General features: G+C 72.7%; 48 protein-coding genes and 1 pseudogene. 28 read left to right on the plus strand and 21 right to left on the minus strand.

Translation table 11 applies throughout. The annotated features are described in order from the left end of the window. Window positions 1–223: hypothetical protein (locus ACZ49J_RS41135; protein ID WP_468352022.1), on the plus strand; the 223-nt coding region annotated here is incomplete at its 5' end. A gap of 10 nt (window positions 224–233) precedes the next feature. Here ACZ49J_RS41135 and ACZ49J_RS41140 read toward each other — a convergent pair. Genes ACZ49J_RS41140 through ACZ49J_RS41150 form a run of 3 tightly spaced genes read right to left on the minus strand, consistent with a single transcriptional unit; the run spans window position 234 to window position 2,234 of the window. Then, window positions 234–986: an SDR family NAD(P)-dependent oxidoreductase gene (locus tag ACZ49J_RS41140; RefSeq protein WP_467457652.1), complete on the minus strand. Its 753-nt coding sequence runs from the start codon at window positions 984–986 to the stop codon at window positions 234–236. Continuing rightward, on the minus strand, window positions 983–1,969 hold the full coding sequence (locus ACZ49J_RS41145; protein WP_467457653.1) for a 3-oxoacyl-ACP synthase III family protein: 987 nt from the start codon (window positions 1,967–1,969) through the stop codon (window positions 983–985). The genes ACZ49J_RS41140 and ACZ49J_RS41145 overlap by 4 nt, the downstream gene beginning before the upstream one ends. A 10-nt stretch (window positions 1,970–1,979) precedes the next feature. Next, window positions 1,980–2,234: a hypothetical protein gene (locus tag ACZ49J_RS41150; RefSeq protein WP_467457654.1), complete on the minus strand. Its 255-nt coding sequence runs from the start codon at window positions 2,232–2,234 to the stop codon at window positions 1,980–1,982. Window positions 2,235–2,664: 430 nt separating this feature from the next. On the opposite strand from ACZ49J_RS41150, the gene ACZ49J_RS41155 reads away from it, so the two are divergent. The 6 genes from ACZ49J_RS41155 to ACZ49J_RS41180 all read left to right on the plus strand — a co-directional run bounded on the left by ACZ49J_RS41155 (window position 2,665) and on the right by ACZ49J_RS41180 (window position 8,796). Continuing rightward, window positions 2,665–3,564, plus strand: a complete 900-nt coding sequence (locus ACZ49J_RS41155) for a class I SAM-dependent methyltransferase (protein WP_467457655.1) — start codon at window positions 2,665–2,667, stop codon at window positions 3,562–3,564. Between the two features lie 10 nt (window positions 3,565–3,574). Beyond that, window positions 3,575–5,134 (plus strand): flavin-containing monooxygenase, encoded by a 1,560-nt coding sequence (locus tag ACZ49J_RS41160; protein ID WP_467457656.1) that lies wholly within the window; start codon window positions 3,575–3,577, stop codon window positions 5,132–5,134. A 50-nt stretch (window positions 5,135–5,184) separates the two neighbouring features. Continuing rightward, a complete protein-coding gene (locus ACZ49J_RS41165) occupies window positions 5,185–6,702 on the plus strand; it encodes an FAD-binding protein (protein WP_467457657.1) in 1,518 nt (505 codons plus the stop codon). A gap of 131 nt (window positions 6,703–6,833) precedes the next feature. Continuing rightward, window positions 6,834–7,313 (plus strand): SRPBCC family protein, encoded by a 480-nt coding sequence (locus ACZ49J_RS41170; RefSeq protein ID WP_467457149.1) that lies wholly within the window; start codon window positions 6,834–6,836, stop codon window positions 7,311–7,313. Next, entirely contained in the window at window positions 7,310–8,152 is an 843-nt protein-coding gene (locus tag ACZ49J_RS41175; RefSeq protein WP_467457148.1) for an alpha/beta fold hydrolase, read from the plus strand. The genes ACZ49J_RS41170 and ACZ49J_RS41175 overlap by 4 nt, the downstream gene beginning before the upstream one ends. Then, complete coding sequence (locus tag ACZ49J_RS41180) at window positions 8,149–8,796, plus strand: 4'-phosphopantetheinyl transferase family protein (protein WP_467457147.1); 648 nt, start codon at window positions 8,149–8,151, stop codon at window positions 8,794–8,796. The genes ACZ49J_RS41175 and ACZ49J_RS41180 overlap by 4 nt, the downstream gene beginning before the upstream one ends. A 96-nt stretch (window positions 8,797–8,892) precedes the next feature. On the opposite strand, the gene ACZ49J_RS41185 is transcribed toward ACZ49J_RS41180, so the two are convergent. From ACZ49J_RS41185 to ACZ49J_RS41200, 4 genes are all read right to left on the minus strand, one after another. Continuing rightward, on the minus strand, window positions 8,893–9,891 hold the full coding sequence (locus ACZ49J_RS41185) for an AraC family transcriptional regulator (RefSeq protein ID WP_467457146.1): 999 nt from the start codon (window positions 9,889–9,891) through the stop codon (window positions 8,893–8,895). 157 nt (window positions 9,892–10,048) lie between these two features. After that, window positions 10,049–10,555, minus strand: coding sequence for an anthrone oxygenase family protein (locus ACZ49J_RS41190; protein WP_467457145.1), 507 nt, complete (start codon window positions 10,553–10,555; stop codon window positions 10,049–10,051). Continuing rightward, the gene (locus ACZ49J_RS41195; RefSeq protein ID WP_467457143.1) at window positions 10,552–11,190 is read right to left on the minus strand and encodes a hemerythrin domain-containing protein; all 639 of its coding nucleotides are present in this window, start codon (window positions 11,188–11,190) and stop codon (window positions 10,552–10,554) included. The genes ACZ49J_RS41190 and ACZ49J_RS41195 overlap by 4 nt, the downstream gene beginning before the upstream one ends. Before the next feature lie 103 nt (window positions 11,191–11,293). Continuing rightward, window positions 11,294–12,136, minus strand: coding sequence for an NmrA family NAD(P)-binding protein (locus tag ACZ49J_RS41200; RefSeq protein WP_467457142.1), 843 nt, complete (start codon window positions 12,134–12,136; stop codon window positions 11,294–11,296). A 249-nt stretch (window positions 12,137–12,385) separates the two neighbouring features. Here ACZ49J_RS41200 and ACZ49J_RS41205 point away from each other — a divergent pair, with 249 nt between their 5' ends. Beyond that, window positions 12,386–13,279, plus strand: a complete 894-nt coding sequence (locus tag ACZ49J_RS41205; RefSeq protein WP_467457141.1) for an AMP-binding protein — start codon at window positions 12,386–12,388, stop codon at window positions 13,277–13,279. Window positions 13,280–13,595: 316 nt separating this feature from the next. On the opposite strand, the gene ACZ49J_RS41210 is transcribed toward ACZ49J_RS41205, so the two are convergent. The 3 genes from ACZ49J_RS41210 to ACZ49J_RS41220 all read right to left on the minus strand — a co-directional run bounded on the left by ACZ49J_RS41210 (window position 13,596) and on the right by ACZ49J_RS41220 (window position 17,107). After that, window positions 13,596–14,414 (minus strand): SDR family NAD(P)-dependent oxidoreductase, encoded by an 819-nt coding sequence (locus tag ACZ49J_RS41210; protein WP_467457140.1) that lies wholly within the window; start codon window positions 14,412–14,414, stop codon window positions 13,596–13,598. 101 nt (window positions 14,415–14,515) lie between these two features. Beyond that, on the minus strand, window positions 14,516–15,778 hold the full coding sequence (locus tag ACZ49J_RS41215) for a cytochrome P450 family protein (RefSeq protein WP_467457138.1): 1,263 nt from the start codon (window positions 15,776–15,778) through the stop codon (window positions 14,516–14,518). Window positions 15,779–15,976: 198 nt separating this feature from the next. Then, window positions 15,977–17,107: an NAD-dependent epimerase/dehydratase family protein gene (locus ACZ49J_RS41220; RefSeq protein WP_467457137.1), complete on the minus strand. Its 1,131-nt coding sequence runs from the start codon at window positions 17,105–17,107 to the stop codon at window positions 15,977–15,979. 85 nt (window positions 17,108–17,192) lie between these two features. Here ACZ49J_RS41220 and ACZ49J_RS41225 point away from each other — a divergent pair, with 85 nt between their 5' ends. Both ACZ49J_RS41225 and ACZ49J_RS41230 read left to right on the plus strand, forming a co-directional pair. Beyond that, complete coding sequence (locus ACZ49J_RS41225) at window positions 17,193–17,966, plus strand: SDR family NAD(P)-dependent oxidoreductase (protein ID WP_467457136.1); 774 nt, start codon at window positions 17,193–17,195, stop codon at window positions 17,964–17,966. A 79-nt stretch (window positions 17,967–18,045) separates the two neighbouring features. Then, a complete protein-coding gene (locus ACZ49J_RS41230) occupies window positions 18,046–19,029 on the plus strand; it encodes an SRPBCC family protein (RefSeq protein WP_467457135.1) in 984 nt (327 codons plus the stop codon). 66 nt (window positions 19,030–19,095) lie between these two features. On the opposite strand, the gene ACZ49J_RS41235 is transcribed toward ACZ49J_RS41230, so the two are convergent. The 3 genes from ACZ49J_RS41235 to ACZ49J_RS41245 all read right to left on the minus strand — a co-directional run bounded on the left by ACZ49J_RS41235 (window position 19,096) and on the right by ACZ49J_RS41245 (window position 22,542). Continuing rightward, complete coding sequence (locus ACZ49J_RS41235) at window positions 19,096–19,917, minus strand: AfsR/SARP family transcriptional regulator (protein ID WP_467457134.1); 822 nt, start codon at window positions 19,915–19,917, stop codon at window positions 19,096–19,098. A 36-nt stretch (window positions 19,918–19,953) separates the two neighbouring features. Next, window positions 19,954–20,793: an AfsR/SARP family transcriptional regulator gene (locus ACZ49J_RS41240; RefSeq protein WP_467457133.1), complete on the minus strand. Its 840-nt coding sequence runs from the start codon at window positions 20,791–20,793 to the stop codon at window positions 19,954–19,956. Window positions 20,794–21,873: 1,080 nt separating this feature from the next. Continuing rightward, window positions 21,874–22,542: a ScbR family autoregulator-binding transcription factor gene (locus ACZ49J_RS41245; RefSeq protein WP_467457132.1), complete on the minus strand. Its 669-nt coding sequence runs from the start codon at window positions 22,540–22,542 to the stop codon at window positions 21,874–21,876. 500 nt (window positions 22,543–23,042) lie between these two features. Here ACZ49J_RS41245 and ACZ49J_RS41250 point away from each other — a divergent pair, with 500 nt between their 5' ends. The 3 genes from ACZ49J_RS41250 to ACZ49J_RS41260 all read left to right on the plus strand — a co-directional run bounded on the left by ACZ49J_RS41250 (window position 23,043) and on the right by ACZ49J_RS41260 (window position 27,773). Next, window positions 23,043–24,062 (plus strand): ScbA/BarX family gamma-butyrolactone biosynthesis protein, encoded by a 1,020-nt coding sequence (locus ACZ49J_RS41250; RefSeq protein WP_467457130.1) that lies wholly within the window; start codon window positions 23,043–23,045, stop codon window positions 24,060–24,062. A gap of 114 nt (window positions 24,063–24,176) precedes the next feature. Beyond that, entirely contained in the window at window positions 24,177–24,674 is a 498-nt protein-coding gene (locus ACZ49J_RS41255) for an anthrone oxygenase family protein (RefSeq protein WP_467457128.1), read from the plus strand. A 129-nt stretch (window positions 24,675–24,803) separates the two neighbouring features. Then, a complete protein-coding gene (locus ACZ49J_RS41260; protein ID WP_467457127.1) occupies window positions 24,804–27,773 on the plus strand; it encodes an FAD-binding and (Fe-S)-binding domain-containing protein in 2,970 nt (989 codons plus the stop codon). On the opposite strand, the gene ACZ49J_RS41265 is transcribed toward ACZ49J_RS41260, so the two are convergent. Both ACZ49J_RS41265 and ACZ49J_RS41270 read right to left on the minus strand, forming a co-directional pair. Then, window positions 27,770–29,410 carry a serine/threonine-protein kinase gene (locus ACZ49J_RS41265; RefSeq protein WP_467457126.1) on the minus strand — a complete coding sequence of 547 codons (1,641 nt, stop codon included), beginning with the start codon at window positions 29,408–29,410 and terminating at the stop codon, window positions 27,770–27,772. The two genes, ACZ49J_RS41260 and ACZ49J_RS41265, sit on opposite strands and share 4 nt — an antisense overlap. Window positions 29,411–29,605: 195 nt before the next feature. After that, a complete protein-coding gene (locus ACZ49J_RS41270) occupies window positions 29,606–30,109 on the minus strand; it encodes a MarR family winged helix-turn-helix transcriptional regulator (RefSeq protein ID WP_467457124.1) in 504 nt (167 codons plus the stop codon). A gap of 137 nt (window positions 30,110–30,246) precedes the next feature. Between ACZ49J_RS41270 and ACZ49J_RS41275 the strand changes: the two genes are divergently transcribed. Beyond that, window positions 30,247–31,602 (plus strand): pyridoxal phosphate-dependent decarboxylase family protein, encoded by a 1,356-nt coding sequence (locus ACZ49J_RS41275; RefSeq protein ID WP_467457123.1) that lies wholly within the window; start codon window positions 30,247–30,249, stop codon window positions 31,600–31,602. 298 nt (window positions 31,603–31,900) lie between these two features. On the opposite strand, the gene ACZ49J_RS41280 is transcribed toward ACZ49J_RS41275, so the two are convergent. Then, window positions 31,901–32,812 (minus strand): EamA family transporter, encoded by a 912-nt coding sequence (locus tag ACZ49J_RS41280; protein WP_467457151.1) that lies wholly within the window; start codon window positions 32,810–32,812, stop codon window positions 31,901–31,903. Between the two features lie 194 nt (window positions 32,813–33,006). Here ACZ49J_RS41280 and ACZ49J_RS41285 point away from each other — a divergent pair, with 194 nt between their 5' ends. The 8 genes from ACZ49J_RS41285 to ACZ49J_RS41320 all read left to right on the plus strand — a co-directional run bounded on the left by ACZ49J_RS41285 (window position 33,007) and on the right by ACZ49J_RS41320 (window position 43,206). Next, window positions 33,007–33,801 carry a TIGR03084 family metal-binding protein gene (locus tag ACZ49J_RS41285; protein WP_467457122.1) on the plus strand — a complete coding sequence of 265 codons (795 nt, stop codon included), beginning with the start codon at window positions 33,007–33,009 and terminating at the stop codon, window positions 33,799–33,801. Then, the gene (locus tag ACZ49J_RS41290; RefSeq protein WP_467457121.1) at window positions 33,798–35,471 is read left to right on the plus strand and encodes an acyclic terpene utilization AtuA family protein; all 1,674 of its coding nucleotides are present in this window, start codon (window positions 33,798–33,800) and stop codon (window positions 35,469–35,471) included. Before ACZ49J_RS41285 ends, ACZ49J_RS41290 begins: the two co-directional genes overlap by 4 nt. Further along, window positions 35,468–37,066: an acyl-CoA carboxylase subunit beta gene (locus ACZ49J_RS41295; protein ID WP_467457119.1), complete on the plus strand. Its 1,599-nt coding sequence runs from the start codon at window positions 35,468–35,470 to the stop codon at window positions 37,064–37,066. Before ACZ49J_RS41290 ends, ACZ49J_RS41295 begins: the two co-directional genes overlap by 4 nt. A gap of 5 nt (window positions 37,067–37,071) precedes the next feature. Next, entirely contained in the window at window positions 37,072–38,919 is a 1,848-nt protein-coding gene (locus ACZ49J_RS41300) for an acetyl/propionyl/methylcrotonyl-CoA carboxylase subunit alpha (RefSeq protein ID WP_467457118.1), read from the plus strand. A 106-nt stretch (window positions 38,920–39,025) separates the two neighbouring features. Further along, the gene (locus tag ACZ49J_RS41305) at window positions 39,026–40,162 is read left to right on the plus strand and encodes an acyl-CoA dehydrogenase family protein (protein ID WP_467457117.1); all 1,137 of its coding nucleotides are present in this window, start codon (window positions 39,026–39,028) and stop codon (window positions 40,160–40,162) included. 55 nt (window positions 40,163–40,217) lie between these two features. After that, window positions 40,218–41,822, plus strand: coding sequence for a 4-coumarate--CoA ligase family protein (locus tag ACZ49J_RS41310; protein WP_467457116.1), 1,605 nt, complete (start codon window positions 40,218–40,220; stop codon window positions 41,820–41,822). Next, window positions 41,819–42,562, plus strand: a complete 744-nt coding sequence (locus ACZ49J_RS41315) for an enoyl-CoA hydratase family protein (RefSeq protein WP_467457115.1) — start codon at window positions 41,819–41,821, stop codon at window positions 42,560–42,562. The genes ACZ49J_RS41310 and ACZ49J_RS41315 overlap by 4 nt, the downstream gene beginning before the upstream one ends. Beyond that, the gene (locus ACZ49J_RS41320) at window positions 42,550–43,206 is read left to right on the plus strand and encodes a TetR/AcrR family transcriptional regulator (protein ID WP_467457114.1); all 657 of its coding nucleotides are present in this window, start codon (window positions 42,550–42,552) and stop codon (window positions 43,204–43,206) included. The genes ACZ49J_RS41315 and ACZ49J_RS41320 overlap by 13 nt, the downstream gene beginning before the upstream one ends. A 25-nt stretch (window positions 43,207–43,231) precedes the next feature. Here ACZ49J_RS41320 and pdxH read toward each other — a convergent pair whose 3' ends face one another. Continuing rightward, the gene (pdxH, locus tag ACZ49J_RS41325) at window positions 43,232–43,861 is read right to left on the minus strand and encodes a pyridoxamine 5'-phosphate oxidase (RefSeq protein ID WP_467457150.1); all 630 of its coding nucleotides are present in this window, start codon (window positions 43,859–43,861) and stop codon (window positions 43,232–43,234) included. Window positions 43,862–44,177: 316 nt separating this feature from the next. Between pdxH and ACZ49J_RS41330 the strand changes: the two genes are divergently transcribed. Next, a complete protein-coding gene (locus ACZ49J_RS41330) occupies window positions 44,178–45,278 on the plus strand; it encodes a citrate synthase 2 (protein ID WP_467457113.1) in 1,101 nt (366 codons plus the stop codon). Between the two features lie 353 nt (window positions 45,279–45,631). On the opposite strand, the gene ACZ49J_RS41335 is transcribed toward ACZ49J_RS41330, so the two are convergent. The 3 genes from ACZ49J_RS41335 to ACZ49J_RS41345 all read right to left on the minus strand — a co-directional run bounded on the left by ACZ49J_RS41335 (window position 45,632) and on the right by ACZ49J_RS41345 (window position 48,456). Then, window positions 45,632–46,105: an NUDIX hydrolase gene (locus ACZ49J_RS41335; RefSeq protein WP_467457111.1), complete on the minus strand. Its 474-nt coding sequence runs from the start codon at window positions 46,103–46,105 to the stop codon at window positions 45,632–45,634. 3 nt (window positions 46,106–46,108) lie between these two features. Beyond that, window positions 46,109–47,548, minus strand: coding sequence for a PAS domain-containing protein (locus tag ACZ49J_RS41340; protein WP_467457110.1), 1,440 nt, complete (start codon window positions 47,546–47,548; stop codon window positions 46,109–46,111). Window positions 47,549–47,703: 155 nt separating this feature from the next. Next, window positions 47,704–48,456 carry an SIS domain-containing protein gene (locus tag ACZ49J_RS41345; protein WP_467457108.1) on the minus strand — a complete coding sequence of 251 codons (753 nt, stop codon included), beginning with the start codon at window positions 48,454–48,456 and terminating at the stop codon, window positions 47,704–47,706. Between the two features lie 388 nt (window positions 48,457–48,844). Here ACZ49J_RS41345 and ACZ49J_RS41350 point away from each other — a divergent pair, with 388 nt between their 5' ends. From ACZ49J_RS41350 to ACZ49J_RS41360, 3 genes and pseudogenes are all read left to right on the plus strand, one after another. Then, window positions 48,845–49,537: a metal-dependent transcriptional regulator gene (locus tag ACZ49J_RS41350; protein ID WP_467457107.1), complete on the plus strand. Its 693-nt coding sequence runs from the start codon at window positions 48,845–48,847 to the stop codon at window positions 49,535–49,537. Window positions 49,538–50,348: 811 nt separating this feature from the next. Further along, the gene (locus tag ACZ49J_RS41355) at window positions 50,349–51,296 is read left to right on the plus strand and encodes an alpha/beta fold hydrolase (protein WP_467457105.1); all 948 of its coding nucleotides are present in this window, start codon (window positions 50,349–50,351) and stop codon (window positions 51,294–51,296) included. 207 nt (window positions 51,297–51,503) lie between these two features. Further along, window positions 51,504–51,862: pseudogene (locus ACZ49J_RS41360) on the plus strand (lasso peptide biosynthesis B2 protein); the annotation flags it as partial. A gap of 181 nt (window positions 51,863–52,043) precedes the next feature. On the opposite strand, the gene ACZ49J_RS41365 reads toward ACZ49J_RS41360, so the two are convergent. Beyond that, entirely contained in the window at window positions 52,044–52,712 is a 669-nt protein-coding gene (locus tag ACZ49J_RS41365; RefSeq protein WP_467457104.1) for a bifunctional DNA primase/polymerase, read from the minus strand. 308 nt (window positions 52,713–53,020) lie between these two features. Between ACZ49J_RS41365 and ACZ49J_RS41370 the strand changes: the two genes are divergently transcribed. Together ACZ49J_RS41370 and ACZ49J_RS41375 are read left to right on the plus strand one after the other, a co-directional pair. Next, window positions 53,021–54,403, plus strand: a complete 1,383-nt coding sequence (locus ACZ49J_RS41370; RefSeq protein ID WP_467457102.1) for a transcriptional regulator — start codon at window positions 53,021–53,023, stop codon at window positions 54,401–54,403. A 221-nt stretch (window positions 54,404–54,624) separates the two neighbouring features. Next, window positions 54,625–56,316, plus strand: coding sequence for a hypothetical protein (locus tag ACZ49J_RS41375; protein WP_467457101.1), 1,692 nt, complete (start codon window positions 54,625–54,627; stop codon window positions 56,314–56,316). The last annotated feature ends 276 nt before the right edge of the window (window positions 56,317–56,592 follow it).

Below are 56,592 nucleotides of genomic sequence, written 5' to 3' on the forward strand. Positions count from 1 at the left end.
CGTACGCCGGGCCGGTCCCGCCTGCTCGCACGTACGCCGGGCCGGTCCCGCCTGCTCGCACGTACGCCGGGCCGGTCCCGCCTGCTCGCACGTACGCCGGGCCGGTCCCGCCTGCTCGCACGTACGGCTCACTCCCGCCCGCTCGCACGCACAGGCCGGCCCCGTCCGCGGGAGAGGAGAGCGGACGGGGCCGGCCGGAGGGGAGGTGGTGCGGGTGGTGTGAAGGGTGGGTGTCAGGTGATGCTGACGCCGCTGTCGATGCTGATGACCTGGCCCGTCATGCAGTCCTGGTCGAGGAAGAGGCCGATGCTGCGGGCCACCTCCTCCACCGTGACGAACCGGGGGATCGGCGCCTTGCCCTCCATGCCCTCCACGACACGGTCGGGGAGGTCCTTCGTCATCCCGGTGATCATGAAGCCGGGGGAGAGGGCGTTGACGGTGACGCCGCGCCGGCCGCACTCGGCGGCCAGGGTGCGGGTGAGGCCGATCAGACCCGCCTTGGACGCCGAGTACGCGGTCTGCCCGGACGTCGCGATGATGCCGGACGGGGAGACGATGTTGACCACGCGGCCCCAGCGCCGCCGCAGCATGCCCGGCACGGTGGCCCGCGCCGTGTGGAAGGAGCCGATCAGGTTGGTGCGGATGACCTGCTCCCAGTCGGCCGGGTTCTGCATGGCCATCAGGCTGTCCTTGCGGATCGCGCCGTTGTTGACGAGCACGTCCACCGGGCCCAGCCCGGCCTCGATCTCCCGGGTCAGCTCCTGGACGGCCTCCCACGAGCCGACGTCACCGGTGACCAGGAGCGAGGGGTTGGTGAGCTTGTCCCGGACGGCCTCGGCGGCCTCCCGTGAGCTGTTGTAGTGGACGGCGACCCTGCAGCCCAGGGCGTCCAGTTCGAGGGCCAGGGCCTGGCCCAGTCCGCCGGACGCCCCGGTGACCAGGGCGACGGGGGAGGACGGGCGTTCGCCCGCGCTGTGCTTGCTCATGCGGCCGCACCGCCCCACTCCATCAGGATCGACCCCCATGTCATACCGGCCCCGAAGCCGGCCAGCAGGACCTTGTCGCCCGCCTTGATACGGCCCTCCTCCAGCGCCTCGTACAGGGCGATCGGAATGGAGGCCGAGGCGGTGTTGCCGTACTTGTGCAGGTTGGTGACCAGCGCCTCGGGGCGCAGGCCGGTGTGCGAGAGGATCGAGTTGATGATCCGGATGTTGGCCTGGTGCGGGACGACGTGGTCGATCTCCGAGGCGTCCACCTTGGCGCTCGCCAGGGTCTCCCGCACCGTGCGGACGGTGTACCGGACGGCGTTGAGGTAGATCTCGTTGCCGTTGATCTGCGCGTAGTGCAGGCCCGCCCTGACCGTCTCCTCGGTGGTCGGCATCCGGCTGCCGCCGGCGAGCACCTTCAGCGAGCCGGTGCAGGAGCCGTCCGCGCCCAGGTTCCAGGCCATGACCCGGTTGTCGGGGCCGGGCCGGAGCACGATCGCCCCGGCACCGTCCCCGACGAGGATGGACAGGTCGCGGTCGGCGGGGTTGGCGGTGAGGGTGTGGGTGTCGGAGCCGATCAGCAGGATCGGCCGTGGATCGATGGCGATCAGCGCCATCGCCGATACCAGCGCGTAGACGAAGCCCGCGCACTCGGAGTTGACGTCGTGGGCGCTGCCGGCGATGCCCAGCTCGTGGTGGACGAACGCCGACGTCGCCGGTGACGGCTGCTCCGGTGTTGCCGTGGCGACGATCAGGTGGGCGATGTCGGACCCGGTCAGGCCCGCCTTCTCCAGCGCGCGCCGGCCGGCCTCGACGGCCAGCGAGGCGGTGGTCTGCCCAGGGCCGACCGCGCGCCGCTCGCGGATGCCGCAGCGGCTGACGATCCAGTGCTCGTCCACACCGAAGCGGTCCGCGAGCTCCGCGCTGGTGACCGTGCGCTCGGGTACGGCCATGCCCCACCCGGTGATGTCGAAGCCGGTCATGTCGCCTGCCCTACGCCGTGGCCGGGGCGAGCTCGACGATCTTGGCGTAGACGTCGCGCAGGGTGGTGGTGTCGTCCAGGTCGGCGAAGAGCGACTCGTCGGCCGGAATGTGCGGGTACTGGTTCTGGAAGCCGTACAGCCACTCCATCAGGTCCAGTGAGTCGACGTCCGCGATGTGCTGCAGCGGGGCGTCGGGGCTGACCTCCGCGGCGCCGGAAACGGCCTCCAGCTGGCTCGCCAGTTCTTCGATGGTGGGCAGCGACATGGGGTCGGTCCTCTCTCGGCAGAGCGGCTCGTCGATGAGCCGACGTATCGGAAGCGATGAAAGCCCGCCGCCCGCAAGGCCGGCGCAAAGAATTCCCCCGTTCCGCTTTTCGGGCCGACCGCCACGGTGTTGCGCTCCCCTTGCGGGGACCGCGTTTTCATCGGCAGCAACACGCGATGGAGAAGGAATTCGAAACCACCGCGGCGAAACCGCCGCACCGCGAAACCATCGCACCGCGAAACCGCCGCACCGCGAAACCATCGCACCGCGAAACCGCCGCACCGCGAAACCATCGCACCGCTGAAAGAGAACGGCCCGTCACGGGCCCGTCGAAGGAATCCCGGAACGGGTCCCCCGCAGCGGAAAGAGGGGACCGGCCGAAACAGCAGGCGCGAAGGCGCCGCCGTCCGACAGGAAATGAGGACCACAGATGACAACGGTCGCCCCCACGTCGGTGGACCCCGAGGTCGATGCGATCCGGCACCACTACGAGGTGAGCAACGACTTCTACCGGCTGCTGCTGGGCCCGACGATGATGTACTCCGGCGGCTACTGGGAGGAGGGCGAGGACCTGGTCGAGGCCCTCGACCGGGCCCAGGTGCGCAAGCTCGACACGTTCGCCGAGCTGGCCGGCGTGCGGGCCGGCGGCGAGGCCCGGCGGGTGCTGGACATCGGCTGCGGCTGGGGCACGATGCTCGACCGGCTCACCACCGTCCACGGCGCCGAGGCCGGCGTGGGACTGACCCTGTCGCGCACCCAGAGGGACTTCATCGCCGGCCTGGACAACCCCAGGATCACCACCCTCGTGCAGAGCTGGGCGGACTTCACCGTGGAGGACGAGTCCGAGAAGTTCGACGCGGCCTTCTGCATCAACGCCCTGGAGCACTTCGTCTCCTCCAGCCTGCCGCCGAAGGAGCGCACCAGGCGGTACCGCTTCTTCTTCCAGCAGGTCGCCCGCGCCCTCAGGCCCGGCGCCACGTTCGTCCTGCACACCATGACGGCCGAGGCGCTGCCGATGAACCGCGCGCTGCTGGACGACCTGAAGTTCCTGCAGCGCTCCGAGTTCGAGGGCTGCCACATCCCGCACCTGAGCGAGCTCAGCGCGGCCGCCGAGGGCCTGTTCGCCGTCGAGGAGATCGTCAACGAGCGCGAGTCGTTCGCCCTGGCCTGCCGCGCCTGGCTGAAGCTGCTGGCCGCCCGGCGGGACGAGGCGGTGGCCCTGGAGGGCGAGGAGGTCGTCGCCCGCTTCGAGCGCTACCTGGACATCTTCGCCTACACGCTCGAGGACAAGTTCTTCAACAACTTCCGTGTCACCATCACGCGCCGCTGAGGAGGCCGACGTGACGAGCATTCTCGAACCGGTCGAGGCCGGCCGCTCCCCGGCCGGGCACCCGGCCGCGGGCGGGGACCCCGTCCGCCACCTGAGGGTCGCCGTGATCGGCACCGGCTTCTCCGGCCTCGGCACCGCGATCCGCCTGCTCCAGTCGGGCATCGACGACTTCCTGGTGTTCGAACGCGCCGACGAGGTGGGCGGCACCTGGCGGGACAACAGCTACCCGGGCTGCGCCTGCGACGTCATGTCGCACCTGTACTCGTTCTCGTTCGCCCCCAACCCGGGCTGGAAGTCGACCTTCGGCAAGCGGGACGAGCTGTACGCCTACCTGCGCGACACCGCCGACCGCTTCGGCGTGCGCCCGTACATCCGGTTCCGCCACGAACTGCTCGGGGCCCACTGGGACGAGGGCGAACGGCACTGGCGGGTGGAGACCTCGCAGGGCGTCTACACCGCCCAGGTCCTGGTGACCGGCACCGGTTACCTCAGCGAGCCGGCCATCCCCGACATCAAGGGCCTGTCCGGCTTCCAGGGCACCGTCTTCCACTCCTCGCGGTGGGACCACGACTACGACCTGACCGGCCGCCGCGTCGCCGTCATCGGCACCGGCGCCAGCGCCATCCAGTTCGTGCCGGCCATCCAGCCCGAGGTCGGGCACCTCGACCTCTACCAGCGCACGCCCCCCTGGGTCGGCCCGAAGAACGACAAGCCCACCAGTCCGCTCCAGGCCCGGCTGCTGCGCTCCCTGCCCGGCTACCAGGCGTTCCGGCGCAACTTCAACATGTGGGGCCGGGAGATCCTCGCCTTCGTCATGGCGCGTCCCCAGGTCGCCGCCAAGATGCAGAAGATGGCCTCCGACCACCTGAAGAAGCAGGTGCCCGACGAGACCCTGCGGGCCCGGCTCACGCCCGACTACGTGATGGCCTGCAAGCGGCTGCTGTTCTCCAACACCTGGTACCCGGCGATCCAGCAACCCAATGTGGAGATCGTGTCCGACACGATCGCCGAGGTCCGCGCCACGTCGATCGTCACCGCCGACGGCACCGAACGCGAGGTCGACACGATCATCCTGGGCACCGGCTTCCAGGCCACGGACCGCCCCGTCGCCCGGCTCATCCGGGGCCGTGGCGGAGTGCGGCTGCGCGACGCCTGGGAGGAGGGCGGCATGGCAGCCCACCGAGGCACCACCGTCGCCGGCTTCCCGAACCTGTTCATGCTGCTCGGACCGAACACCACGCTGGGGCACTCGTCGCAGACCGTGATGATCGAGGCGCAGATCCAGTACGTCCTGGACGCCCTGAAGAAGATGGACGCCCGCGGCCTGGCCAGCGTGGAGGTGCGGCCGGAGGCCCAGGACGCCTACAACAAGGCCCTGGACGCCCGCCTCGACGGCACCGTGTGGAACGCGGGCAACTGCACCAGCTGGTACCTGGACGCCAGCGGCCGCAACCCGTCCATCTGGCCCACCTACACCTGGCGTTTCCGCCGCGCCACCAGGCGTTTCGACCTGTCGGAGTACCAGCTCGCCTCACGCGTCACCGAGGCCGGCCGGGTCCCGCAGCGGTAACAGAGCAGTCGCCACAGCCCACGAACCTCACGATTGGGAGACCACCACCGATGAGCACCATCCCGAGAGCCGGCGACGCCCAGGCCCCGACCCGCCGCAGGGTGCTGACCGGCCTGGCCGCAGGCGCCGTCACCGTCGTCGGCTGGAACGCCGCGAACCAGAGCTGGGCGTCGGCCGCGGAGGCGGCCGGCAACCCGAAGGTCGTCCGCGTCCCCAGGCTGCGGGGCACCCTGGAGAAGTCGCCGGCCGTGCTCGACGCCTTCGGCCGCGACTTCGGGCACCTCTTCGACGGCGCCAAGCCGTGGGCGGTGCTCCGCCCGGCCTGCACCGACGACATCGTCGCCATGGTCGGGTACGCCCGCGCCAACAACATCAAGATCGCGGTGAACGGGCAGGGCGGAACCGGCACCGACATCGAGTCCCACTCGGTGTACGGGCAGGCCCGTGTGCCCGGCGGCATATCCGTCGACGCCAAGAGCATGGCGAAGGTGCTGTCCGTCCAGTCCGACCACGCGGTCGTCGAGGCCGGCGTGACCTGGGGGCAGCTGACCGACGCCGCCCTGGCCAAGGGGCTCACCCCGCCCGCCCTGCCCGACTACATGCACATCTCCGTCGGCGGCGTCCTGAGCGTCGGCGGGATCGGCGGCACCGTCCAGAAGCACGGCCTGATGGTGGACACCGTCCTGTCCCTGGACATCGTCACCGGTGAGGGCCGCCTGGTCACCGCGTCGGCCACCGAGCGACCGGACCTGTTCGAGGCCGCGCTCGCCGGCGCCGGCCAGGTCGGCATCATCGTGCGCGCCAAGATCAAGCTCGTGCCGGCACCGCGGCGGACCGTCGTCTTCAGCCTCTTCTACGACGACCTCGCCACCTACCTCGCCGACTCGGAGCGGGTGATGGCGGAGGGCCGCTTCGACATCCACGCCGGCGAGATGCTGCAGCGCCCCGACGGTTCCGGCTGGCGCTACAAGCTGGAGGCCGGCGCCTCGTACGACACCACCGCGCCCGACCGGGAGGCGCTGCTGGCCGATCTGCGCGACACCCGCGCCGACGCCGTCATCGACGACCTCACCTACCGCGACTACATGTTCCGGCTCGACGGGTACGAGGGGTACCTGAAGGAGGCCGGCTACTGGTACACGCCCAAGCCCTGGCTGAGCCTGTTCCTGCCCGCCTCCACGAGCGAGGAGTTCATGCGGCGCGTCGAGCGGGAGCTGACCCCCGACGCGCTCGGCGGCGGCTTCCTCCTCTTCTACCCGTACTACACCGACAAGGTCCGGCGGCCGCTGGCGGTCCAGCCGAAGGAGGCCGTCGGCTACCTCTTCGACCTCCTGCGCTTCCCCAGCCCCGGGGACACGGGCATCCCCGCCATGCTCGAGCAGAACCGCCGCCTGTACGACCTGGCGGTGTCGCTGGGCGCCAAGCGCTACCTGGTGGGCGCCGTCCCGGACATGACGAGCGGGGACTGGCAGACCCACTACGGGCCCCAGTGGGAGACCTTCCTCAAGGCCAAGCGCCGCTACGACCCCGCCAACATCCTCACCCCGGGGCAGGGCATCTTCGCCTGACGGCGGATCCCGCCCGGCACGGCACGCGACACCCGGTGGCGGGGGGGGGGAAGGTTCCCGCCCCCGCCACACCCCTTTCCTGTGCAGGTTTCTGCGCAGGTTCCCGTGGAGGTTCCAGTGGAGGCCACACCATGACGACGACGTACGACCTGATCGACGAGGCGGTGATCGACGCCCCGGCCGCGGCCGTCTGGGACGCCCTGATCGCCGAGTTCCGCGGTGCCCGCGCATGGTGGGTGCCCGCCAACACCTTCACCACCCGCGCCGGTTCGCCCGACACCGTGGGCGGCGAGGTCGAGGTCACCGTGCACACCCGGGGCGTCGACAAGGGCGGCCTGAAGCTGCGCTTCACCGCCCGGACGACCGCGGTGGTCCCGCAGCGCCGGCTGGAGACCGCCTACACGGACGGCGGATTCCGAGGCACGGCGACCTTCACCCTCGACCCGCTGGACGGCGGCCGCACCCGGTTGGCGATGCACTTCGACGCCCGCCCGCACGGCCCGCTGCGGCTCCTGGCGAAGGCCGTCGACCTGGGCGCCGAGCACTCCAAGGCCGCCCTGGCCGCGTTCGCCGCGCTGAACCGGCACCTGTCGGCGGGGGTGCCGGCATGACGACGGTGGCCGACACCGCGCGGGAACTGACCGTCCGTACCGACGACGGCGCCGACCTGGCGGTGACCGTGCTGGCGCCCCTGGAGCCCCGCGAGGACGCCGGCGACGTGCTGCTGGTCCACGGCTGGGCGCACTCCCGCCGCGCCTGGGGCGCCGTCGCGGACCGCCTGATCCGGCGCGGCCACCGGGTCGTCCTGTACGACCAGCGCGGCCACGGCGCCTCCACGACCGGGCGCGCACCGGTCGCGGTGGAACGCCTCGGCGCCGACCTCGCCGCCGTCGCCGAGCGGACCGCGGCCCACCGGCCGGTCGTCGTGGGGCACTCCGGCGGAGGCTTCGCCGCCCTGTCGTACGCCGCTCTCGACCCCCGCGCCGCCGTACTGGGCGGCCTCGTCCTGCTGGGCGCGGCCGCCCACGGCCAGGACACCCCCGACAGTGAGGTCAGGATGATGGGCAGCGCCCTGTTCAGCAGGGCGCTGTCCCTTGCCCCGCTGGGCCGTCGCCTGCTCGCGTCGACCATGTCGAAGAAGCCCGACGCACGTGTCCTGGACGTCAACCGGCAGATGTTCGCGGCGACCGCCCCCGAGGTGCGGGCCGACTTCTTCCGCTGCACTCGCGGCTGGGACCTCAGGCCCCGGCTGGCGTCGGTGACGGTCCCCGCGGTGGTGCTGCACGGGGACCGCGACACCGTCGTGGACATCGCCCTCGCCCGGACGATGGCCGAGGCGCTGCCGAGGGCGCGGTTCGAGCGGATCGAGGGCGCCGGGCACATGCTGCCGCTGGAACACCCGCACGCCGTCGTGGACGCCGTCGGCGCGGTCACCTCGCTCCGGCCGTGATCGAGACGATCCTCCCCGCGGGCGTCGTGTCGTCGGAGGCCTTCGACGACACGACGCCCGCCCCGCTGTTCCCCGAGGAGGCCGCGCTGATGGAGGGCCGCCGGGCCCGCCGGGTACGGCAGTTCGCCACCGCGCGGGCCTGCGCCCGCCGCTGCCTGGGCCAACTGGGGCACGCGCCGCGGCCGTTGCTGCCCGGGCCGGGAGGCGCGCCACGGTGGCCGGACGGGGTGGTCGGCAGCATCACGCACTGCGACGGCTACCGCGCGGCGGCCGCGGCCCGCACCCGGGGCACCGGCGCGCCCGGCGCCGTCGGCATCGACGCGGAGCCCGCCGGGCCGCTGCCGCACGGCGTGCTCGGCCTGATCACCTCGCCGGCCGAGCGCGCGCTGCTCGGTGAACTCGCCGCCACCCGCCCCGAGGTGCCGTGGCCGCGGCTGCTGTTCTCCGCGAAGGAGGCCGTCTACAAGGCCTGGTACCCGGCGACGGGCATCTGGCTCGGCTTCCGCGACGCGACGGTCAGCCTCGACCACGACGGCACCTTCACCGCAACTCTGCACCCGCCGGAGCCCTCCCCGCTTGACCCGGTCTACCGGGGAAGGTGGCTGGTCGGTGACGGGCTGGTACTGACGGCAGTGGTCCGCTGACCGCTGCCGCGCCGGGCTCAGGCGATTGGCAGCACCAGGACGCCGACGCGCCGCGCCACCGCGGCGGTGGTCCGCTGGCCGGCCGCCGTGCGCGGTTCAGGCGGGTGGCAGTACCACGGTGCGTGGCGGGGCGGACGCTTCGAGGGGTTCGGCTGCCGTGCCGCGCAGCCGGAACTCCTGCGGGCTGACTCCGCGGACCCGTTTGAAGGCGGTGGACAGGGAGAACGCCGACGCGTAGCCGACGCGCTGCGCCACCGCGGCGACGGTGGCGTCGGTCTCCCGCAGCAGGTCCGCGGCGAGGGCGATGCGCCACTCGGTGAGGTAGGCGATCGGCGGCTCGCCCACCGTCTCGGTGAAGCGGCGGGCCAGGCTCGCCCGGGAGACGCCGGTCTTGCGCGCCAGTTCGCCGATCGTCCAGCCGTGGGCGGGATTCTCGTGCAGCAGCCGCAGCGCCGGGCCGGCCACCGGGTCGGCGTGCGCCCGGGACCAGGCGGGCGAGCCACTGCCGGGGGCGGCCAGCCACGCCCGCAGCACTCCGATCAGCAGCAGGTCGAGGAGCCGGTCCAGCACCACGTCCTGACCGGGTTCGTCCTTGCTCATCTCCTCCGACAGCAGCCGGATCAGCGTCGTGTCGGACGCCTCCGCGGGACGCACCAGAAGGGTCGGCAGCGCGTTCAGCAGCCGGCGGCCGATCTCGCTGCGTCCCTGGTACGTGCCGCTGAGCATGACGTGCGAGTCGGTGTCCTGGACACTGTCGCCCCAGGTGCGCACGCCCAGCGCCATGGAGTCGGTGACGTCCTCACCGGCGCGGGTGCTGCACTGCTGCTCGGGCCCCACCCGGATGTGCGCGGGCGTCTGAGGGGTGTCCGCGACGGTGTACGCGTCGGGGCCCCGCACCACCGCCACGTCGCCGGGACGGATGCGCACCGGCCGGCTGCGGTCGGGCAGCAGCCACGCCTCGCCGCGCACCATGGTGACCACGGAGATCGGGGCGCGGTCCTCGACGCGCAGCGCCCACGGTGGGTTGAAGACGGATTTCAGCAGGAAGGCGCCGCGGGCCTTCGGGCCCTCCAGCACCCCGGTGAGCATGTCCATCGGCCACTCGTCCCTTTCCGCTCGTCCCTTTCCACTCGTCCCCTCTCCCCTCCGCCCCCTCTCCCCTCGCCCCCTTTCCGCCGTCCCCTTCCAGCGGAAGGGGCGCCCGCTCCCGACGGGGGCTGCGGGAACGGGCGCCGTACGGTGGACGGCGCGGTCAGCCGCGGCCTGCCGCTACCGGCGCGCGCCCGTGCGCGGCCAGCGCCCGGCCCAGGGCGGCGAGGGCGGCCGTGCAGGCCAGGGTGCGTACGGCGTTGCCGGCCGCCCAGGGCCCCTGGAACCGGGTCCGGGCCGCCACGAGGTCCCCTCCCGCCCTCGCCAGCCGGCCGTTCAGCGGCAGGTTCACCGCCGCGGTCACCACCAGCGACAGCCCGTACAGGGCGAAGGCGGCCCGGGTCCAGCGGGCGGTCTCCGGACGCCCGCCGCGCCGCTGCTGTACGGCGGCCGCGCCGGTGGCCAGGAAGACGCCCACGAACAACAGGCCGAACAGGCCGTTCTCGATGGCCTCGTTGATGTTGCGCATGGCGGTGACGAAGGTGTGGTCGTCCCCCCGCCGCAGACCGGGCATCACCGAGACGTCGAAGGCGAAGTACAGCCCGGCCATCAGGCCGGTGCCCACGGTCGCCGCGACCAGCGTCGCGGACTGGAGCGCCGTGTCGGTCATGCCGGAAGTCCTTTCACGATCCGTCGGTAGCGGCTGCGCAGGACCGTCGAGCCGGCGAGCCGCACGGGGGGCGGGATCGTGGCCGACACGTGGGCGACCGAGGCGGTCGGCGCGCCGTCGAACATCCAGGGCTGGAGATGGGCCATCACCCGCACCGGAGCGGTGCGGACCAGTTTGCGCTCCTCGGCCAGGTAGGCCCGTTCCCCGATCCGCTCGAAGACCGGGAGGACCACGGCCTCCTCGTCGCGCAGGTGCGCCCGGAGAACCTCCTCGAAGCGGGCGGCGGCCGCCACGAGTCCGTCACCACCGCGCCCGACGGCGGCGGACACCGCGTCCATCGCCTGGTCCAACTCCCGGTGGTCGTCATGGAGTTCACGCACCTGCGCGTCGAACTCCGGGTCGCGGCGGCGCAGGGACGGCCAGAGCACGTCGTCCTCGCTGCGGTGGTGCCAGACGATGATGTCCCGCAGCAGCTCCCACCAGGGGGCGCCGGAGGGCCGCCAGACGGGGGCGGCGGCGCGCAGCCGGGCCGCGTCCCGCCGCATGGCGACGTGCATGAGGGCGAAGCCGTGGAAGTGGGCCGGCAACGAGGCCAGTCCGTGTTCGCTGGAGTAGTGGGGCCTGGGTGCGGGCATCGGGCCTCCTGCCGGTGGGTGGGCCGGTACCCGTCCGTCCTAACGCACTCGGCTGGAGTACGGCTGGAGCGGTGCGGGCCCGGCCCGGTGCGGCGCGGACGGTTCAGACGTTCCAGACGCCGGTGGCGGCGGCCTCACGGGCGTAGTCCGTGAAGTCCTTCGCGGGGCGGCCGAGGGCTTCCTCGACGCCGTTGACGACGTGCGCGTTGCGGCCGTCGAGGATCATCGCGAAGAGCTCCGCGAAGTCCTCGGGCAGGCCGTTCTCTCGCAGAACGGCCCGGTACTGCTCGTCGGTGACGGAGATGTAGCGGATGTCGCGCCCGGTGGCCTTGGAGAGTTCGGCGGCAACGTCGGAGAAGCTGAGCAGGCGCGGGCCGGAGAGCTCGTAGGTCCGGCCGATGTGCCGGTCGTCGGTGAGCGCGGCGGTGACGACGTCCGCGATGTCGTCCGCGTCGACGAACGGCTCGACGGCGTCACCGGTCGGCAGGGCGATCTCTCCGGCCAGGACGGGCTCCAGGAAGAAGCTCTCGCTGAAGTTCTGGTTGAACCAGCTGGCGCGGACGATGGTCCAGTCGGCACCGGAGTTCTTCACGTGCTCCTCGCTGACCTGGGCGGCCTCCTCACCGCGGCCGGACAGCAGGACCAGTCGGCGGGCGCCGGCGGCGACAGCGGTACGCGCCAATGCGTCGACCTGCTCGGCGGCGCCCGGGAAGGCGAGGTCGGGGTGGTAGGTGATGTACACACGGTCGACGCCCTCGAGCGCCGGCTTCCAGGTGTCGGGTTCCCCCCACACGAAGGGCGGCTCGCCGCTGCGGGACCCGACGCGGACGGGGTGCCCGAGGGCGGTGAGCCGTTCGGCGACCCGGCGGCCGGTCTTGCCGGTGCCGCCGATCACCAGAGCGGCGGGACGGGACTGCGTGGACGAGGTGTGCGGTGTCTGCGTCATGCCTCAAGTCAATCCGCCGACGCGGGACGTGGCCATAGCCGCAAGGCTCACCCGCATACGCGTGCGTCCCCGCCCAGCCGCCCCGCCGCGGCCCCGGACACCCGGCCTCACCAGCGGCTTCGCGCCTCGCGTGCACTCCTGCGGGCGCGGTCGGGGGCGCGGCGGCGTTCCGGCGGGACTCAAGCGGTTCTCCACGGGTTCACGACACCATCGGCGAGCGACTGGTGACCATGTATCCCGGGAGGCCCCATGAACCATCCCGTTCCCGAGCGTCCGCAGCGTCCGCAGCATCCGGAGCTCGACCAGCTGTCCGCCGACGTGGCCGGGCTGCTCGCCCGCATAGGCCTCGCCCCGGACGGGGAGCCGCCCGCGGGGACGCGGATCGAGGAGCGGTTCGGTGCCGTCGTCGCCCGCCGCCCCGCGGACGTGGCGACGGTCACGGCCGCCGCCCGCGACGGTGGGGCGCGGCCGGGGCCCGGGGACACGGAGACGGCCACCTTCCTCGAACTCGACCTGATCGCCGAACGCGTCGGCCGCCGGCTGCGCGGGCGAGCGGGCCCCGGCGGCGTCACGGGCGTGCGCCTGGCCCGCTCCTGCCGTGCGCCGGGCGCCCTGCTCGGGGTGCTGCGGACCGGCTCGGTGGCGCTGCCGCTGGAGGCGGGGCGGCCGGGGGCCGGGCAGGAGCGGCTGCTGCGGGCCGCCGGCGTGCGGACCGTCGTCACCGACGCGGGCCTCCTGCCCGACGAGGTCCCGGTCGCCAAGACGGACGGGTTCGTCGTCGCCGCCCGCGACGACGGGCCGCCCGGCCCCGGCACGCCTCCGCTGCCGCCGGACGCCGCCTTCGTGCACTCGTCCCCGCACAGCGGCGACGAGGGCATCGCGCTGGAGACGGTCACACACGCCGGGCTCCTGGACTGGACGGCTCGCCGCGCCGCCACGACGGGCGCGGGCGAGGACGACGTGTGGGGCTGCGGCCAGGCGTTCTCCCGTCCCGAGGGCATGCGGGAGCTGTTCGCGGCACTCCTGACGGGCTCGCGCGCCGTGATCCTTCCGTCCTGCGGCGAAACCGACCTCCGGGGCACCGTGCGGGCCCTGGCCCTGCAGCCGCCGTCGGCGCCCGCCTGGCACACGAAGGCCCTGTGAAACGCCGCGCCGCGCCGGACGGCGGCGCGGCGCGATCCCGGGGCCGGGCGCTGCCCGGCCCCGGTCACCTGGAGTGGATCGGTCGCAAGTGGCGTGGTGTGGCCCGCTCTTGGCCGCCTTGTGCTGCTCCTGATCGGCGTGAAGCAGCGCCCCCGCCGCCCCTACCCGTCCCATCCCCCAGGGGCGCTGCCCCTTCGACCCCGCCGGGGTCCGCCCCGGACCCCGTTCTCGGGGGCCGGCCACATCCGGCGTGGCCGCCGGGTGCGTCCGGTGTTGCCCTCCGGCGCGGCGCGGCCCGCCCCGGTCGCCCGGTGTGTCAGTAACTGCCCATTCCGCCGCACACGTTCAGCGCCTGGGCGGTGACGGATGCAGCGAGGTCGGTCGTCAGGTAGCCGACCAGCGCGGCGACCTCCTCGGGCGTGGAGTAACGGCCCAGCGGTATCCGGGCCTCGAACTGCCCCTGCACGTACTCCTCGCTGACGCCCCACGCCTCGGCGTAGCCGCCCCGCACGCGCGCCGCGTGCGGGGTCTCCACATAGCCGGGGCAGACGGCGTTCACGGTCACCCCCGTGGGCGCGAGCTCCCTGCCCAGGGCCTTGGTGAAGCCGATGACCGCGTGCTTCGACGCGGTGTACGGCGCCCCGTGCAGAACACCCTGCTTGCCCGCCGTGGACGCGATGTTGACGATCCGTCCCCAGCCGGCCTGCGACAGCCCGCCGGCGTTGAGCACCTCACGGGTCAGCAGGAAAACCCCGTGCAGATTGGTGTCGATGACGTCGTGCCACAACTCGTCGGTGATGTCGGCGGTGGCGCCGCCGCCACTGCGCCCGGCGTTGTTGACCAGGACGCTCACCGGGGCGCCGTAGGTGGCGACGGCCGCCGCGACGAACGCGGCGACGTCCTCGCGTCGGCGTACGTCCGCGACGGTGCCGCCGACCGTGAGCCCCTCGGCGCGCAGCTGGGCGACGGTCCGCCGGACGTCGGCCTCGGTCCGCGAGCAGAGGAACACCCGGTGGCCGCGGGTCCCCAGGTCCCGGGCGATGGCCAGGCCTATGCCGCTGGTGCCTCCGGTCACCAGCGACACCGGTCGCTGCGGGGCCCGGGCGGCGGGGGTCTTCACCGGATCTGCGGTCATCGGTCCTCCCTTACTCGTGGGGCCGTCCGATGGTCCCCGGCGCCACTGGGGCGCGGCCGGAGGCGCGGTGGCGTCCCGGCGGAGGCCTCCGGGGACCCGCGTCAGGGGGCCGGCACGGCGGGCGCCCCCAGCAGGACGGGGAGTTCACGCGGACCGTTGGAGATGAACGACTCGACCCTCGGCACCGTCTCCGGGTCGCCCGCCGGCCGCATGTCGGGGAACCTCTCGAAGAGCCGCCGCACCCCCACCGCCGCCTCCAGCCGCGCCAGGGACGCGCCGAGGCAGTGGTGGGTGCCGAACCCGAAGGACAGGTGGCTGCCCCGGGTCGCCCGGGTGACGTCGAAGCGGCCGGCGTCCGGGCCGTGCACGTCCTGGTCGCGGCCCGCCGAGGCGAACGAGACGACGATGGGGTCGCCCCGGGGGATCACCACGTCGCCCACGGCGATGTCCTCCACCGCGTACCGCAGCAGCGCGAAGGCCGCCGGGGGCTCCAGCCGCAGCGCCTCCTCGACCACGTCCTCCCAGGAGGCGAGCCCGTCCCGCACCAGTTCCAACTGGGCGGGGTGGCGCAGGAGTTCGATGACACAGGTGCAGATGAGGTTGACCGTGGTCTCGTACCCCGCGGTGAAGAGCAGGATCAGGTTGTCGACGAGTTCCTTCTCCGTCAGCCCGGTGTCCGGCGCGCCGTCACCGGCCGCCTCGTCCCGCGCGTTGATCAACGCGGTGGTGAGGTCGTCGCCCGGGGTTCGGCGGCGGTGGTCGACGAGATCCGCCATGGTGGTGTAGAGCAGTTCGGCGTTGGCGCGGGCCTGCTCCGCCGATATCCCCGTGTCGAAGAAGCCCTTGATGACGGTGTACAGCGGCGCCCAGGAGCGGCGGGGTATGCCGAACAGGTCGAACACGATCTGCGTGGGCAGCCGGTGGGCGAACTCCTCCCGCAGGTCGACGGGCGCGTCCGGGTCCATCGTGGCCAGCCGGTCCAGCAGGCCGCCGGTCACCTCCTCGATCCGGGGGCGCATCCCGGCGACCCGGCGGGAGCTGAACGCGGCGGCCACGGGTCTGCGCAGGCGGGAGTGGGCCGCGCCGTACGCGGTGAGCATGTTCTGTACGGAGACCCAGATGGCCAACGGCCACTCGTCGTCGACCTCACCGTCGATCCAGGCCGGCCAGTGCCGGTAGGCGTCCTTGGACACCCGGGGATCGACGAGCAGCCGGCGTATCGTTTCCGTACCGCTGATCACCCATCCCGGCACTCCTCCGGGGAGCATCACGCGTGCGGCGGGACCGAGGTCGCGCAGACGGGCCGCGTCGGCATGGAGGTCGGCACCGGCGGGGTCGAGGGCGAACGGGCACTGGCGTGTCATCGGCAAGCTCCAGGGTCGTCGGTGGGACACGTCACGAGGGGCCACTTCGGAACCGCCCCAACGAGGGTCGCTGGGGAGGAAACTGACAGAGCGACAGGTCTCCGGTGTGATCGCGTTGGTGATGTTAGGCGGTGGAGGAGCGGCCGGTCGGCGGACTCGCCCAGCCGCCCCGGGCCGGTCGCGCCGGCCGCTTCACGGTCAACCGGCGGTCAGGTGCGGGTCATCGGTGGTTCGGTCCGGGGCACTGGGGGTTCGGCGCGGGCCATCGGCAGTTCTGCCCGCACCATCGGTGGTTCTGCCCGGGCCATCGACGGTCAGGTGTGGGCCACCGGCAGTTAGGCCCGGGCCGAGAGCTTCCCGGTACCAGGCCGCGTACGCCGGGAACGCCCGCGCGAAGCCGGCGCCCGGTGACGCACCGGTGGTCTCCCACAGCCTGCTGCCGTCGTACCAGTGGTCCACGGCCAGCAGGGACAGCAGGCGGCCCGTCCGCGGGTCGCGGTGCGCACCCAGCTTCTCCCGGGCGCCCGCCAGGTCCACCTCCCCGTCCGGTGGCGGCAGCCCCAGCGCACCGACGGCCGCCGTCACCAGTTCACGGGCCGTCACCGGCCGGGGGTGGCAGGCGTGCAGCACCCGGCCCGCGCGGTCCCCCTCCCCGGCGGCGCCGAGCGCCAGGTCCGCCACCGCGCCGGCCAGGCTGTCCACGGAGATCAGCGACATGCGGGCCCGGCCGCCGTCCACCCAGTGGGGCAGACGCCGGACCAGGTCCACCAGGGACGGGATCACCCACCGGTCGCCCGTCCCGTAGACCAGGTGCGGCCGCAGGACCGTGCCGCCCGCCGCCAGCACCAGCCGCTCCCCGGCCAGCCTGGTCCGGCTCGCCGCGGAGGCGGGCGCCTCCTCCAGCTCGCCCTCCGCGGCGCCCCGGTGGACGCCGTCCCGGTAGACGGCCGCGGTGCCGACCTGCACGATCCGGCGCACGCCCGCCCTGCGCGCCTCGGCCAGCACGGCCCGGGCGCCCTCCTCGTTGACGGCCCGGCACTCCGGCTCCTCCCCGGAGACGCGCGCGGCGAGGTGCACCAGGACGTCCGCACCGGCGCACAGTCCCCGCAGCGACGACGGGCGCGTCAGGTCGCCCGTCAGTTGCTCGACCGGTGGTTGCTCCACCGGCGGTTGCCCGATGGCCCCGGCACCGCCCGCCGTACCCGGCTCACGGTGACGCACCAGAGCCCTCACCCGCGCCCCCCGCAGCAGCAGCTCCCGCACCACGGGCGTCCCCACGAACCCCGTACCGCCGGTGACCGCGACGGCCGGGCCCCCTCCCTGTCCCACAGATCCCCCTCCATCCGCCCCACCCCTGGTCATACGGGACATGAGGCGCCATCAACAGATACTCCCGTCGTGTTACGGTCCCCCTGTGACTACGGTGGGCAACTTACTACTTGCCGGAAAATCCGCACTGATCACCGGCGCGAGCGCGGGCATCGGGGCCGCGGCGGCCCGGGTCTTCTGCCGCGAGGGCGCGGCCGTCACCCTGGTGGCCCGCCGCGAACCCGAACTCGCCGCGCTCACCGACGAACTGCTCGCCCAGGGACACACGGCCCAGTACGTGGTGGCCGACGTCTCCCGCACCGACGACGTCGCCCGCGCGGTGCTGGCCGCGGTCGGCTCCTACGGCCGCCTGGACGCCGCCTTCAACAACGCGGGCGTCGGCGCCGAGCCCAGGCCCCTGCACGAACTCGACGAGGACGTCTACGACAGCGTCATGGACGTCAACGTCCGGGGCGTGTGGAACTGCCTGCGCCACGAGATCCGCGCCATGCTCGCCACCGGCGGCGGCGCCATCGTCAACAACAGCAGCACGGCGGGCCTGGTCGCCACCCCGGTCACCGCGGCCTACATCGCCTCCAAGCACGCCGTCCTGGGCCTCACCAAGGCGGCCGCCGCCGAATACGCCGAGCGCGGCATACGCGTCAACGCCCTCGCCCCCGGCACCACACGCAGCGAGATGATCGACGCCTGGCTGGGCGCCAACCCGGCCATGGAGAAGGTCCTCCTCCAGTCCGCCCTCCTGCCCCGCATCGCCGAACCCACCGAGATCGCGGAGGCCGCCGCCTGGCTGTGCAGCGACCGCTCGTCCTTCGTCGTCGGCACCACGCTGTCCGTCGACGGAGGGTGGACCACCTCCTGAGCCGGCCGGCCCCGCCGACCCCGTTCCAGCCGGGCTCCAGAGGCTCGCCAGCCCCTCTCCGGCGCCTCTGGGCACAGTCGTGAGCGAGTCGAGAGAGGGGACGACGCCCATGGGCAACGAGCGGACCCGGCCGGCGGTGCGCGGTGTGGGAGTGGAGGTCCAGCAGGAGATCGGGGCACCGGCCGACACGGTGTACGGGCTGGTGGCCGATGCCGCGGCCCTGTGTCTGGTCCTGCCGGACGTGGTCGGGGCCGACCGGCTCGGGCCCGAGGGGGCGGGGGAGCGGCTGCTGGTGTGGACCGCCGAGGGCGGGCAGGCGTCGTGCGCCTTCCGGTACCGGGAGGCGCAGCCGGACGCGCTGCGGGTGGCGTTCCGGCGGGAGGACCCCGCTCCGCCCGCACTCCGCGCCTCCGGGTGGTGGGGCGTGGAGCGGCTGGGGCCGGCCCGCTGCCTGCTGACGCTGCACCACGACTTCGATGTCGCCGCCGACCGGCCCGAGGACGCGGCCTGGCTGGAGATCGTCGCGAGGACCAGCGGCCGGGACCGGCTCGGCCGGGTGAAGGCGGCCGCCGAGCTGTCGCCCGTGCTCGACGGGCTGTTCCTGTCCTTCGAGGAACGGACGGAGACGCGGGCGGTGCCGGAGACCGTGCACGCGTTCCTGCACCGGGCCGACGCCTGGCCGGCGTTCCTCCCGCACCTCACCCGCGCAGTCGTCGACGAGGTGGTGCCCGGGGTGCAGACGGTGCTCCTCGACACCACCGCGGCCGACGGGGCGGCACACCGTACCCGGTCGGTGCGGCTCTGCTTCCCGCACGCCTGCCGCATCCTCGCCAAGGACGTCACGCCCCCGCCGCTGGTGGCCGCGCACGCCGCCGAGTGGTCGGTGGAGGGCGGCGCGCACGGCCTCTCCACCGCCGTCGTCCGGCACCGGGTGCTGCTGGACCCTCGGGCGGGTGCCGCGGTGCGGACGGTCCGCGGGTCGCTCGGCGGTACGAGCGCCGCCGTGCTGGAGGCCGCCGCGCGGTCCGCCGCGACGGTCCGCCGCCCTCCCCCGGGGACCTGAGGGGCCTTTCACCCTGCTCCCCGGGGACCTGAGGGTCCTTTCACCGTGCTCACCCGGGCGGGCGGGTCAGGCCGGGAAGAGGTCGAACGTGGAGCTGCGGCGTGGGCTCGCGAGGACGTCCAGGGCCGGATCGACGGAGAGGATGGCCTGGTGGAGCCGCTGCACCTGCGGGGACGGCTCCACTCCGAGCTCCGCGATCAGCCGGGTCCGCAGGCGCCGGTACACGTCCAGGGCGGCGGCCTGCCGGCCCGAGCGGTAGAGCGCCAGCATGGCCTGCGAGTGCAGTCCCTCGTGCTGGGGGTGACGGGCGGTCAGCTCGGTCAGCTCGGCGAGGATCCCGGCGTGCCGCCCGAGGCGCAGGTCGGCGTCGATCCTGCGTTCCACGGTGGCCAGCCGGCTCTCCTCCAGCCGCATGACCTCGATTTCGAGGATCGGTCCGACCCGCACGTCGACCAGCGCCGGACCGTGCCACAGCTCCAGGGCCTGTCCCAGCAGCGCGGCCGCGCTCTCGTCGTCGCCCTGCTCGAAGGCCGATCTGCCGCGGGCCGCCGTCTGCTCGTAGGCGTGGACGTCCACCGCGTCCGGGGAGATCTGCAGGAGGTACCCGTTGTGTCGGGTCACCAGCACCTCCTTGGCTGCTCCCGGGGCCCCCGGCCCCATGGCGGTGCCGAGCCGGCGGCGCAGGTGCATGATGTACGACTGCAGGGTCGTCTGGGCGCTGTGCGGCGGCCGCGTCCCCCAGATCTCCTCCATGAGCGTGGGCACCGGCACCACCTGGCCGGGGTGGATGGCGAGCAGCGCCAGGATCTGCCGGGGCTTGCGGGCGGTCGGGACGATCGAGCATCCGTTGACCTGGGCGTCGAGCGGGCCAAGAACCTGGACCTTCACGGTTTTCCTCCGTCGTCCGTCATCGTCCTCGTCGGGTCAGATGCGCGCCAGTTGCCTGGCGCGGGTGCCGGACGGTGTGGACAGACGGCCGGGTCCGGCGGTGAGTATCGCGTGCTGCAGTCGCCGCAGTTGCGTGGACGGCTCCAGTCCCAGCTCGCGGCCCAGGGTGTCGCGCAGCCGCTGGTAGGCCTCCAGTGCCTCGCCGCGGCGGCCCGAGCGGTGCAGGGCCAGCATGAACTGCGCGTGGATGTTCTCGTGGGTGCCGTAGCGGTTGACGAGGACGGTCAGCTCGGCCAGGAGCTCGCGGTGGCGGCCCAGCCGCATGTCCGCCTCGATGCGCTGGTCGAGAGCGCACAGGCGGCTCTCCTCCAGGCGGCGCGCCTCGGTGGCGAGCTGGTGGCCTCCGTCGACGTCCGCGAGGGCGGGCCCGGTCCACAGGGCGAGGGCCTCGCGCAGGAGCCGTGCGGCGCCGGCGAAGTCGCCGGCGTCCATGGCCCGGTACCCCAGGCCGGCGAGCCGGTCGAACCCCTGGACGTCGATGGTGCCGCCGCCGCTGTCGAGGAGGTATCCGCCGGGCAGCGTGACCAGGACGTCCTTGGCCGTACGGCGCCCGTCGCCGGCCTGCTCCCCCTGGCCGTCGCCGCCCAGTGCCCGGGTGATGAGGGCGCGTAGCTGGAGGACGTAGGTCTGCAGCGTGGTGCGGGCGCTGCGAGGAGGCTTCCCGGACCACAGTTCGTCGATCAGCGCGGAGACCGGGACGACCCGGTCCGCGTGCAGGGCGAGGAGCGCCAGGACCTGCCGGGGCTTGGGCGCGGTCGGCGTGACGGATTGCTCGTTCTCCCGCACCGACAGCGGGCCCAGCACTTCGATGTCCACGCCGAACTCCCTGGTGTCACCGGATGGTTCTGTACCGCACTCGGACTCCAGTAGTAAAAAACGGCACCGTCGGTTTGTCAATACCCGACCGTCCGTGCTGTTTTTGGCCGGGCTGATGGGTGTGGGGGCAAGGAGAGAGGCTTTGAACTGGGATTTCTGTGCCTGCGAGCGAACGAGGGGCGGGCGCGCCCGGTATCGCCCCCGGCGTGCCGAGCGCCAGAAGAGGCGGAGATGAGGCCAACGGCGCCTTGGAAAGAGACTGCTCGGTCTCTTTGCGGGCCCGGCCGGGACCCGACCCGGTGCCGGGCCCGCCCCCCAACCGGCGCGAGATCCGGTGCCGCCACGGAATCTGGACTCGACGCGAGAGCAGGTGCCTGACCCTGACCCTGACCCGAACCCGAACCCGGACCCGGACCCGGACCCGAACCCGAACCCGAACCCGGACCCGGACCCGGACCCCGAACCCGGACCCCGAACCCGGACCCGGGCCCCGGACCCGGACCCCGAACCCGGACCCGGACCCCGAACCCGGACCCCGAACCCGGACCCTGGACCCGAGCCCGGACCCTGGACCCGAACCCGAACCCCGGACCCGAACCCGAACCCCGGACCCGACCCCGGACCCCGGATTTGGACCCGGACCCGGCGCCGAGCCCGTGATCGGGCTCGGCTTGAGACCCGGGGCCGGCCCCGGAATCGGTGCCGGCGCGAGGCCCGGGTCAGGACCCGGACCCGGACGCGGACCCGGACGTGGACCCGGACGCGGACCCGGACCCGGATGCGGACCCGGATGCGGACCCGGACGCGGACCCGGACGTGGACCCGGGCGCGGACGCGGACCCGGACGCGGACCCGGACGTGGACCCGGACCCGGATGCGGACCCGGACGCGGACCCGGACGCGGACCCGGACGTGGACCCGGGCGCGGACGCGGACCCGGACGCGGACCCGGGCGCGGACGCGGACCCGAATCCGGACCCGGACCCGGACCCGAATCCGGACCCGGACCCGAATCCGGACCCGGACCCGAACCCGGACCCGAATCCGGACCCGGACCCGGACGGGCCCGGGAGGCGGAAGCTAGGAGTGGGAGGCCTGCGGCTCCGGTGTGGCCGTCCTGGTCGTCTCGGTGAAGAGGCGGCCGCCGCGGTCCGGGGAGAGGTCCAGGCGGGCGAGGATCGCCGGCGTGACGATGCTGGGGAAGATGTGGCCGTAGACGTCGGCCACGCGGGCCTCGAGGTCGGTCCGGTCGACGAGGGTCTGCGAGTAGACCTGCGCCCCGGCCCAGCACGCCGACAGGATCCACGCCGTCCGCGCCGGATCGACGTGGGTGAGCAGTTCGCCCTGCTCCTTGGCCTGCGTCAGCTGGCGCTCCGTGAAGGCGATCCAGCCCGGGACGGAACCGCCGCCGAAGGTCTCCCGCATGCCCGCCCCGAGCGAGAGGCGGGCGCCCGCGCTGAGGAGGGGGTTGCGGCGCATCCGGTAGGCGAGGAGGAGACCGGCGTCGGCCACCTCCTGCATCCGGTACTCCTGGGGCGGCGCGCTGGCCTCGGCGAACTGTTCCTCGAGGATGCCCTCCGCCAGTTCCCGCTTCGACGAGAAGTGGAAGTACAGGGCGCCCTTGGTGACCTTGGCCCGCTCCAGGATGTCCGCGATGGTGGCGGCCTCGTATCCGTGCTCGTCGAAGACCGCCGCCGCGGCCTCGAGGATGGCGCGGCGCGTACGAATCGCGCGCTCCTGCCGTGCCACAGGCGCCTCCGCTGTTGGGTTCGCTCCGGGTGGCCGCCACGGGGAGGGCCGACCCCTGTCCCAGAACCAAACCAGAGGGTTGGATTCTTTCGCAACCTACGGCCAGTTCTTCGGCGTGATCGGGCCACCTGGCATGCCCCCATCGTGCCCCACGGCCCGCCTCGCCCGCCCCGGCGGACGCCGTCGCGCGGCGTAACCGGCACCACCGCCGGTTTTCCCCGGGGCCCGGGACGGCGATTGCCGCAGAGGCGTCATCTGTGCAGGTCAACGGTGCCCGAGCAGGGTCAGCCCAGGCTCGGACTCGGGAGGGGGCGGGGCGGTCGTGGAGCGTGCGGAGCCGGTCGCTGAACGGTGGGAGGTGGGGAGAGGATGGAGAAGTTCCGGATATTGCGTGGAGTTCCGGCCACATCTCCCTTGAAAACAAAACCGCATAGTACGTATCTTCGGGCCGGAAGTGCTCGCCTGCTCGCCCATCCCATCCCGATGTCGTGGAGAGGCCCATGAGTCTGCTGACGGTTCACAAAGGCACCCCCGGGATCCCTCGTGAGGAACTCCGATCCCCGTCACCCCGCCCCGTGCCGCCGTCACCGGGATCCCCGGAGCTGCCCCGTCTGACGACCACCGTCCCCCGGGAGTACGTCCACCGCAGTTCGCTCGCCGAGGTCTTCCTCACCAGCTGCGAACGGGTCGGCGACGACACCTTCGTGCTCACCGGCCAGTGGCCGCGGGCACACACGTTCTTCACCACCGCCGACGGGCGCGGCCACGACCCCGTGCAGGTGGGGGAGACCATCCGTCAGATCGGTCTCTACCTGTGCCACGCCGAGTACGGCGTCCCCCTCGACCACAAGGTGCTGCTGTGGTCCCTGGACTTCGAGAGCGATCCGTCGCGGCTGCGGATCGGTGCCCGCCCCACCGATCTGGAGGCGGTGGCCACCTGCGCGGACTTCGGCTGGCAGGGCCGCCGGTTCTCCGGCGTCCTGCGGGTCGTCCTCCACCGGGACGGGCAGGCGGTGGGCTGCGGCACGGCCCGCTTCAGCTGCGTCTCCCCGGCCGTCTACGGGCGGCTGCGCGGCGCGCGGGCCGAGGAGGGGTCCCGCCTCTTCCACGCCTGCCCCGAGCGGCCCGCGCCCGTCCCGGCCCAGGCCGCCGGCCGGCTGCTGCCGTTCGACGTCGTGCTGGCGCCCTCCGGACGCCCGGGCCGGTGGCTGCTGAGCCCGGATCTGTCGCACCCGATCCTCTTCGAGCACGCCAACGACCACCATCCGGGCATGGTGCTGGTGGAGGCCGCGCGCCAGGCGGCCTGCGCGCTGCGGCCCGTCGGTGATTTCGCCCCGACGGCGATGGCGGTCTCCTTCCGGAACTACGCGGAGTTCGGCGCCCCGTGCTGGATCGACGCGCGGCCGCTGTCCATGGAGCCGGGCACGGGCGCCGGGGTGGTCAGGGCGGAGGTGGTGGGCGTGCAGGAGGAACAAGAGGTCTTCCGCGCGGTCGTGACCGGAACCTCCGCGGACGCCTGAGGCTGCCTGGAGATCCACTGGAACGAGCCGGATCCTCGTCGTCCGCGCCCGTAGGCTCGCTCCCCGAGCGCCAAGGCATGTCCATGACCCGACCACGAGCAGGGGGAAACCGGCGTGGAAACGGCACGGTTCGCATCTCTCATCGCCGCCACGATCACCATGGGACTGGTCAGCGGCCTGTTCTACGGCTTCTCCGTCGCGGTGATGCCGGGCCTGAAGCGAGCGGACGACCGCACCGTCGTCGACGTGATGCAGAAGATCAACGTCGCGATCCTGAACGGCTGGTTCGTCCTCGGCTACATCGGCGCGCTCCTGTTCACGGGGCTCGCCGTCGCCCTGCACGTGCCGGCCGAGGCCCGTGACGCGCTGCCGCCGATGGCGGTGGCGCTGGTCCTCTACCTGGCCGTCATGGGAATGACGAGCAGGGTCAACATTCCGCTGAACAACGCGCTGGAGAAGGCCGGCCCGGCCTCCCGGATCGCCGACCCCGCCGCCGTGCGGCGGGAGTTCGAGGGCCCCTGGGTGCGGGCGAACGCCTGGCGCGCGGTGCTCTGCACGGTGGCGTCGGGCTTCCTGTGCTGGGCCCTGGCGGAACACGGCGCCCTGGGCTGACGGCGACGGCCGGACGGCGGGATCGAGGGGGCGGTGCCTGGGCACCGCCCCCTCGCGTGCGTCCTCCGCCGGACGGGGCGGGGCGTCACCCGACGGTCACTGTCAGTGGCGGAGGGCATGCTGGAAGGCATGACGGAACTCGGGGAAGTGCGGGCCGGGCTGGAGGCCGGGCTGCGGGCCGCCGTGCGCGGTGAGGTCGCCTTCGACGCGACCGCGCGGGCGCTGACGACCATGGACGCCTCCAACTACCGCCGCGTGCCGCTGGCCGTGGTGGCGCCGCGGGACGCGGACGACGTGGCCGCGGCGCTGTCCGTCTGCCGGGACCACGGGGTGCCGGTCGTGGCGCGCGGCGGGGGCACGTCGATCGCGGGCCAGGCCACGGGTACGGGTGTGGTGCTGGACTTCACCCGCCACATGAACCGGCTCGTGTCGCTCGACCCGGAGGCGCGCAGCGCGGTCGTCCAGCCGGGTCTGGTCCTGGACCGCCTCCAGGAGGCCGCCGCCCCCCACGGCCTCCGCTTCGGGCCCGACCCCTCCACCCACAGCCGCTGCACGCTCGGCGGAATGATCGGGAACAACTCGTGCGGTTCCCACTCGGTGGCCTGGGGCACGACGGCGGACAGCGTGCGGGAGCTGTCGGTGATCAGCGGCACGGGCGAGTCGCTGCGTCCGGGCCGGGACTGGGCCGGTGCCCCCGACGGCCTGCGGGCCCTGGTGGAGGGCGAACTGGCGCGTCTGCGCACGGACTTCCCCTCCCTCTCCGGCCTCCCGCGCCGTATTTCGGGCTACGCCCTGGACGCCCTGCTGCCCGAGAACGGCGCGGACGTGGCCCGCTCCTTCTGCGGCTCCGAGGGCACGCTCGGGATCCTGACGGAGGCCGTCGTGCGACTCGTCGAGGCGCCCCGCGCCCGTGCGCTGGCCGTGCTGGGGTACGCCGACGAGAGCGCGGCGGCCCAGGCGGCCGCCGGACTGCTGCCATGGGGGTCCCCCCGCGCGAGCGAAGCCGAGCGTGGGGGAAGGCCGCTGACGGTGGAGGGCATGGCGGCGGACCTGGTGCGCGAGGGCGCGGGGCTGCCGAGGGGCGGGGCCTGGCTGTTCGTGGAGACGGGCGGTGACGCGGCGGCCGAGGCACGGGCGCGCGCGGAGAGCATCGTCCGGGCGGCGGACGTCGTGGACGCGCTCGTGGTCGCGGACCCCGCCGCGCAGCGCACCCTGTGGCGCATCCGTGAGGACGCGAGCGGCACGGCGACCCGTATGCCGGACGGCACCGAGGCCTGGCCCGGCTGGGAGGACTGCGCGGTGCCACCACCCCGACTGGGCGCCTACCTGCGGGACTTCCGGGCCCTGCTGGCGGCCCACGGCCTGCGCGGCACGCCGTACGGCCACTTCGGGGACGGCTGCATCCACGTCCGTATCGACTTCGACCTGATGTCGGAGCCGGGAGTGGCCCGCTTCCGCCGCTTCTCGGAGGAGCTGGCCGGCCTCGTGGTCTCCCACGGAGGCTCCCTGTCGGGCGAGCACGGCGACGGCCAGGCACGGGCCGAGCTGCTGCCCAGGATGTACGGGCAGGAGGCGGTCCGGCTGTTCGAGCGGGCGAAGAGGGTGTGGGACCCGGACGACCTGCTCAACCCCGGCATGCTGGTCCGCCCCGCACCGCTCGACTCGAACCTTCGCTTCACCGTCCTGCCCAGGAAGCCGGTGGACGTCGCCTTCGGGTACCCGGAGGACGGCGGGGACTTCTCGGCGGCGGTACGCCGGTGCGTGGGCGTGGCCAAGTGCCGTACCACCGCGGTCGGTTCCGGTTCCGGGGTCATGTGCCCCTCCTTCCGCGCGACCGGTGAGGAGGAGCACTCCACGCGGGGCCGGGCGCGGCTGCTGCACGAGATGCTGGCGGGCGAGGTGGTCACGGACGGCTGGCACTCCACGGAGGTCCGCGACGCGCTGGACCTGTGCCTGTCCTGCAGGGGCTGCCGCTCGGACTGCCCGGTCGGGGTCGACATGGCCACGTACAAGGCGGAGTTCCTGCACCACCACTACGCCGGCCGCCGGCGCCCGGCCGCGCACTACGCGATGGGGTGGCTGCCGGTGTGGCTGGGCCTGGTGGCGCGCACGCGGACGGCCCGGCTGGTCAACACCCTCACGTCGCTCCGTCCGTTGGCGTGGGCGGCCAAGCGGGTGGGCGGGCTGGCGGTGGAGCGGGAGATACCCCGGCTGGCGCGGGAGCCGTTCAGCCGCTGGTTCCGGCGGAGGTTGGGCAAGCACCCCGTCAGCCCCGTCGGTGTCGGGCAGACGGTCTACCTCTGGGCGGACACCTTCACCGAGTACCTCTCGCCGTCCGTCGGGCGGGCCGCGGTGCGGGTGCTGGAGGCGGCGGGCCTCTGGGTGCTCCCGACGCCCGCCACGAAACTGAGGAAGTCGTCCGACGGCGACTGCGACTCACCCCGTCTCAACCCGTACGGGGTGCTCACAGGACGGGCCTGCTGCGGCCTGACGTACGTCTCGACGGGCCAACTGGACCGCGCCCGCAAGGTGATGCGGCGCACCCTGGACCTGCTGGACCCGCTCCTCGTCCCCGGCCTCACCCCGGAGCCCCCACCCATCGTGGTCCTGGAACCGAGCTGCGCCGCCGCCCTGCGCACGGATCTCCCGGAGCTGCTGCACGACGATCCGCGCGCGGCCCGCCTGGCCGCCTCCGTCGTCACCTTCGCGGAGGCACTGGAGCGTTACGCCCCCCACTGGACCCCTCCCGTGCTGAACCGCCCGGCCATGGGCCAGACCCACTGCCACCAGCACGCGGTCCTCGGCGACGCGGCGGAGCGCCGCCTGCGCGAGGCGGCCGGCCTGACCGGCGAGCTGAGCGGCGGCTGCTGCGGTCTCGCGGGCAACTTCGGCTTCGAGAAGGGCCACTACGACGTGTCGGCCGCGTGCGCGGAGGAGCAGCTGCTGCCCGCGGTCCGGACGGCGACGGAGGACACGGTGATCCTGGCGGACGGCTTCTCGTGCCGTACGCAGCTGGAACAGCTCGCGGGACGCGAGGGGAGGCACCTGGCGGAGGTGCTGGCGGAGGCTCTGGAGCGGACCGAGGACGACAGCTCCTAGTCCGCCCTCCAGATCGTCATGTCCAGCTGCAGGAAGGCGAGTTCGGGTACCGCCGTCGACTTCGTCTGGATCGTGAGCAGCGCGATGTCCCCGGAGGAGTGCTTGACGCAGATCTCGCTGCCGTTCGCCGTCGAGGCCAGCGTCCAGCTGCGCTTCCTGGCGCTGTTGAGGAAGAACCGGCACTCATCGAGGGAAGTCCCCGACCCGCCGAACATCTGCATGAACACGCTGGTGTCGCTCTCCAGCTCGCAGCCGGTCTCCTCGCAGTTGAAGCGGATGTCCCCCTCGCGGTCCGAGCGCTGGACCGGTTTGTCGAAGCTCAGCGAGGTCTTCGCGTCCAGCCGCTGGAGTGGGTACGGTTCGGCTCGCGGTGTCCCGGGCGCGGTCGAGGAGGGCTGTGAGGCTTCCGGCGCCCCACCGCCGGCTCCCGACGCCGGCGCGGACGGCGACCCCGTTGTCGACCCCTTGGACGACCCCTTTGCCGACTCCGGCGTCGACGCCCCCGCGGACTCCTTCGGGCCGGGCGTCGACGGTGCGCCGGCGACCCAGTCGCGGAACCTGCTTCCGCCGTCCGCGACCAGCCAGGCCATGCTCGTCAGCACCAGCGCCCCCGCCGTCATGGCCACGGCCGTGATCAGGGCGTTACGCCGTCTTCGTGCCCGCACCACGTCCGGGCCCGGTGGCCGCGGCGGTGCGATCAGCGGCTGTGTGTGCAGCACCCGGGTGGGGTCGGGGACCGGGGCCGGAACCGTCACTTCCGGCCCCATGACGTCCCGCCAGACGGACACTCCCGCGTCCGCGTCGGGGCCCCGGCCGAGCCGCTGCCGGCACCATTCGACGACCTCCGCCGGGGTCGCCCGCTCCTCCGGAGCGGCGGCCAGGCACCGGGCGATCAGCGGGCGGAGCGGTGCGGGCAGGCGTGACAGGTCGGGTTCGGAGTGCACGATCCGGTACAGCACGCCGACGGCGGAGCCGTCCCCGTACAGCGGCTCACCCAGCGCCGCGAACGCGGCCGTCTGGCCCAGCGCGAAGATGTCGGTCGCCGGCGTCACCTCACCCCCGGACGCCTGCTCGGGAGCCATGAAGTGGGGCGTACCGACGGCGGAGCCCGTGGCGGTGTGCGAGGTGAAGTCGGCGGCCAGCGAGATGCCGAAGTCGATCACGCGGGGCCCGTCGGCGGCCAGCAGCACGTTCGACGGTTTGAGGTCGCGGTGCACGATGCCGGTGCCGTGGATGGCCTGCAGCGCCTCGGCCACCCCCGCCATCAGCCACAGCACAGCGGGCGCGGGCAGCGGTCCGCGCCGGGCGACGGCCTCCGTCAGGGAGGGCCCGGGCACGTACAGCGTGGCCAGCCAGGGCGGTACGCCGTCCGCGTCGGCGTCGATCAACTCGGCGGTGTAGGCGCCCCGGACGCGCCGGGCCGCCTCGACCTCCCGGCGGAACCGCCGCCGGAAGGCGGGGTCGTCGGCCAGTTCCGGCCGCACCACCTTGATCGCCACCGGCCGGCCGCCCTGCGTGTGCGACAGGTAGACCCGGCCCATGCCGCCCGCGCCCAACCGGGCGGCGAGGCGGTAACCGGCCACGACGGGCGGATCATCCGCCTGCAGCGGCTGGAACACCTCGGTCGCGTTGTTCATCGGTTCTCTTCCCCCTGGTCCCCTGGTCCCCCGGCCAGAAGCCTAAGCGGGCGGCCGCGGCCATCGGACGGAAAACCGAGGACGCCCCCGCGACGGCGGGGCGGGGGACGGCGCAGGTCATCAGCCGGCACTGCCCATGGCGCGTCCGTCCGGGCCACGTGCCGCAAGTGATCCATTCGCCCCTCGGTCCAAGAGCTATCGACGGGTTGCAGGCGGTGCACTGCCTGGCACGGCTCTGTTGATCTCGGTCAGGGCTCGGATGAGTGAGGGGTAGTCGTCTTCGGCCACGGGGGTCACAAAGCATTCCTCGACGACCTCCGCATGGACAGCGGATGCCTCAAGGAAGACGGCACGTCCCTGTTCAGTGGCTTCCACGATGGTGACGCGCCGGTCCGTCGGGGAGGGGCGGCGGCGGACGAGGCCGGCCTCCTCCATGCGGTCGATCAGCCGTGTGGTGCCGCTGCTGGTGAGGACGAGTTCGTGGCCGAGGGTGCGCTGGGAAACCTCCTCGCCGGGTTGGCGGCAGAGCCGGATCAAGAGTTCGAACATGGTGTGGTGGATGCCGCAGCGCGCCCGCAACGCCGCGTCGATCCGGTGCTCTAGGCGAGCCGCGGCCTTGAAGAGCAGGCCGAAGTCGTGCACCAGCTCGCTGCCTGCCGCCTGTGCGGCCTGGCGTTCCGCGTCGTCACCGTTGCCCACCAGAAGATTCCCTTCGGGTCCAAACTAGTTAGTTGACTACTCACTCGCTGACTGCTCAACTAAAGCTACCCAACGGGACGCCCTCTGTCACCGGCGACCTGGCATGGAGCGGGAAGTGGAGCGAAAGGAGAGCGGGCATGGATCTCAACCGATGGCTGGGGGAAGCGGCCCAGGCGGTTCAGGACTGGTCAGCGGGCTTCGGCCCCTATGAGGCGCACCCCGCGCAGCAGGTCACCGACGAGGTGTTCGCCCCCGCGTTCGCCGAGTTCACGGACCGGCTTCGGGACAACTACCCCTTCTTCCACCCCCGGTACGCGGGCCAGATGCTCAAGCCGCCGCACCCGGCCGCCGTGGTCGGCTACCTCACCGCCATGTTGATCAATCCGAACAACCACGCCCTGGACGGCGGCCCCGCCACCGCGCGCATGGAGCGCGAGGCCGTGGCGCAGCTGGCGGCGATGTTCGGCTTCGACACGCATCTGGGTCACCTCACCACCAGCGGCACGATCGCCAACCTGGAGGCTCTCTTCGTCGCCCGGGAGAGCCACCCCGCCAAGGGAGTCGCCTACAGCGCCGAGGCCCACTACACGCACGGCCGCATGTGCGGCGTACTCGGAGTGGAAGGGCACGCCGTCGCCACCGACAGCGCGGGCCGCATCGATCTCCAGGCCCTGGAGGAGCTGCTGCGCACCGGGCAGGTGGGCACGGTCGTGCTCACCACCGGGACCACCGGTCTCGGCGCGATCGACCCCGTGCACCAGGCGCTGCCGCTGTGCCGGCGATACGGTGCCCGGGTCCATGTGGACGCCGCGTACGGCGGTTTCTTCACCCTGCTGGCCGGCGCCGACGGGCCGGAGGGGCTCGCGCCGGAGCCCTGGCGGGCCATCGCAGAGTGCGACTCCGTGGTCATCGACCCGCACAAACACGGGCTCCAGCCCTACGGATGCGGCGCGGTCCTTTTCCGCGACCCCGAGGTGGGGCGTTTCTACCTGCACGACTCCCCGTACACGTACTTCACCTCCACCGACCTGCACCTCGGCGAGATCAGCCTCGAATGCTCCCGGGCCGGCGCCTCGGCCGCGGCTCTCTGGCTCACCTTCCGGCTGCTGCCGCCCACCCCGCACGGGCTGGGGCGCGTCTTGGCGGCGGGACGCAGAGCAGCCCTGCGATGGGCCGAACTCATCGACGCCTCTGATCTTCTGACCCTGTATCAGCCGCCCGAACTCGACATCGTCAGCTACTTCCCCGCCGTCGAGCCGGCCGCCCTCTCCGCGATCGACCGCACGTCTGCCCGTGTCCTGAACGACGGCATGACCGCCCCCGACGCCGTCTTTGTCAGCACCCTCCGGGCCTCCGCCGACGCTTTCACCCACCGTCATCCCAAGATCGATCGCGACGCCGAGGGCGCCCGGATCCTGCGCAGCGTGCTCATGAAGCCCGAAAGTGAACATCACGTCGAGCAACTGCACTCCGCTGTGGAACGCCTCATATGACACCGGGTTCGCCATGCCGACCTACCCCGGGAAGCACGAAACTGGCCGTGGCTCTCTGCGGGAAGTTGAGGGGGGTGGGTCCGCGGAGCGTGAACACTTCGCGGGAAAGTGTTCACGCTCCGCGGACAGCTTGCCCGTCGGGCTCAGTTCAGCTGCTTCAGCCGCCGCCCCCGGCTGTCCGGAACGGTTATTGGTTCCGTTCACGGGCCACTACGAGTTCCTCCTCGGCTCCTTCGTCGCCGAGCGTCCCAAGGAGCGCGACGGCGAAGACCAGGCCTAGCAGGGCCCTAAGACCCGCCTAGCCCTTGCGCCCCACCTGCGTCCGCACCGCCCCCATGCTCGCCACGATGACCAGCGCGATCGCGAGGGCCTCGGTGGGGGAGAGGGCCTGGCCGAGGACCAGGAAGCCGGCTGCCGCGGCGATGCCCGGTTCGAGGCTCATGAGGACGGCGAAGGTGGAGGCGGGCAGTCGGCGCAGGGCGAGGAGTTCCAGCGTGTACGGCAGGACGGACGACAGTACGGCGACGGCGGCGCCCAGCGCGATCGTGACCGGGTCGAGCAGCCGTGCCCCGGCCTCCACGGCCCCGAGCGGCAGGAACAGCACCGCCGCGACCGCCATCGCCAGCGCCAGCCCGTCGGCCTGCGGGAAGCGGCGTCCCGTACGCGCGCTGAAGACGATGTACGTCGCCCACATGGCCCCGGCGCTCAGGGCGAAGCCGACGCCGACCGGGTCCAGGTCGCCGAAGCCCCCGCCGCTGAGCAGGAAGACCCCGGCGAGGGCCAGCCCGGCCCAGACCAGGTTCACCGCGCGACGGGACGCGAGCACGGACAGCGCGAGCGGGCCGAGCACCTCCAGCGTGACCGCGGGTCCGAGGGGGATGCGGGCGACCGCCTGGTAGAAGAGGCCGTTCATCGCGGCCATCGTGACGCCGAAGGCGACCACCGTGCCCCAGTCGGTACGGGAGTGCCCCCGCATCCGGGGCCGGCAGACGACGAGCATCACGACCGCGGCCACCAGCAGCCGCAGCGTCACCACGCCGAGCGCTCCGACGCGCGGCATCAGACTCACGGCCAGTGCCCCACCGAACTGCACCGAGATCCCGCCGGCGAGCACCAGCCCGACCGGCCCGAGGGAGCCGCGCCCGTGCGGCCGGCCGGTGTGGGCGGGGACGTGGGCGGGCGCGGACTGGTCAACGCTGGGGAGGTTCACAGGGCCGTCCAAGGGCTCAGGGGAGAGTGTGTGGCAGGGCGGACGTTCAGTCCATTGGACTTCGAGGTTTAGGGTAGTGACCCTCGTCAGGTGTGTAAACCTGATTGAGGCTTACCTCCGCGGCGCGCGAGTCGGCCGCATCAAAAATGCAAGCACGCTTGCTTGTTTTTGTTCCCACTGCCATGCTCACCCCCATGTCCGACCCGATGCCCGTGATCGACGACCTGTGCGCCGAGAGCGAGGAGCTCGACCTGCTCGTGGGCGAGTTGAGCCCGGAGCAGTGGGCGCTTGCGACCCCGGCCCCCGGCTGGACCGTCGCCCACCAGATCGCGCACCTCGCCTGGACCGACCGCGCCTCCGTGCTGGCCGTGACCGATCAGGACGCCTTCGCCCGCGAGGTCGAGGCGGCGCTGACCTCGCCCGGGAACTTCGTGGACAACGGAGCGGAGGAGGGCGCCGGGAAGCCGCCCGCGCGGCTGCTCGCGGACTGGCGGGCCGGGCGCGAGGCCCTGGAGGGCGCCCTGCGCGCCGCACCCGACGGTGCCCGGTTCCCCTGGTACGGCCCGCCCATGTCCACGGCCTCCATGGCCACCGCCCGCCTCATGGAGACCTGGGCCCACGGCCTGGACGTCGCCGACGCGCTGGGCGCGGCCCGCATCCCCACCGACCGGCTCCGGCACATCGCGCGCCTCGGCGTCCGCACCCGTGACTTCGCCTTCGGCGTGCACGGACTGACCCCGCCGTTCGAGGAGTTCCGGGTCGAACTCCTCGGCCCGTCCGGCGAGTCGTGGACGTACGGCCCCGACGATGCCTTGCAACGCGTCACCGGCCCCGCCCTCGACTTCTGCCTCCTGGTCACCCAGCGGGCGCACCGCGCCGACCTCGCCCTGCGCGCGGACGGCGCCGACGCGGACCGGTGGCTGGACATCGCCCAGGCCTTCGCGGGCCCGCCGGGAGCCGGTCGCCCGCCCGAGGGAGCGGCACAGTGACCCTCCGCATCGGCAACGCCTCCGGCTTCTACGGCGACCGCTTCGACGCGATGCGCGAGATGCTCACCGGCGGCGAGCTCGACGTCCTCACCGGCGACTACCTCGCCGAGCTCACCATGCTCATCCTCGGCCGCGACCGCCTGAAGGACCCGGCCGCCGGGTACGCCCGCACCTTCCTCCGTCAGCTGGAGGAGTGCCTCGGCCTCGCGCACGACCGCGGCGTCCGTGTCGTCACCAACGCCGGCGGCCTCAACCCGGCCGGACTCGCCGACGCCGTACGGCAGTTGGCCGACCGGCTCGGCATCCCCGTCCGGGTCGCCCACGTCGAGGGCGACGACCTCACGCACCGCCATCCAGGCACCCTCGCCGCGCACGCCTACCTCGGCGGGTTCGGTATCGCGGCCTGCCTGCGGGAGGGCGCCGACGTCGTCGTCACCGGGCGGGTCACCGACGCGGCCCTCGTCACCGGCCCCGCCGCCGCCCACTTCGGCTGGACGCCGGACGACCACGACCGGCTCGCGGGCGCCGTCGTCGCCGGGCACGTGCTGGAGTGCGGCACCCAGGCCACCGGCGGCAACTACGCGTTCTTCCAGGACGGCGACGTCCGCCGGCCCGGGTTCCCCCTGGCGGAGCTCCACGAGGACGGCAGCTGTGTCATCACCAAGCACCCCGGCACGGGCGGTCTGGTCGACGTCGGCACGGTGACCGCCCAGCTTCTGTACGAGACGACGGGCGCCCGGTACGCGGGACCCGACGTCACCGCCCGCCTCGACACCGTACGGCTCACCCGGGAGGGACCCGACCGGGTACGGATCGAGGGGGTGCGCGGCGAGGCACCGCCCCCGGCCCTCAAGGTCGGCCTCAACCGGCTCGGCGGCTTCCGCAACGAGGTCGCCTTCGTCCTCACCGGCCTCGACGTCGAGGCCAAGGCCGCCCTCGTGCGCGAGCAGATGACCGACGCGCTCACCAAGTCCCCGCCCGCTGAGGTCCGCTGGGACCTCGTCCGCACCGACCGGCCCGACGCCCCGACCGAGGAGACCGCGAGCGCGCTGCTGCGGCTCGTCGTACGGGATCCGGACCAGGCGGTGGCCGGGCGGGCGCTGAGCGGGGCCGCCGTGGAGCTGGCGCTGGCCAGTTACCCGGGCTTCCACCTGCTGGCGCCACCCGGAAAGGGCGCGCCCTACGGGGTCTTCGAGGACGCGTACGTCCCCCATGACGCCGTCGACCATGTCGCCGTCCTCCACGACGGACGCCGGATCCCCGTGTCCCCGGCCCGCGACACCCTCGTACTCGGCGACGTCCCGGAGCCACCCCTGCCGCCTCCGCCGCCGCAGGGCCCGGCGAGGCGCGCCCCCCTCGGCCTGGTCGCGGGCGCCCGCAGCGGGGACAAGGGCGGCAACGCCAACGTCGGCGTCTGGGCCCGCTCGGACGACGCCTGGCGGTGGCTCGCGCACACCCTCACGGTCGACCGCTTCCGCGAACTCCTCCCGGAGACGGCGAAGTCGCCCCTCACCCGCCACGCCCTGCCGAACCTCCGTGCCCTCAACTTCGTCGTCGAGGGCATCCTCGGCGAGGGCGTGGCATCCCAGGCCCGCTTCGACCCCCAGGCCAAGGCCCTCGGCGAATGGCTGCGCTCCCGCCACCTGGACATCCCGGAGAACCTCCTGTGACGGTCATCAGCTCCGCCCTCGACACCAAGAGCCCCGACTACACGGCCAACCGCCAGGCCATGCTCACCAGGCTCGCCGAACTCGACACCGAGCACGCGAGGGCCCTCGCGGGCGGCGGCGAGAAGTACGTCGCCCGGCACCGGAAGCGCGGCAAGCTGCTCGCCCGCGAACGCATCGAGCTGCTCCTCGACCCCGACACCCCCTTCCTGGAACTGTCCCCGCTCGCCGCCTGGGGCAGCGACTACACGGTGGGCGCCTCTCTCGTCACCGGCATCGGGGTCGTCGAGGGCGTGGAGTGCCTGATCACCGCGAACGACCCGACCGTACGCGGCGGCGCCAGCAACCCCTGGAGCCTGAGGAAGGCCCTCCGCGCCCACGACATCGCCCTCGCCAACCGGCTGCCGCTCATCAGCCTCGTCGAGTCGGGCGGCGCCGACCTGCCCTCGCAGAAGGAGATCTTCATCCCGGGCGGGGCCGTCTTCCGCGACCTCACCCGGCTCTCCGCCGCCGGCATCCCCACCGTCGCCGTCGTCTTCGGCAACTCCACCGCCGGAGGCGCGTACATCCCCGGCATGTCCGACCACGTGATCATGGTCAAGGAACGGGCGAAGGTGTTCCTCGGCGGCCCGCCGCTGGTGAAGATGGCCACGGGGGAGGAGAGCGACGACGAGTCCCTGGGCGGGGCCGACATGCACGCGCGCGTGTCGGGCCTCGCCGACCACTTCGCCCTCGACGAGCCGGACGCCCTGCGCCAGGCCCGCCGCGTCGTCGCCCGCCTCAACCACCGCAAGGCGTACGGCGACCCGGGCCCGGCCGAACCCCCCAAGTACGACGAGGACGAACTCCTCGGCATCGTCCCGGGCGACCTGCGCGCCCCCTTCGACCCGCGCGAGGTCGTCGCCCGGATCGTCGACGCCTCCGACTTCGACGAGTTCAAGCCGCTGTACGGGACGAGCCTCGCCACCGGCTGGGCCACCCTCCACGGCTACCCGGTCGGCATCCTGGCCAACGCCCAGGGGGTCCTCTTCAGCGAGGAGTCGCAGAAGGCCGCCCAGTTCATCCAGCTCGCCAACCAGCGCGACATCCCCCTCCTCTTCCTCCACAACACCACCGGCTACATGGTCGGCAAGGAGTACGAGCAGGGCGGCATCATCAAGCACGGCGCGATGATGATCAACGCGGTCAGCAACAGCCGCGTCCCCCACCTCTCCGTCCTCATGGGCGCGTCGTACGGCGCCGGCCACTACGGCATGTGCGGACGCGCCTACGACCCCCGCTTCCTGTTCGCCTGGCCCAGCGCCAAGTCGGCCGTCATGGGCCCCCAGCAGCTCGCCGGCGTCCTCTCCATCGTCGCCCGGCAGTCGGCGGCCGCGAAGGGACAGCCCTACGACGAGGAAGGGGACGCCGCCCTGCGCGCGATGGTGGAGCAGCAGATCGAGTCCGAGTCCCTGCCGATGTTCCTGTCCGGGCGGCTGTACGACGACGGGGTCATCGACCCGCGCGACACCCGTACCGTCCTCGGCCTGTGCCTGTCCGCGATCCACACGGCGCCGTACGAGGGCGCGCGCGGTGGCTTCGGCGTCTTCCGGATGTGAGGCCCATGATGACGAGTCTGCTGATCGCCAACCGGGGCGAGATCGCCTGCCGTATCGTCCGCACGTGCCGTGAGCTGGGAATCCGAACGGTCACCGTGCACTCCGACGCCGACGAGAGCGCCCTGCACGCGCGCGTGGCCGACGCGACCGTACGACTGCCGGGCGCGGCACCCGCCGACACCTACCTGCGCGGCGACCTCATCGTGAAAGCGGCCGTCGCGGCGGGCGCCGACGCGATCCACCCCGGGTACGGCTTCCTCTCCGAGAACCCCGGCTTCGCGCGCGCCGTCCTCGACGCGGGCCTCGTCTGGATCGGGCCGCCCCCCGAGGCCATCGAGGCCATGGCGTCCAAGACCCGCGCCAAGGAACTCATGGGCCTCGAACCCCTCCACAAGGTCACCGAGGACGACCTGCCCGTCCTGGTGAAGGCGGCGGCGGGCGGCGGCGGACGCGGCATGAGGGTCGTACGCCGCCTGGAGGACCTGGACGCGGAACTGACCGCCGCCCGCGCCGAGGCCCTGAGCGCCTTCGGCGACGACGAGGTCTTCGTCGAGCCCTACGTGGAGGGCGGACGGCACGTCGAGGTGCAGATCCTCGCCGACACCCACGGCACCGTGTGGCCGCTCGGCACCCGCGACTGCTCCCTCCAGCGCCGCCACCAGAAGGTCATCGAGGAAGCCCCGGCACCGGGCCTGTCACCCGAACTGACCGACTCCCTCCACACGATGGCCGTACGCGCCGCCCGGGCCGTCGACTACGTGGGCGCGGGCACGGTCGAGTTCCTCGTCTCCGGGGACACGGCCCACTTCCTGGAGATGAACACCCGCCTCCAGGTCGAACACCCCGTCACGGAGGCGGTGTTCGGCATCGACCTCGTCGCCCTGCAGATCCGCGTCGCCGAGGGCCACGCCCTCGAAGAGGACCCGCCGCGCGCGCAGGGTCACGCCGTCGAGGCCCGCCTGTACGCCGAGGACCCCGCCCGCGACTGGGCCCCCCAGACCGGCACCCTGCACCGCCTCACCGTCCCGGACGGCGTCCGCCTGGACACCGGCTACACGGACGGCGACCCCATCGGCGTCCACTACGACCCCCTGCTCGCCAAGGTCGTCGCCCACGCCCCCACCCGCGCCGAGGCCCTGCGCAAACTCGCGGGCGCCCTCGAACGCGCGCGGATCCACGGCCCGACGACCAACAGGGACCTCCTCGTACGCTCACTCAGGCACGAGGAGTTCACCACGGCCCGCATGGACACCGGCTTCTACGACCGCCACCTGCAAACCCTGACCGGCCAGGGAACCGGTGACCCGTACGCCCCCCTGGCCGCCGCCCTCGCCGACACCCACGGCCGCTCCCGCTTCGGCGCCTGGCGCAACCTCCCCTCCCAGCCCCAGACCAAGCGCTACACCATGGCGGGCGAGGAACACGAGGTCCACTACCGGCACACACGCGAGGGCCTGACGGCGGACGGGGTACGGGTCGTCCGCGTGACGTCGGATCTCGTGGTCCTGGAGACCGACGGCGTCCAGCGAAGGTTCGAGGTGGCCCGCCACGGCGACGAGGTGTACGTCAACAACACCGCCCTCAAGGCCCTGCCCCGCTTCCCCGACCCGACAGCCCAGCACGCCCCCGGCTCCCTGCTGGCCCCCATGCCGGGCACGGTCGTACGAGTCGCCGAGGGCCTGACCGAGGGATCCCGGGTGGAGGCGGGCCAGCCCCTCCTCTGGCTGGAGGCGATGAAGATGGAACACAGGATCACAGCCCCGACAACGGGCACACTCACGGCCCTGCACCCAGTCCCGGGCGAGCAAGTGCAGGTGGGTGCCCTATTGGCCGTGGTGCAGGAGGCCCAGTAGGGGCGCGGGGCTGTGTCGATCATGCGGCTCCGCCGCGTGGGCGCGACCAGCCACAACAAACCCGCACCCTCCAACGAACAACCTGTCCCACCCCCTTAGGAGCCCCATGTCCCCCGTCATGGAAACCGACGAACACAAGGCCCTACGAACCGCCGTCTCCGCCCTCGGCAAACGCCACGGCCGCACCTACGACCGAGAGGCACTCTGGCAGGAGGCAGCCGAACTCGGCTACCTCGGCGTCAACCTCCCCGAGGAGCACGGCGGCGGAGGCGGCGGCATCTACGAACTCTCCATGGTCCTCGAAGAGCTCGGCGCAGCCGGCGCCCCCCTGCTGATGATGATCGTCTCACCGGCCATCTGCGGCACCGTGATCGCACGCTTCGGCACCGAGCAACAGAAGCGAGAATGGCTGCCCGCTCTCGCCGGAGGCCTCCGCACCATGGCCTTCGGCATCACCGAACCCGACGCCGGCTCCAACTCCCACCGCATCACCACCACCGCCCGCCGGGACACCGACGGCGACTGGCTGCTCACGGGCCGCAAGGTGTTCGTCTCCGGCGTGGACATCGCCGACGCCACCCTCATAGTCGGCCGCACGGAAGACGCCCGATCCGGCACCCTCAAGCCTTGCCTGTTCATCGTCCCGCGCGACACCCCCGGCTTCGAACGACGGCCCATCGACATGGAGATCACCTCCGCCGAGAAACAGTTCGAGCTCACCCTCGACAACGTACGGCTCCCCGCCGACGCGCTCGTCGGAGACGAGGACGCGGGCCTCCTGCAGCTCTTCGCCGGCCTCAACCCCGAGCGCATCATGACCGCCGCGTTCGCCATCGGCATGGGCCGCTACGCGATCGCCAAAGCCGTCGAGTACGCCCGCGACCGCACCGTGTGGAAGACCCCCATCGGCGCCCACCAGGCCATCGCCCACCCCCTCGCCCAGGCCCACATCGAGCTCGAACTCGCCCGCCTGATGATGCAGAAGGCGGCGCACCTCTACGACTCGGGGGACGACGCGGCAGCGGGCGAGGCCGCCAACATGGCCAAGTACGCCGCCGGGGAGGCCTGCGTGAAGGCCGTCGACCAGGCGGTGCACACCCTCGGCGGCAACGGCCTCACCCGCGAGTTCGGACTGGGTTCCCTCATCACGGCCGCGCGCGTGTCTCGTATCGCACCGGTGAGCCGGGAGATGATTCTCAACTACGTCTCCCACCAGACCCTGGGCCTGCCCAAGTCGTACTGAGTGCGGGGGCGTCGCAGGCCGTACCCCGCAGCACACCGTCGTGCGAGGAGGAACCGTGTTCCGCAGCGAGTACGCAGAAGTCCCGGCCGTCGAACTCCCCATCCACGAGGCCGTCCTGGGCCGGGCCGCCGAGTTCGGCGACACACCCGCGCTGATCGACGGCGTCGACGGCACCACGATCACGTACGAGCAACTGGACCGCTTCCACCGGCGGCTGGCCGCCGCGTTCGCCGACACCGGCGTCGAGAAGGGCGACGTGCTCGCCCTGCACAGCCCGAACACGATCGCCTTCCCGACGGCCTTCTACGCCGCCACACGCGCGGGCGCCTCCGTCACCACCGTCCACCCGCTCGCCACACCCGACGAACTCGCCAAACAGCTCACCGACTCCGGCGCCCGCTGGATCGTCACCGTCTCCCCGCTGCTGGAGACGGCCCGCACCGCCGCCGAACGCGCCGGCGGCATCAGGGAGATATTCGTCTGCGACAGCGCACCCGGACACCGCTCCCTGATCGACATGCTCGCCACCACCGCCCCCGAACCGCACCTGACCACCGACCCCGTCGAGGACGTCGCCGCCCTGCCGTACTCCTCCGGCACGACCGGCGTCCCCAAGGGCGTCATGCTCACCCACCGGTCCATCGCCACCAACCTCGCCCAACTCGAACCCGTCATGACGGTGGGCCCCGGCGACCGCGTCCTCGCCGTCCTGCCCTTCTTCCACATCTACGGGCTCACGGCCCTCATGAACGCCCCCCTGAGGCTCGGCGCCACCGTCGTCGTCCTGCCGCGCTTCGACCTCGAGACGTTCCTCGCCGCGATCGAGACGCACCGCATCACCCACCTGTACGTGGCCCCACCGATCGTCCTCGCCCTCGCCAAGCACCCGGCGGTCACCCAGTACGACCTGTCGTCCCTGAAACACATCATCTCCGCCGCCGCGCCCCTGGACGCCCGCCTCGCCCACGCCTGCGCCCACCGCCTGGACCTGCCCCCCATCGCCCAGGGCTACGGCATGACGGAACTGTCACCCTGCACCCACCTGGTCCCCTTCGACAGCACCCAGGACGCGCCCCCCGGCACGGTCGGCAAACTCCTCCCCGGCACCGAGATGCGGATCGTCTCCCTCGACGACCCCGCCAAGGACGTCGGCATCGGCGAGGCCGGCGAGATCCTCATCCGCGGCCCCCAGGTCATGAAGGGCTACCTGGGACGCCCCGACGCCACCGCCGCCATGATCGACGAGGACGGCTGGCTGCACACCGGCGACGTCGGCCACACGGACGCCGGCGGCTGGCTGTTCATCGTCGACCGCGTCAAGGAACTCATCAAGTACAAAGGCTTCCAGGTCGCCCCCGCCGAACTCGAAGCCCTCCTCCTCACCCACCCCGGCATCGCCGACGCCGCCGTGATCGGCTTCTACAACGACGACAACAACGAGGTCCCGCACGCCTATGTCGTCCGCCAGCCCACCGCGACCGACCTCACCGAAGGCGAGGTCATGATGTACGTCGCCGAACGCGTCGCCCCCTACAAACGCGTCCGCCGCGTCACCTTCATCGCCGGCGTCCCCCGCGCCGCCTCCGGCAAGATCCTCCGCCGCGACCTGCGCGACCTCCAGGAACAGCGCAAGGTCCAGGAACTGAGGGAGAAGTCGTGACCGACCTCGTCCACGCCTCACACCACCGCGGCATCGTCACCCTGACCCTCGACTCACCGGCCAACCGCAACGCCCTGTCGGCCACCCTCGTCCGCGAACTCTCCGACGCGCTCACCCAGTGCGGCGACGACATCGGCGTACGCGCCGTCGTCCTCACCCACACCGGGAACACCTTCAGCGCGGGCGCCGACCTGCGGGACCCACCGCCCCCCAAAGCGGTGGTCAAGCTGATGAAGAAAATCGTCGCGCTGCCCAAGCCCGTCGTGGCCCGGGTCACGGGGCACGTAAGGGCGGGCGGCCTCGGCCTCCTCGGCGCCTGCGACATATCCGCGGCCTCCGCACAGGCCACCTTCGCCTTCACCGAGGTGCGCCTCGGCGTCGCCCCAGCGGTCATCTCCCTGCCCCTCCTCCCGCGCACGGACCCCCGCGCCCTCGCCCGCTACTACCTCACCGGCGAGACCTTCGGCCCCGCCGAGGCGGCCCGCATCGGCCTGATCACGGCCACGGGCGACGACGCCGACGTCGACGAGGTCCTCGCCCCCGTGCTCGACGGCCTGCGCCGCTCCTGCCCCCGGTCCCTCGCCGAGACGAAACGGCTGCTCACGGCTAAGGTGCTGCAGGGCTTCGACGAGGACCTGGGAGAGATGGCCCGGCTCTCGGCCCGGCTGTTCTCCACCCCGCACGCCCGCGAAGGGATGACGGCCTTCCTCGAACGACGGGATCCGGTATGGGTGGTATGAACACAATCGACCACGTTCGCGAACGCGTCCCCGAACGCGTACCCAAGCAGGACCGCAGCCGCGCCACCCGGCAACGGCTCCTGGAGGCCGCCGTGGCCTGCCTCGCCGAACACGGCTGGGCGGGCTCCACCGTCTCCGTCGTCGCCGAACGCGCCGGAGTCTCCCGAGGCGCCGCCCAGCACCACTTCCCGACCCGCGAGGACCTGTTCACCGCGGCCGTCGAGTACGTCGCCGAAGAGCGCTCCACGGCCCTGCGCGCCCTCTTCCCCGAGGGCGCCGCCGACCGCCGGGACGTGGTCGCCGCCCTCGTCGACCTCTACACAGGCCCCCTCTTCCGCGCCGCCCTCCACCTGTGGGTCGCCGCCTCCAACGAGGACCAGCTCCGCCCCAGGGTCACCGAGCTCGAGTCCCGCGTCGGCCGCGAGACACACCGCATCGCCGTGGACCTGCTCGGCGCCGACGAGTCCGTACCCGGCGTCCGCGAGACCGTCCAGGGCCTCCTCGACATGGCCCGCGGCCTCGGCCTCGCCAACCTCCTCACCGACGACACCGGCCGCCGGGACCGGGTGGTGGCACAGTGGGCACTCCTGCTGGAAGAGACGCTCAGCACACGAGCTGACCACGGAGCTGAACCACGGAGCTGATCCACAGAACTGATCATGGAACTGTTCACGGACTGAGCCGCTCCACCCGCCACACCCCGCCCGGCTCCGCCACATACCGCAACCGGTCGTGCAGCCGGTTGTGCCGCCCCTGCCAGAACTCCACCGACCGCGGTACGACCCGGAACCCACCCCAGTTCGGCGGCACGGGCACCTGCTCGTCCTCCGGGTAACGGGCGCTCAGCTCCCCGTACGCGGCGTCCAGTTCGGCACGCGAGGAGATCACCGCCGACTGCGCACTGGCCCAGGCCCCGAGCTGCGAACCGTGCGGCCGGGTCCGGAAGTACGCCGCCGTCTCGTCCCTCCCGGTCCGGCGGGCCGTACCGGTCACGACCACCTGCCGGGCGATCGGATGCCAGGGGAAGAGCAGCGACACGTACGGGTTCTCCGCCAGGTCGCGCGCCTTGCGGGAGTCGTAGTTCGTGTAGAAGACGAAGCCCTCCTCGTCGTACGCCTTCATCAGCACCGTACGAGAACTCGGCCGGCCCTGGGCGTCCGCCGTCGACACCACCATCGCGTTCGGCTCGAACACCGCGCCCTCGGCCGCGGCCTGCCGGAACCAGCGCTCGAACTGCGCCATCGGATGCCCGGCCAGCTCCCCCTCGTCGAGCCCTTCGGCCCGGTACTGCTTGCGCATGGCGGCGGGATCCGGAATCGGCTCGGCGGGGTCGTAGACGGACTCGTGGTCGGCTGCGTGGTCGGCGTCGTGGTCGCTCACATGGTCATCCTGCCGTATGCGCCGCGGCGCGCGCGGCCGGTGTGTTCCCTCGCTCCCCGGCCCACTTCCTGGCACTGAGTGCCGCCACCCCTCCCCAAAGATGGCACTCAGGGATACCGTGGAACCGACCGCGATCGCTCGCTTTCCGGCCGAGGGCCAGGTCAGTCCCTGCAAGCAGCCCACCCACCACACCATCCGTCCACCAACCGTCGCACACATCACGAGGAGCCGCCTGATGTCCGACTTCGTACCCGGACTCGAAGGAGTCGTCGCGTTCGAGACGGAGATCGCCGAACCGGACAAGGAAGGCGGCGCCCTGAGGTACCGGGGCGTCGACATCGAGGATCTGGTCGGCCACGTCTCCTTCGGCAACGTATGGGGCCTGCTCGTCGACGGAGCCTTCAACCCCGGCCTGCCCCCCGCCGAGCCCTTCCCCATCCCCATCCACTCGGGCGACATCCGCGTGGACGTCCAGTCGGCCCTCGCCATGCTGGCACCGGTCTGGGGCCTCAAACCCCTCCTCGACATCGACGCCGAACAGGCCCGCGAGGACCTCGCCCGTGCCGCCGTCATGGCCCTGTCCTACGTCGCCCAGTCCGCCCGCGGCCAGGGCCTGCCCATGGTCCCGCAGCGCGAGATCGACAAGGCCCAGTCCGTCGTCGAACGCTTCATGATCCGCTGGCGCGGCGAGCCCGACCCCAAGCACGTGGCAGCGGTCGACGCGTACTGGACGAGCGCCGCGGAACACGGCATGAACGCGTCCACCTTCACGGCCCGTGTCATCGCCTCCACGGGCGCGGACGTGGCGGCGGCCCTGTCGGGCGCGGTCGGAGCGATGTCCGGCCCGCTCCACGGCGGCGCCCCCTCCCGAGTCCTCCACATGATCGAGGAGATCGAGCGCACGGGAGACGCCGAGGCCTACGTCAAGCAGGCCCTGGACAGGGGCGAACGCCTCATGGGCTTCGGCCACCGCGTCTACCGAGCCGAGGACCCCCGCGCCCGAGTCCTCCGCCGCACGGCCCGCGAACTCGGCGCCCCCCGCTTCGAGATCGCCGAGGCCCTGGAGAAGGCCGCCCTGGCGGAACTCCACGCCCGCCGCCCCGACCGCGTCCTCGCCACGAACGTCGAGTTCTGGGCGGCCATCGTCCTGGACTTCGCCGAGGTCCCGGCCCACATGTTCACGTCCATGTTCACCTGCGCCCGCACGGCCGGCTGGTCGGCCCACATCCTGGAACAGAAGCGCACGGGCCGCCTGGTCCGCCCCTCGGCCCGCTACACGGGCCCGGGCAGCCGCAACCCGCGCGAGATCGAGGGCTACGAGGACATCGCCCACTGAGGCCCACCGAGGCCGTCCGGGTGCACTGAGACGCAGACGACCCGCAGACTCTGGTCCCTCGCCTCACGGCGGGGGAGCCGGCCGGACGTACCGGCGAGCCTGCGGGTCGGGTGACTGCGTTGGATTAGGCCGGCTGCACGCATTGCTCACGTGCCGGCCCGGCACTGCACTGCTGTGGTGACGGGCCGCTAGCCCGCAGCCACCTCACGCGTCCGGGATTCATACATCTGCCGAACCACCTCCTCTCTGTGTGCTGCCCACCTTAAGAACCGGCCTCAAGGCGCTCAAGCGATTTTTCGAGGGCATTACTCGGCGGTGTCCTTGCGGGAGCGCAGCCGTCGCCTCGCCGCAGGTCAGTGCTGAATCAGGCCACCGACCGGGACGGGAGCGACGTGGCCGGTCGCCGGGAGTGTCCGGGCCAGGGAGAGCCCGATGTCGACCAGCGATGACCGGCGCAGGCGACCGACGTCGGGGATCGGCGTCCAGACCGACTCGACGACGGGGCCGTTCGGTTCGGGCCGGGGTTGACCGCCGGTGATGCGGACCCGGTAGAAGACGCCGACATTCTGGTGGTCCGGTCCGCCGGGGACGGTGCGTTCGGCTGCGGGGATCACCCTGGAGTCGACGCCCAGCAGGCGTTCGACGACCGCGTCGCAGCCGGTTTCCTCCGCAACCTCCCGGATGACCGCGTCGAAGGGATCCTCTCCGTGCTCGACCCTGCCGCCTGGAAGGGTCCAGTTGGATTCGCCTTCTGGTGATACGCAACGGGCGAGCAGGACCCGCCCTTCCTCGACGCACACGGCGTACGCCGCCAGCCGGAAACTCAATGGCTACTCCACCAGCCCCGCCAGGTCCAGCGCCCCCGCGATCCGTGCCGCCACGTCCTCCGCGTACGTCGCGTCCGCGCGTTCGAACTGGGTGCGGCCCCGGGCGCGGAGGAAGGTGACGACGCCCAGGGTGCGGCCTCGGCTGCGCAGGACGGTGCACAGGGCGTGGACCGTGTCGGGGGGCCACTGGCGGGCGGTGGCCCATTCGCGGGTGGCTTCGGGGGTGGTGGTGTCGGCGCTGGCGCGTACGGAGCCGATGCGGTCGACGGACTGGAGGGCGGGGTGGCCGTCGGGGTAGCGGACGGGGAGGCCGGCGTGGCCGGTGAGGTGGCTGGGGCCGGGGGCGCCGGAGGGGGTGGCGGCGGCGCGTACGAGCCGTACGGGGGTGTCGGCGTCCGTGGTCGGGGCGGAGGCCAGCCGGTCGACGATCGCGTGGTCGGCGAAGCCGGCGAGGGAGAAGTCGAGGTGGACGGTGGCGGCCTCGGCGGGGTCCTCGCACTCGGCGGCGGCGCGTGCGGCCCGCTGGAGCTGGTTGGTGCGGAAGCGGAGCAGCGCGGCTTCCTGTTCGCTCAGTTTGGCTTCGGTGACGTCCTGGAAGAGCCAGCCGACGCCGAGGGGGACGGGTTCCTCCGTGAGGGGTGAGGCCAGGCGCAGGAAGCCACTGCGCCAGCAGCGCCGCTTCTCGCCGTCGGGGGTGCGCACGCCCACCCAGATCTCGGCGGGGGCGGGCGGGGCGCCTTCGGCGAGTACGTGGGTGAGGGCGCTCTCGACTTCCTCGACGCCCTGGGTGAGGAGCTCGCCGAGGGGGCGTCCGAGGACGGCGGTACGTCCGATGCCGAGGGAGCGGGCGGCGTGGGCGTTGACGACGGCGGGGCGGAGGTCGGCGTCGACGAGGAGGACGCCCCAGCTGGCGTCCTCCAGCAGCGCCTCGCTGAGGGCGATGGACCGCTCCAGGTCGATCTGGGCGTGGACCTCGCTGAAGGCGCAGTAGACGCCGGCGGGTTTGCCGTCGGGTCCGCGTACGGCGGCGGACTGGGTGCGCACGAGGACGCGTCCGCCGTCCTTGGTCAGCAGGGCGAACTCGTGCACCTGCCGTCCGGGGGCCTGCATGGCGGACATGAGCCGCCGCTCGACCTCCTCGGCGTCCGCGGTCCGTACGGCCCAGCCGGCGAATCCGTGCCGTCCGACGGCCTCGGTGGCGGTCCAGCCGAGGATGCGTTCGGCCTCGCGGTTCCAGTGGGTGACGGCTCCGTCGGCGTCGAAGGCGCAGAGCGCGGCGTCCATCCCGTCGAGCAGGGCGGCGAGGAGGTCCGAGTCGTCGCGCTCGGGTTCGTCCGCCTCGGCGGCGGGCTCGGCCGCGTCGGTCGCGGGTGTGTCCGGGTCGCGCTCGGGCTCGTCGGGCCCCAGCTCGTCCGTGGTTCCACTACGCCGGGAAGCACTCACCTGAACCCCCTGCAGGCTGCGTCCGCACGTACGGCGCGTCGGTTTGCTACTCGGTAGTCATTCAACTCGAACGTGACCCAGCGCACATCGGCTTCCCGCAAGATTGGGGGAAATCGTTGTACGCCGGATTTCCGTCCCAGGGTTCCCACGCTCCCCTAGCTCATGTAGAAGATCCGCTCGCCGTACTCGCGCATGATGCGGCTGTTCCACTCGTGGCCGCCGTCGACGTTGCCCGAGCGCAGGAGCGGGGGTTCGATGCCGCGGTCGGCGAGGGCGCCGGCGGCGGTGGCCATGACGGCCTGGAGGAGGGCGGTGGTGACGACGGTGGAGGCGGGGGCGAAGGGGGCCTCGATGTTCTCGGCGGTGAGTTCCGCGTCGCCCACGGGGATCTTGGAGTCGAGGACGATGTCGCAGTGGTCCTTGAGGTAGGTGCCGGAGGAGTGCCGGGAGGTCGTCCGCGAGGCGTACGCCACCGAGGTCACGCCGATGACCTTGACGCCGAGCTCGCGGGCGTGCGTGGCCATCTCGACCGGGAGGGCGTTGCGGCCGGAGAGGGAAATGATCACCAGGAGGTCGCCGGAGCTGAGTGGGCTGTTGTCGAGGACGGCGGTCGCGAGGCCGTCGACCCGTTCCAGGGCGGAGCCCAGGGTGGCGGGTGCTTCCACGCCGACGGCGCCGGGGACGGCGAGGAGGTTCATCAGGGCGAGGCCGCCCGCGCGGTAGACCATGTCCTGGGCGGCGAGGGAGGAGTGCCCGGCGCCGAACGCGAAGAGCCGGCCGCCGTCGGCCACGGTGTCCGCGATCAGCGTGCCGGCTGCCGTGATGGCCTCCGTCTCCTCGTCGCGCACCTGTCGCAGCAGGTCCGTCGCGGCGTCGAGGAACCGCTCGGCCAGCTTGCCGTCGCCCATCCGAAACAGCCCTTCCGGCTCTGGTCGTGCCCGTGCGGCACGTCGTTCTTCGTCGTCGTGCGTCGTGCGTCGTGCGTCGTGCGCTGCGCCGCACGCGTACGTTCGTCGTTGTGCGTCGTCCGTCGTGCCGTGCGGAGGATGCTGATCACGGTGCGGTCTGGACCACTTCCGTGTCAATACGGGCGGCCGGGGCCCTTCCGGTGTGGCGGACCCTGCCCCGAGGGGACGGATCCGCGCTGCCGTCGGTACGGTCGTGACCCCGGTCGTCACGGCGTGGTTTCCACGGCGCGGCACGGTTGTCGGTGGTATCCGGCAGAATTGGACGCAGGGCCAGCGCACACGCCGGGGGCCGTCGAGCCCTCGGCAGATCTCATCGAGGGGCACACGAATGTCCGGACTGATCGACACCACGGAGATGTATCTCCGCACCATCCTCGAACTGGAGGAGGAAGGTGTGGTCCCGATGCGCGCCCGGATCGCCGAGCGGCTCGACCAGAGCGGCCCGACGGTCAGCCAGACGGTGGCGCGCATGGAGCGCGACGGTCTGGTGTCGGTCGCCCCGGACCGCCACCTGGAGTTCACGGACGAGGGCCGCCGTCTGGCGACGCGCGTGATGCGCAAGCACCGGCTGGCGGAGTGTCTCCTCGTCGATGTGATCGGCCTGGAGTGGGAGCAGGTGCACGCGGAGGCGTGCCGCTGGGAGCACGTGATGAGCGAGGCCGTGGAGCGTCGCGTGCTGGAGCTGCTGCGCCACCCGACCGAGTCGCCGTACGGGAATCCGATCCCGGGCCTGGAGGAGCTGGGCGAGAAGGACGGCGCGGACCCGTTCCTCGACGAGGGAATGGTGTCGCTGGCCGATCTGGACCCGGGCGTGGAGGGCAAGACCGTCGTCGTGCGGCGTATCGGTGAGCCGATCCAGACGGACGCGCAGCTGATGTACACGCTGCGGCGGGCGGGCGTGCAGCCGGGTTCCGTGGTGAGCGTGACGGAGTCGGCGGGCGGTGTGCTCGTGGGCAGCGGCGGCGAGGCCGCGGAGCTGCGGTCCGACGTCGCCTCGCACGTCTTCGTGGCCAAGCGCTGAGCGGTCGCACCCCGGCCGGGGTGACATGTCCGGCCGTCAGGCCAGGGTGCTCAACTGGCGGGGTGGGAGCGCCTGTTGGGCCGGGGTGGCGACTCGGGGCCGGGTTCGGATGGATCCGGGATTCAACTCGTCCGAACGGCAGCGCTCGCGCCGTTCGCGTGCGAGGCTTGCGCGTGAGGCATATGACCTGAGGGCTCTTGGCCGACCGGGGCGGTGACGTCGCGGTGGGCCGGGGAAGGGGCGGGATGATGTGCCGCGGAAGCGTGGAGGGCCCCGGCGCCGTGTGGCGCCGGGGCCTGTCCTCCCCTGTGCTGACCCGGAGCCCCGAGCTCTCAGGGTCATCCCCCTCGGACCGTTTTCCCCGAGCGGTCCGCCTCCCGGTGAAGATCTCCCCTCGGCGACGGCGGGCAATCCTTGGAGGGTGTCACTCGATTGAGGGGTGTTGTCGCCGGAAACGGCGTCTTCGAATGCATATTCGATAACCTGGGGTCCGTTGCAGGTGTGGGGGAAGAAGGCGGCGGAGATACGGAAGCGCTTCCGGGGGTCGTGCGCCGTTCTGTGCGCACGTGACGTATCGAGCGGGACGCGCGCTGTAACAATCGGAGTGGGTCGCCACAGACGGCACGCGGAAGCGACACAACTTCAGCACCACAGCAGCACAGCGGCAGACAGCAGCACGGCAGCGGCGGCAGCAGTCGCGACAGCAAGAGCAAGGCAGTAGCAGGAGCAGCGGAACGACAGCTGTAGGACGAGTGGACCGGTCGGCTTCGAGCGGAAGCGAGCGGTCCGAGTTGGAGCCTGGGGGGTGCCAATGGTGCGGCGCATCGACGTGACCGGAGCGGGCGGCGTACGTCTCGCTGCCTGGGAGTTCGGGGACCCTCCGAAGGCCGATCCCCCGGGAGCAGATCCCGTGGACGGGTCCGGTCCCCGGGACGGGGCGCGGGGTGCGACGACCGGAGCACCGGACACCGGGACCGCACAGGCGCCCAGCGTGTTGTTATTGCACGGGCTCATGGGCCGTGCCTCGCACTGGGCCCCCACCGCCCGCTGGCTCTCCGAGCGGCGCCGTGCCGTCGCGCTCGACCAGCGGGGCCACGGCCAGAGCGAGAAGCCGTCCCAGGCGGAGTACACCCGTGAGGCCTACGTCGACGATGCCGAGGCCGCCCTCGAACAGCTCGGGCTCGCCCCGGCCGTCCTCATCGGGCACGCGATGGGCGCGCTGACCGCCTGGCAGCTCGCCGCCAAGCGCCCGGACCTGGTGCGGGGTCTGATCATCTGCGACATGCGGGCCTCCGCGCTGGGAGCGGCCTCCCAGAGGGAGTGGGAGAACTGGTTCAAGGCCTGGCCGCTGCCCTTCGCCACACTGGCCGACGTCCGCAAGTGGTTCGGCGAGGACGATCCCTGGGTGGAGCGCCCCAACCCGTCGCGCGGGGAGTTCTACGCCGAGGTCATGCACGAGTCCCCGGACGGCTGGCGTCCGGTCTTCGACCTCGACCAGATGCTCAAGAGCCGTGAGACCTGGGTGTACGACGCGCACTGGGAGGAACTCGCCCAGGTCCAGTGCCCGGCGCTCGTGGTGCGCGGCCTCGACGGTGAGCTGGGCCGTGCGGAGTCCCAGGAGATGGTGCGCGTCCTGCCGCACGGTCAGTACGCGGAGGTCGCCGACGCGGGGCATCTTGTCCACTATGACCAGCCGGACGCGTGGCGCTCCGCGATCGAGCCGTTTCTGGACCGGTTCGCTCCGCCGGGTTCGGACTGAGACGGTGTCCTGCGTGGTGAGGGGGCAGGCGGCCGTCGGCACACTGGGGCTGCCCCGGCCCCGGTAGCGGATCGCCGAACGGCTCGCGGACACCCGGCCGGTGACCCGGGAGCGGGCGGGCCGCCGACGTCACCGCGCTGGTCGGACACCTCGTCCGGGAAGGGCTGGTCTCCGACTCGTGAGTCAGCTTCCGGACACCGGTGGCATCCGGCCGGCGCCCGGCTCGCCGCCCGCGCCGCCGTCGCCGCAGCCCAGTCGCTTGCCCGCCTGCCACCACACCGGATCCGTGCTGTCCTGGGCCTGGTGCGGCGGGGCGCCCGGCTGGGTCTGGTGCGGCGGGGCGCCCGGCCCGCGCGGTGCGAGGAGGCCTCGCGGGCGCGGCGGGAGGTGACGGCCGTCAGCACCCTCCGCGCGGGCCGCTACTGCCTCCAACGCTCGCCGGCCACCGCCCTGTTGTGCCGGTGCGGGGCCACTGGCCCACCTGGTGCAGCGGGGTGCCTACCTCACCCTTCGCGGCGCATGCCTGGGTCGAGGCCGAGGGCAGGCCTGTGAGCGAGCCGGACGACACCGCACCACCTACCGGGCGAACAGCGTCTCTCAGGCGTGTCCCGTGTTCCGCCGCCCTGCGTCCACCGTCTACGAGGGGGCCTTTGATCCGGGGGTCGTCTTTGGGTGCGGGTCGTCGTGGCTGGTCGCGCCCACGGCTCACCCGCGGTCGCGCAACAACCAGCCCCCAACTCCGAGGCGTTACCGCCGTCCGTCCCGCCCGCACGCGTACGCCAGCGGAGAGATCAGCTCCTCCGCGTCCGGCAACCACCGATTCGCGGGCGTGGGGCGCCGAGCCCACTGAACGGCCCCCCGCGACCCGTACCGAGTCGGCGGAGCCGTCACGTACTGGCCCTCGCCCAGCGCCGTCAGGTCGAGCGACAGCGGTGACCAGCCCAGCTTCCGTACGAGGTCGGGGACCTTCACCGACGCGCCGGGCAGCACGAAGAACTGCATCCGGCGGTCCGGTGTCCAGGTCACCGGACCGAGCGTGAGATCCATGCGCTCCATCCGGGCCAGCGCCAGCAACCCCGCGCTCTCCGGCACGTCGATCGCGTCGAACGTGTGCCCCGTCGGCAGCAGGATCGACGCGGTCGGCTGCTGCGACCACATCCGGCGCGCGACGGTCGCACTGCCCGTGGCCTGGGACGCCCAGTCCTCATGCGCCGGGTGTGCGCCGGGGGCGGCGCACGCGGGCTGGCCGCAGGAGCACTGCTGCACCCCGTCGACGGCTTCCAGCCACGTACCCGGGCACACGTCCCAGTGGCGTTCTTCGGCGTAACGAACAGCGGCTTCCAGGAGCGATTCGCCGCGCTGCTGGGGAATTTGGGCAGCTTCAGGGCCCGCGATGGTCTCTTCCACGATGAGCACAACTCTAGCCGCCAGCAGGGGTTACGGATGCCACATGCGCGGGGGAGGAGCACCCGTTCGGTGTCCGGGGCGCATGGGTGCACATCCGGGGGCGCGCAGGAGGAACGGCAGCGGCGCTGGGTAGCCACGTGTGGGGGAAACGGTCAAGGACGCCAGCCGCCTTTACCCCGGCAATCCTCGCATGCCTCGCATTGTCGTCATGTCGGCGGGGCATTGATCTTCAAGGCCGGTTTCTTTCGGTTCTCCGGTCACTGAGGACACGTCAACTCGGTGCGTGGGCAGGCACCGCATGCCACAGGGGGTACGCCATGGCCGCAAGGCCTCTCGTCGCCAGGCAGCCGAACGAACGACTGCAGGCACTCATCCAGGAAGCCGGCTGCTCCAACGCGGGGCTGGCCCGGCGGGTGAACATGTGCGGCGCGGAACACGGTCTGGATCTGCGCTACGACAAGACGTCCGTGGCGCGCTGGCTGCGAGGGCAGCAGCCGCGCGGGCGGGCACCCGCCATCATCGCCGAGGCGCTCGGCCGCAAGCTGGGGCGTACGGTCACGATCGACGAGATCGGCATGGCCAACGGCAAGAACCTCGCCTCGGGCGTGGGCCTTCACTTCTCACCGACCGTGCTGGGCGCCATCGAGCAGGTCTGCGAGCTGTGGCGCAGCGACGTCGGCCGGCGGGACTTCCTCTCGGGCTCGTCCGTCGCCGCGTCCGCGCTGGTCGAGCCGAGCCGTGACTGGCTGATCTCCGCGCCCGACTCGCAGGTGTCGCGCTCGGCCGGGCCGCGGGTCGGGCGGTCCGACGTGGCCGCCGTGAAGGCGATGACCCAGGCGCTGGTGGACCTCGACCACCAGTACGGCAGCGGGCACGTGCGCCCGGTCCTCGTGCACTACCTGAACAGCGTGGTCTCGGGGCTGCTGGCGGGCTCGTACCGCGAGGCCGTGGGGCGTGAACTGTTCGCGGCGGTCGCGCGGTTGACGGAGCTCGCCGGGTACATGGCCGTCGACACCGGGCAGCCGGGCCTGGCCCAGCGCTACTACATCCAGGCGCTGCGGCTCGCGCAGGCCGCGGGCGACCGCGGGTACGGCGGATACGTGCTGGCCGCGTCCATGAGCCACCTGGCGGCGCAGCTCGGGAACCCGAGGGAGATCGCGCAACTGGCGCGCGCGGCGCAGGAAGGGGCCCGGGGGCGTGTGACACCGCGCGCGGAGGCCATGTTCCACGCCGCCGAGGCGCGGGGGCACGCGCTGCTGGGCGACGCGCGGGCGGCTCAACTGTCGTCCGGGCGGGCGGTCACGGCCCTGGAGGCGGCCGATCCGGCGTCCGGGGACGACCCGGTGTGGATCGCGCACTTCGACGAGGCGTACCTGGCCGACGAGTTGGCCCACTGCCACCGCGACCTCGGGCAGGCGGAGGCGGCGGCGCGGTGTGCGCGGCAGTCCCTCGACGGGCATCCCGAGTCCCGCGCCCGGCGCCGGGCGATCGGTCTCGTGCTGCTGGCCACCGCGCAGGTGCAGCAGCGCGAGGTGGAACAGGCCTGTCACACGGCGTCGCAGGCGGTCGACCTGCTCGGCACGCTGCGGTCCAACCGGGGTGCCGAGTATCTGGAGGACTTCCAGCAGCGGCTGGAGCCGTTCGGGGACGAGCCGGCGGTGCGGGAGTTCGGGGCGCGGGTGGAGTTGCAGGCGGCCTAGCTCCGCCGGCCGCGCGGTTTCGGGGTGCCTCGCCGGGGTGCGGGTTTGTCGTGGCTGGTCGCGTCCACGCGGCGGAGCCGCATATTCCACACAGCCGCGCCCCTTGTTGGGCCGCCCGGCGCCCCGTGACGCATCACGCCCCCTGCTGCGTGGCACCCGGTTCCGGCGAACCGGTAGCGTTAACCGACGATTCCGAAGGTCCCCCATCAGTAGGAGTCCCGGTGACGCAGAGTGGACAGGGCGAGGAGCCCTCGGCGCGGGTTCCGCGCGAAGGCATCGTGCTGCCCTCCGACGGCAGCGCTCCTCTGCTTCCCGGCGAGCAGCAGGCGGCACCGGCTCCGGGCCGGTCCTGGGACGAGCCGTGGGGGCCGGACCCGTCGGCGGCTCCGGCCCCGCCGCCTGCCCAGCCGTGGTACGGACCGGGACAGCAGCAGGGCGGGGCCCCGGCCCAGGAGTGGGGCGAGCACAGCTGGGGCGCACCGCCACCACAGGCCCACGAGCAGCCGCAGCAGCCCTATGCCCAGGCGCCGCAGTCACCGTACTCCCAGGCGCAGCACCAGCAGCCGTACCCTCAGGCGCAGCACCAGCAGGCTCAGCCCGCGTCGGGTGCGTTGCCGCCCGAGACCGACCAGTCGCCGTCGTACGGGGCAGCGCCCGGCGGGCCCTCGCAGGCGGCACCCCTGCCCCCGCAGGCAGGCGTGGTCGACCGGCAGTCGGGCAGCCCGCTCCCGCCGCAGGAGACTCAGGCGCCGTCCGCGGAGCAGAGCGCTCCGTTGCCGCCCGCCGCTCCGGCCGACGAGGGCGCCACCCAGTACATACCCCCGGTCGCCGCCCACCCCGGGGACGAGGCGGCGACGCAGTACCTCCCGCCGGTCGGCCCGGGTGCCCTTCCGCCCGAGGCGTCCGGCACGTCCCAGGCCTCCTCCGAGGAGACGCAGTACCTGGGGCACCTCTCCAGACCCGGCGCCGGACCCATGCCGGGAGCGGGCCCGCTGCCGCCCGTGGCGGCCCCCGGGGGTCCCGACGCGCAGGCCACGCAGTACATCCCACCCGTGCCTCCACAGCCGGCACAGCCGTACGGGACAGGCGGGGGCCCCGGCGCAGCCGGGCAGCAGCAGCCGCCGCCGCAGCCGCAGCCCGACGTCTTCGACAGCCTCTTCCGCAGCGAGCCGGGCGGCGAAGGGGCCTCGGCCACCCAGCAGATGCCCCGCTTCGAGCCCTCGCAGGCGCCCTACGGAGACGGAGGGCGGGCAGCGGGCCGGCGCGACGGCGGGGAGCGGGGCCGTACGCGCTCCCGCGTGCCCCTCATCGCGGCCGTCGGCGTCGGCATCGCCACGCTCGGCGTCGGCGCGGGCGCCCTGCTCAGCAGCAGCGGCGGCGACGGCGAACAGAAGGCGGACAACAAGCCCGTCGCGGCCGCCTCCGACGCCGCCGGGTCGCCGTCCGCGTCCGCCGATCCGGCCAAGGAGCAGGCGGTCGCCCTCGACAAGCTCCTCGCGGACAGCGGCGACAGCCGTAGCGCCGTGATCAACGCGGTGGCGGACATCAAGCGCTGCGACAACCTCTCCCAGGCCGCCTCCGACCTGCGGGACGCGGCCAAGCAGCGCGCCGACCTGGTCACGCGCCTGTCCCGGCTCTCCGTCGACGAGCTGCCGAACCACGCGGCGCTGACCACCGCGCTCACCAACGCCTGGAAGGCCTCCGCGTCGGCGGACAACCACTACGCCGCCTGGGCCGACCAGACCGGCAGGAAGAAGGGCTGCCGGAAGGGCCAGGCCCGCACCACGCCCCAGGCCCAGGCGGGCAACACCGCCAGCGGCACGGCGAGCGCCGAGAAGACCAAGGCCGCCAGGATGTGGAACTCCATCGCGTCCACCTACGGACTCACCCCGCGCCAGCCCACACAACTGTGAATCCCGGCCGAAGGTGACCACCGGCCTGGTCCCGTGACCGTCGGCCCACCGGCCGCCACCGGGCCCTGGCCCCCCGGTCCAACCTCCGTGCCCCCGGGCCACTGCCTGGATTCCGGGCCACTGCCTGGATTCCGGGCCAGCACCTGGATTCCGGGCCAGCACCTGGATTCCGGGCCAGCACCTGGATTCCGGGCCAGCACCTGGATTCCGGGCCAGCACCTGGATTCCGGGCCAGCACCTGGATTCCGGGCCAGCACCTGGATTCCGGGCCAGCAC

The organism is Streptomyces sp. NPDC030840 (genome assembly GCF_055572015.1).

What these genes read in the sequence shown, in the direction of transcription:
- ACZ49J_RS41330 (WP_467457113.1), top strand. Translation starts at nt 44,178, where the DNA reads ATGTCCGACTTCGTACCCGGACTCGAAGGAGTCGTCGCGTTCGAGACG.
- ACZ49J_RS41195 (WP_467457143.1), bottom strand. Translation starts at nt 11,190, where the DNA reads ATGCCCGCACCCAGGCCCCACTACTCCAGCGAACACGGACTGGCCTCG.
- ACZ49J_RS41305 (WP_467457117.1), top strand. Translation starts at nt 39,026, where the DNA reads ATGTCCCCCGTCATGGAAACCGACGAACACAAGGCCCTACGAACCGCC.
- ACZ49J_RS41185 (WP_467457146.1), bottom strand. Translation starts at nt 9,891, where the DNA reads ATGGACATGCTCACCGGGGTGCTGGAGGGCCCGAAGGCCCGCGGCGCC.
- ACZ49J_RS41165 (WP_467457657.1), top strand. Translation starts at nt 5,185, where the DNA reads ATGAGCACCATCCCGAGAGCCGGCGACGCCCAGGCCCCGACCCGCCGC.
- ACZ49J_RS41250 (WP_467457130.1), top strand. Translation starts at nt 23,043, where the DNA reads ATGAGTCTGCTGACGGTTCACAAAGGCACCCCCGGGATCCCTCGTGAG.
- ACZ49J_RS41260 (WP_467457127.1), top strand. Translation starts at nt 24,804, where the DNA reads ATGACGGAACTCGGGGAAGTGCGGGCCGGGCTGGAGGCCGGGCTGCGG.
- ACZ49J_RS41190 (WP_467457145.1), bottom strand. Translation starts at nt 10,555, where the DNA reads ATGACCGACACGGCGCTCCAGTCCGCGACGCTGGTCGCGGCGACCGTG.
- ACZ49J_RS41265 (WP_467457126.1), bottom strand. Translation starts at nt 29,410, where the DNA reads ATGAACAACGCGACCGAGGTGTTCCAGCCGCTGCAGGCGGATGATCCG.
- ACZ49J_RS41155 (WP_467457655.1), top strand. Translation starts at nt 2,665, where the DNA reads ATGACAACGGTCGCCCCCACGTCGGTGGACCCCGAGGTCGATGCGATC.
- ACZ49J_RS41200 (WP_467457142.1), bottom strand. Translation starts at nt 12,136, where the DNA reads ATGACGCAGACACCGCACACCTCGTCCACGCAGTCCCGTCCCGCCGCT.
- ACZ49J_RS41170 (WP_467457149.1), top strand. Translation starts at nt 6,834, where the DNA reads ATGACGACGACGTACGACCTGATCGACGAGGCGGTGATCGACGCCCCG.
- ACZ49J_RS41320 (WP_467457114.1), top strand. Translation starts at nt 42,550, where the DNA reads ATGGGTGGTATGAACACAATCGACCACGTTCGCGAACGCGTCCCCGAA.
- ACZ49J_RS41205 (WP_467457141.1), top strand. Translation starts at nt 12,386, where the DNA reads ATGAACCATCCCGTTCCCGAGCGTCCGCAGCGTCCGCAGCATCCGGAG.
- ACZ49J_RS41215 (WP_467457138.1), bottom strand. Translation starts at nt 15,778, where the DNA reads ATGACACGCCAGTGCCCGTTCGCCCTCGACCCCGCCGGTGCCGACCTC.
- ACZ49J_RS41345 (WP_467457108.1), bottom strand. Translation starts at nt 48,456, where the DNA reads ATGGGCGACGGCAAGCTGGCCGAGCGGTTCCTCGACGCCGCGACGGAC.
- ACZ49J_RS41145 (WP_467457653.1), bottom strand. Translation starts at nt 1,969, where the DNA reads ATGACCGGCTTCGACATCACCGGGTGGGGCATGGCCGTACCCGAGCGC.
- ACZ49J_RS41370 (WP_467457102.1), top strand. Translation starts at nt 53,021, where the DNA reads ATGGCCGCAAGGCCTCTCGTCGCCAGGCAGCCGAACGAACGACTGCAG.
- ACZ49J_RS41210 (WP_467457140.1), bottom strand. Translation starts at nt 14,414, where the DNA reads ATGACCGCAGATCCGGTGAAGACCCCCGCCGCCCGGGCCCCGCAGCGA.
- ACZ49J_RS41140 (WP_467457652.1), bottom strand. Translation starts at nt 986, where the DNA reads ATGAGCAAGCACAGCGCGGGCGAACGCCCGTCCTCCCCCGTCGCCCTG.
- ACZ49J_RS41150 (WP_467457654.1), bottom strand. Translation starts at nt 2,234, where the DNA reads ATGTCGCTGCCCACCATCGAAGAACTGGCGAGCCAGCTGGAGGCCGTT.
- ACZ49J_RS41275 (WP_467457123.1), top strand. Translation starts at nt 30,247, where the DNA reads ATGGATCTCAACCGATGGCTGGGGGAAGCGGCCCAGGCGGTTCAGGAC.
- ACZ49J_RS41355 (WP_467457105.1), top strand. Translation starts at nt 50,349, where the DNA reads ATGGTGCGGCGCATCGACGTGACCGGAGCGGGCGGCGTACGTCTCGCT.
- ACZ49J_RS41350 (WP_467457107.1), top strand. Translation starts at nt 48,845, where the DNA reads ATGTCCGGACTGATCGACACCACGGAGATGTATCTCCGCACCATCCTC.
- ACZ49J_RS41285 (WP_467457122.1), top strand. Translation starts at nt 33,007, where the DNA reads ATGTCCGACCCGATGCCCGTGATCGACGACCTGTGCGCCGAGAGCGAG.
- pdxH (WP_467457150.1), bottom strand. Translation starts at nt 43,861, where the DNA reads ATGCGCAAGCAGTACCGGGCCGAAGGGCTCGACGAGGGGGAGCTGGCC.
- ACZ49J_RS41300 (WP_467457118.1), top strand. Translation starts at nt 37,072, where the DNA reads ATGATGACGAGTCTGCTGATCGCCAACCGGGGCGAGATCGCCTGCCGT.
- ACZ49J_RS41175 (WP_467457148.1), top strand. Translation starts at nt 7,310, where the DNA reads ATGACGACGGTGGCCGACACCGCGCGGGAACTGACCGTCCGTACCGAC.